We start from the raw sequence: 55,518 nt of genomic DNA on the forward strand, positions 1-55,518 counted from the left end.
CCGCCATGGCGAAAAGCTCTACGAGGCCTTGCTCAGCCGCGAGGAAATGGCCTCTGCGCAAGACCTGGGCGACTACTACCGTGTCGCACCCGACGGGCGTGATCTCAACTATGAGAAGTACGTCGACGAAGGCGAGGAGCGGCTCACCCAGGCACTGCACAAGGACGAGTACCACTCGCACAACACCGAGCAGCTCGACGTGCCGGGCATGAAGGCCCTGCTGCTCAAGCTGGACTTCATGCAGCGCATCGTCCGTGGCGAGGCCGCGGTGGCCGAGGAGTGAGGTGCACATGAGAAAAGTCCTGATCACCGGCGCGCAAGGCTTCATCGGCAAGAACCTGGCACTGCACCTGTCCGAGCGGCGCGACATCGAAGTCGTGCCCTTCACCCGCGACACACCGGTCGACGCGCTACCGGCGCTGCTGGAAGGCGTGGACACGGTGTTTCACCTCGCCGGCGTCAACCGCCCGCAGGATCCGCAGGAATTCACCACGGGCAATGCCGATCTGACGCGCGCGCTCTGCGCGGCACTGCAAGCGCGTGCCACCCGGGGCTTGCCCGCGCCCAGCGTGCTCTACACCTCCTCCACGCAGGCGGCCAACGACAACCCCTATGGCCGCAGCAAGCAAGCGGCAGAACAGGCGTTGTTCGATCTGCAGCGCAGCCATGGTGTGCCGGTGCACGTGTTCCGGCTGCCCAACGTGTTCGGCAAGTGGTGCAGGCCCAACTACAACTCGGCGGTGGCGACCTTCTGCCACAACACCACGCGCGGCCTGCCCATCCAGGTGAACGACCCCGCCGCGCCACTCACGCTGGTGTATGTAGACGACGTCATTGCACGCTTCCTGCAACTGATGGACGGCGCCGTGGCCTCGGTCGATGCCTTGGGCTTTGCCACGCTCACGCCGCAATACACCACCACGGTGGGCAACGTCGCCCGGCAGATCCAGGGGTTTCGTGCCAGCCGCGACACGCAGGTGATCGACCGCGTGGGCACCGGCTTCACGCGGGCGCTGTATTCCACCTATGTGAGCTACCTGCCACCCGAGGACTTCGCATACGCGCTGACCCGACACGGCGATGCGCGCGGCGTGTTTGTCGAAATGCTCAAGACGCCCGACTGCGGACAGTTCTCGTTCTTCACCGCGCACGCCGGCATCACACGCGGCGGGCACTACCACCACACCAAGACCGAGAAGTTCCTGGTGATCCAGGGCCAGGCCTGCTTCCGCTTCCGCCACATGCTCACCGGCGAAACGCACGAGCTGCACACCCACGCCGATCGCCCGCAGGTGGTGGAGACCGTGCCGGGCTGGACGCACGACATCACCAATACCGGCACACAGGAGATGGTGGTCATGCTCTGGGCCAACGAAATCTTTGACCGCGAGCGGCCCGACACCTATGCCTGCCCCGTCTGAAGGAACACCCTTGAAAAAACTGAAGGTCATGACGGTCGTCGGCACACGGCCCGAAATCATCCGGCTCTCGCGCGTGATGGCGCGCCTGGACGAGCACTGCGAGCACGTGCTGGTTCACACCGGCCAGAACTACGACTACGAACTCAATCAGATCTTCTTTGACGACCTGAGCATCCGCAAGCCCGACCATTTCCTCAACGCCGCGGGTGGCAGCGCCGCCGAGACCATCGGCAAGATCATCGCCGCCATGGATGGCGTGCTGCTGCAGGAGCAGCCCGAGGCGCTGCTGGTGCTGGGCGACACGAACAGTTGCCTCTCGGTCATCCCCGCCAAGCGGCGCAAGATCCCGATCTTCCACATGGAGGCCGGCAACCGCTGCTTCGACATGCGCGTGCCCGAGGAGATCAACCGCCGCATCGTCGATCACACGGCCGACATCAACCTCACCTACAGCAGCATCGCCCGCGAGTACCTGCTGCGCGAAGGCCTGCCGCCGGACATGGTGATCAAGACCGGCAGCCCGATGGCCGAGGTGCTCGCCCACTACCGGTCACGCATCGACGCTTCGCAGGTGCTCACCACGCTGGGTCTGGAAAAAGACCGCTTCTTCGTCGTCAGCGCGCACCGCGAAGAAAACATCGACTCGGACGCGCAGTTCCTCAAGCTGGTGGACGTTCTGAACCAGGTGGCCGAGCAGCACGGTCTGCCGGTCATCGTGTCCACGCACCCACGCACCCAGAAGCGCGTGGACAGCAAGGCCATCACGTTCCATCCGCTGGTGCGGCTGCTCAAGCCGCTGGGCTTCACCGACTACAACCAGCTGCAAATCCAGGCGCGGGCCGTGTTGTCCGACAGTGGAACGATCAATGAAGAGTCGTCGATCCTGAACTTTCCCGCGCTCAACCTGCGCGAGGCGCACGAGCGACCGGAGGGCATGGAAGAGGCCGCGGTGATGATGGTCGGCCTGGACACCGAGCGGGTGCTGCAAGGCCTCGCAATCCTCGCATCGCAACCGCGCGGCGAAGAGCGCCTGTTGCGCCAGGTGGCCGACTACAGCATGCCCAATGTGTCGGACAAGGTCGTGCGCATCGTTCACAGCTACACGGACTACGTCAACCGCGTGGTCTGGAAGAAAAGCTGACCCGGGGCGTCCCTTGCGAATCCTGGTGGTCAGCCAATATTTTTGGCCCGAAAACTTCCGCATCAACGATCTCGTCCAGGAGTGGACGAAGCGTGGACACACGGTCACCGTGTTGACGGGCAAGCCGAACTATCCGGCGGGCACGGTGTTTCCTGCATTCCGTGACAACCCTGCGCAATTCAGCACGTACCACGGCGCACGCATCGTGCGCGTGCCCATGCTGGCCCGTGCCCAGGGCTCACTCCGGCTGATGCTGAACTACCTCAGCTACGTGGTGGGCGCTTGCCTTTCCGGCCCCTGGCGGTTGCGCGGCGAGTCGTTTGACGCCGTGTTCGTGTTTGAACCTTCTCCCATCACGGTGGGCCTGCCGGCCATTTTGATGGGCCGGCTGAAACGCGCTCCCGTGGTGTTCTGGGTGTTGGACCTCTGGCCCGAGACGCTGGCCGCCATTGGCGTGGTGCGTTCGCCGCGGCTGCTGGGCCTGGTGGGACGCCTGGTCTCGTTCATCTACAACCGCTGCACGCTGGTGCTGGGCCAGTCCCGCGGTTTCCAGGCAAGCATCGCCCAGTACTGTGCCGACCCCGACAAGATCCGTTATTTTCCCAGCTGGTCGGAGCCGGTGTTCGCACAGGCAGATGTCGTGCCGGCCCCTGAGGTGCCATCCTTGCCCGGCGTGTTCAGCGTGCTGTTTGCCGGCAACATCGGCGAAGCACAAGACCTGCCCGCCGTGCTGGAAGCCGCCATGCGGCTCAAGAACAACCCTGGCGTGCGCTGGCTCATCGTCGGCGACGGACGCAAGTCGGATTGGCTGCAAGAGGAAGTGCGCCGTCGTGGACTGGAGGAACGCGTGCTCCTGCTCGGCCGACATCCGGTCGAGCGCATGCCGTCGTTCTATGCCCAGGCCGATGCACTGCTCGTGTCACTGAAAAAGGACCCTGTGTTCAGTTTGACCATCCCCGGCAAGGTGCAAAGTTACCTGCAATCCGGCATCCCCTTGCTCGGCATGCTGGATGGCGAGGGTGCCCAGGTGATTCGCTCGGCCGAGGCCGGCCTGGTGTGCAATGCGGGCGATTCGGCGGGCCTTGCCGACGCCGTCCTCGCCCTGTCATCACTGTCGCCAGACCAGCGCGCGGCCATGGGCCGCAAGGGCCGTGATTACGCGCACCGCGAGTTTGATCGCGACATGCTGATGGAGCGGCTGGAGCAGCTCCTGGCAGAAGCGGTGCACATGAAGGAAAGGTCCGTGTCATGAGCACGCTACTCGTCACCGGTGCCAATGGCTTCGTGGGTGCAGCCGTGTGCCGGCATGCATTGACCACCGGCCGTGCGGTGCGTGGCGCCGTGCGCACCGCCGGCTCGACCGGCCAAGGCGTGGAGGCTGCGCTCGTCGCGGCAATGGATGGGCAAACGGACTGGACGGACGCACTCAGCGGTTGCGACAGTGTCGTTCACACCGCGGCCCGTGTGCATGTCATGAACGAGTCGTCAGCCGATCCCCTGAGCGAATTCCGCCGCATCAATGTGGAAGGCACACTGAACCTGGCGCGCCAGGCAGCAGCGGCCGGCGTGCGGCGCTTCGTCTTCGTGAGTTCGGTGAAGGTCAACGGCGAGGGTACCGAGCCACAACAGCCGTACCGTGCCAGCGACACGCCCGCACCCAAAGACGCGTACGGCACATCCAAGGCGGAGGCCGAACAAGGCCTGCACCGGATCGCCGCCGAAACCGGCCTGGAGGTTGCCATCGTCCGCCCGCCGCTGGTCTATGGCCCCGGCGTGAAAGCCAACTTCGCCAGTCTCATGCGCGCTGTGCGTCGCGGCATGCCCCTGCCCCTGGGTGCGGTCACGCGCAATCGCCGCAGCCTGGTCGCGCTGGACAATCTGGCCGACCTGCTGCTCACCTGCGTCGACCACCCCGCAGCGGCCCACCAGGCCTTCATGGTCAGCGACGGAGAAGACCTGTCCACCGCCGCGCTGATCCAGCGCATCGGCCAGTCCATGGGCAAGCCTGCGCGCCTGCTGGCAGTGCCTCCGTTCATGCTGCAGCTGGGCGCCACCGCGCTGGGCAAAAGCGATGTGGCGCAAAGGCTGCTGGGCAACCTGCAGGTTGACATCCAACACACCCGCCAGACCCTGGGCTGGACACCGCCAATCGGCGTGGACGAAGGCCTGCGTCGCACGGCAATGGGACTCTCGGCACCATGAAACGCCTCTTCGACCTCCTGCTCGCCCTCTGCGCCGGCGCCATCCTGCTGCTGCCCGTGCTGCTCGTGGCGCTGGCCGTGCGCCTCACCTCCAAAGGCCCTGCGCTCTACTGGTCCGACCGCGTCGGCCGCCACAACCGCATCTTCCGCATGCCCAAGTTCCGCAGCATGCGCATCGACACACCCGCCGTCGCCACCCACCTGCTGACCGATCCCGGCAAGTACCTGACGCCGATCGGCCCCTTTCTGCGCAAAAGCAGCCTGGACGAACTGCCGCAACTCTGGAGCATCCTGCGTGGCGACATGAGCTTCGTCGGCCCACGCCCTGCGCTGTTCAACCAGGACGACCTGATCGCCCTGCGCACCCAGCGAGGCGTCGACGAGCTGGTGCCCGGGCTCACCGGCTGGGCGCAGGTCAACGGCCGTGACGAGTTGCCGATTCCGCAAAAGGTGGCGCTGGATGCAGAATATCTGCAGCGCCAGAGTCTGTGGTTCGACATGCGCATCCTCTGGATGACGTTTGTCAAAGTGCTGCGCCGTGACGGCGTGACCCATTAAAAAAATGACCAGCAACAGGGATACCGGCGGTCCTACCGCCACCACACTTCTGCTCATGCCACGCATGGTCAAGCGCCTGCTCGCCATTGCGGTCGACATCGCGCTGTGTGCCCTGTCCGTCTGGCTGGCCCTGTGCCTGCGGCTGGAGCATTGGGTGGACCTGACCCCGGCGCACATGCTGGCCGTCATGGGCTCGGTGCTGATCGCGCTGCCGCTGTTCATCCGCTTCGGCCTGTACCGCGCCATCTTCCGCTACGCCGGCTGGAACGCGATGCTCAGCCTGGCGCAGGCCATGGTGCTGTACACGCTCTTCTTCGGCACCGTGTTCACCGTCATCAGCGTGCCGGGTGTGCCGCGCACCGTGGGCGTGATCCAGCCGCTGCTGCTGCTGGTCTTCGTCGGTTTCAGCCGGGTGATGGTGCGTTACTGGCTGGGTGGCCTGTACCGCACCATGCTGCGGCGCGAGCACCTGCCGGGCTTGCTGATCTACGGCGGCGGTGTGGCCGGGCGGCAACTCGCCGCGGCGCTGTCGCGCGGCAGCGAACACCGCCTGCTGGGTTTTCTGGACGACGACGTGCAGCTGCATGGCAATACCCTGGACGGGCGCACCGTGTACGACCCGGCCGAGCTGGCCGAACTCATCCCCGATCTCGGTGTCACCGACGTGCTGCTGGCGCTGCCCTCGGTCACCCGCGAACGGCGTCTGCACGTCCTCGACACACTGCGCCACCACCCGGTGCATGTGCGCACCCTGCCCGGCATGTCCGATCTGGCCGCCGGCCGCGTCACGCTCAGCGACGTGCAGGAACTCGACATCGAAGATCTGCTGGGCCGTGACCCGGTCCGGCCCAACACCGAATTGCTCAACCACCTGATCCGCGACAAGGTGGTGGCGATCACCGGCGCCGGTGGCAGTATCGGCAGCGAGCTGTGCCGGCAGATCGTGGCCTGCCAGCCGCGTGCCATGCTGCTGGTGGAAAACAGCGAGTTCGCGCTGTACCAGATCCACCGCGAGCTCGAAACCCTGCTGAGCGCCAGGGGCGAGGGGCTGGAGATGGACAGTCTCCTCGAATGCAGCGCCCCCTCCGTGCAACTGGTGCCGCTGCTGGCCTCGGTGCAGGACGAGGAGCGCATGACGCAGATCATGCAGGCCTGGCGGCCGCAGACGGTGTACCACGCCGCCGCCTACAAACACGTGCCCCTGGTGGAGCACAACCCGGTGCAAGGCCTGCGCAACAACGCCTGGGGCACCTGGGTGTGCGCGCAGGCGGCGCAGGCCGCGGGTGCGTCGCATTTTGTGCTGATCAGCACCGACAAGGCCGTGCGCCCCACCAACGTCATGGGTGCGAGCAAGCGCCTGGCCGAGATGGTGTTGCAGGCCCTGGCGGCCGATCCCGCCCACCAGGGAACCACCTTCGCCATGGTGCGTTTTGGCAATGTGCTGGGCTCCAGCGGTTCGGTCGTGCCGCTGTTCCGCGAGCAGATCCGCAACGGCGGCCCGATCACCCTGACCCACCCGGACATCACACGCTACTTCATGACCATTCCGGAAGCGGCCCAGCTGGTGATCCAGGCCGGTGCCATGGCCGAAGGCGGGGACGTGTTCGTGCTCGACATGGGTGAACCGGTGCGCATCATCGACCTGGCGCAACGCATGGTCGAGCTCTCGGGCCTGCAGGTCAAGGACGAACAGAACCCGACTGGCGACATCGAGATCCAGATCACCGGCCTGCGCCCGGGCGAAAAGCTGTACGAAGAACTGCTGATCGGAGACAACCCGCAGCCCACGCAACACCCGCGCATCATGAAAGCGCAGGAGGACATGCTGCCCTGGAGCGAAATGCAGCGCCTGCTGACCGCGCTGAACGAGGCCATGGGCCGCAACGACGTGATCGCCGTGCGTGCGCTGTTGCAGGTGTGTGTGCAGGGTTACCAGCCGGCGGGCGATGTGGTCGACTGGCTGCACTCGCTGCCCGGCAACACGCTCGAAACCACCACCGCCTGAGCGCATCGGGCAGCGCGCAGCAGGCAAAAAAAGAGCCACCTTGCGGTGGCTGTTGAAAGTCCTTGAAGGGACGTCGTTGGGAGACCCGTTTCAAACAACGAGTGTTTGAGTGTGTGTTCGCCGACTTGCTTGTTCTGTTGTGGTGACAGCAACGAAACGAATTGTGCGCTGCCGCATGGATTCGGAACATCCCCAATTTGGGGGATTGTTCTCAAAACTGCCTCTGTCCCGGCAGCGCCAACGTGGGTAAAGGCACCAAACGCCTCAGGATGTGGCTTCGGTCGCCGGCAGGTCCACCACAAAGCGCGCGCCACCGCCCTCACGGTCTTCGCAGCGCACCGTGCCACCGTGCCGCTCGACGATGGTCTTGACCAGCGACAGGCCCAGGCCCACACCGCCCTCGCGCTCACTCGCGCCGGGCAAGCGGTAAAACGGCTCGAAGATGCGCTGGCGCAGCGGCGGCGGCACACCGGGCCCGTGGTCTTCCACCCACAGCACCACCCTGCGGCCGGCGACGCGCCCACGCTGTTGCAAAGTCGCATCGGGCGTCAGGATGCTCAAGCGCACCTCGGCCCCATCCGCCACACCGTCCGCCGCGGTGCCGTAGCGCCGGGCGTTTTCCAGCAGGTTGCGCAGCACGCGGCGCAGCAGGCGCGCCTGACCGTGCACCAGCGCCGGCGTGGCGCCGGGATGGATGTCCAGATCGGCGCCGGTGCGGGCACATTCCTCGGCCGCCAGGCCCACCATGTCGACCTCTTCGGTCGAGCCCAGCGCGGAGGCGTCGCGCGCGTCGATCAGGTCGAGCCGGCTCGCCAGCAGGATCTCGTCGATCAGTTGATCCAGCTCGTCGATGCTGCGCGCGATTTCGGCACGCTGCGGTGCGCTCGGGCTGCCGTTGCCCAGCAACTCCAGCCCCATGCGGATGCGCGCCAGCGGCGAGCGCAGTTCGTGCGAGGCGTTGGCCAGCAAGGCCTTGTGGGATTGCAGCAGTGTCTGCACGCGTTCGGCCGCGGCATTGAAACGGGTGGCGAGAAACGCCACCTCGTCCTGACCGGTCATTGGCAAGCGCGTGGACAGATCGCCGTCGCCCCAACGCTCCACACCCTTTTGCAGCGCCTCCAGGCGTTTGGTCAGGCGCCGCACGATGGGGTAAGCGCCGAGTGCCACCGCCAGCGCCACCAGGCCGAGCAACCAGGCGAAGCCGGTCGGTGTCTGGAACCAATCGGGCGCGCGCCGCCCCGGGTTGCCACTGCCGGCCGGCCGGTTCGGGCGCGGCAGCAACACGTAGAGGGTCTGCCCGTCCTTCATCACGACCTCGAACTCCCAACCTTCACCGGGAATGCTGACCGCGCGCGCCGGCGCTTCGCCCACGATCTGCCGTGTGCCGTCGCGCACGATGATCGTGCGCGTCACCCGCGCCTCGCGTTCGGCCCGGTCTTCGTCGAGCGCCTGCTGCCACAGCCAGCCGGTCACCAGCGTGAGCACGGTGACCGCGGCCACCACCGCCAGCCAGATGCGCACATACAGACGGGAGCCGAACAGACTGCTCATGGCGAGGGCTGGCGTAGGGCGGCCGACATCAGTCCTGCTGCTTGGCGAACACGTAACCCACGCCGCGCACCGTCAGGATGCGTTTGGGGTCCTTGCTGTCGGCTTCGATGGCATTGCGGATGCGGCCGATGTGCACGTCGATCGAACGGTCAAAAGCCTCCAGCTCGCGCCCGCGCACCGCCTCCATGATCTGGTCGCGCGTGAGCACGCGCCCGGCGCGCTCGGCCATCGCCACCAGCAGATCAAACTGGTAGGAGGTGAGGTCGCACAGTTGCTCTCCGACGCGCACGGTGCGCGCATCGCGGTCGATGTCGAGCGAGCCGAAGCGCAGCACCGGCGTGCTGCGCGCCACGCTGCTGCCACCCGAGGCGCCGTCGCCGCGGCGGCGCAGCACGGCACGCACGCGTGCCAGCAATTCGCGCGGCTCGAAGGGCTTGGGCAGGTAGTCGTCGGCGCCGAGCTCCAGGCCGATGATGCGGTCCATGGGGTCGCCCTTGGCGGTGAGCATGAGCACCGGCACGCGCGCGCCTTCGCCAGGCAGGGCGCGGATGCGGCGGCACACTTCGAGGCCGTCGATGCCGGGCATCATCAGATCCAGGATGACCAGTTGCGGCTGCAGCAGCTGGAACTGTTCCAGCCCGGCTTCGCCGTCGCTGGCGTGGGTGACCTCGAAGCCCGACTGGCCCAGGTACTCCACCACCATCTGGGCGAGGCGGCCATCGTCTTCAATCATCAGCAGGCGAGGGTTCATGGTTTTCAGTGTAGCGGCGGGCGGCCCAGGCCCGCATCGTGGCAGGGGCGTGTGAAGTGCGTGGCCCGGCCACGTAAAGCCATGTAAACGCAGGCCGTCGTTCAGGCCTTGTGGTCCACGGGCGCCAGGCGCATGGCGAGCCAGATCAGCACCAGCACCGGCAAGCCCAGGCAGGCAGTGGCGACGAAGAAGGTGGGGTAGCCGTACGCGTCGACAAAGGCACCCGAATACCCCGCCAGCCATTTCGGCGCCAGCAGCATCATGGAGCTGAACAGCGCGTACTGCGTGGCCGAATAGCGGATGTTGGTGAGGCCCGAAAGGTAGGCGATGAAAGCCGCAGAGGCCACGCCCGCGCTCAGGTTGTCGGCCGAGATCACCAGCATCAGCGCACGCACGTCGTGGCCGTGCCCGGCCAGCCAGGCGAACAGCAGGTTGCTGGCCGCAGACAGCACCGCGCCCAGCATCAGCACGCGCATGACCCCCAGCCGCAGCGACAGCGCGCCGCCGATGAAGGCGCCCACCAGGGTCATGATGACGCCGAACACTTTCGTCACGGCGGCCACCTCGTCCTTGGTGTAGCCCATGTCCACATAGAAGGGGTTGGCCATGATGCCCATCACCACGTCGCTGATGCGGTAGACGCCGATCAGCGCCAGGATCAGCAGCGCCTGTTTGCCATAACGCTGCAGAAAGTCGGCGAAGGGCTCGATCAGCGCGCCGCGCAGCCACTCGGCCAGGCTCTTCGCGGCCGGCATGGCCAGGCGCGCGGGCTCGCGCGAGAACAGCACGGTGAGCACCCCCACCAGCATGCTGGCCGCCATCACCAGGTAGGCCGTGGTCCAGGCCGCCTGCTGGTACAGCACGCCGGGCGCAGCCGCCGCGCCGGCCAGGGCCGCCGTGGCGGCGGGCGGTGCCACTTCGGCACGGGCTGCGATCCACAACACGCCGGCACCGGCCCAGATCATCGCCAGCCGGTAACCGGTCTGGTAGGTGGCGGCCAGCGCGCCCTGGTGGCGCACGTCGGCCGATTCGATGCGGAAGGCGTCGAGCGCAATGTCCTGTGTCGCCGAGGCAAAGGCCACAGCCAGGGCGCACCACACCACCAGGTTGAGGTTGCTGCGTGGATCGGCCAGCGCCATGCCCACCAGCGAAGCCATGATGAGCACCTGCGACAGCAGCAGCCAGCTGCGCCGACGCCCCAGCCAGCGGGTGAGCAGCGGGATTGGCAAACGGTCCACCAGCGGCGCCCAGCACCACTTGAAACCGTAGGCCAGCCCAACCCAGCTCAGGTAACCGATGGTGGTGCGGTCCAGCCCGGCCTCACGCAAACGAAAGCTCAGCGTGCCCAGCACCAGCAGCAGCGGCAGGCCGGCCGAAAAACCCAACGCGAACATGCGCAGGCTGGCCGGCTCCAGATAAACACGCAGCGTCTCGCCCCAGCTGGGCCGTGCCGCCGTGTCGGTGGCGGCAGCGCTGCCGGAAACCTCTGAAGGTGTGGTCTTCGGCAGATCGGAAGGGGATGCCATGAACGAGAAAAAATAGGGGCGCCTACAGCGCGAACGGGCACAAGCACCCGGCTTTGTCTATTATTCACGCATGTGCCTGCTCTGCGACCTGAAGACCTCCGCCCCCGACGCGCCACCCCGCCCCGAACACGTGTGGTCGGCACGGCGCGCCTTCGTGCTTGCGGGCACCGCGGCGGCGGCCAGTGCAGCGCTGCCGGCGGCTGCCCAGGTCAACGTGGGCGAAGGTTCTTCGCTGCGCAAGCTGGTGCCGGCGGGTGAACTGGAGAACGCGGCCAACCAGCAATACGGCCAGATGATGGCCGAGGCCAGCGCCAAGAAGGTGCTGATGCCGGCCAGCCACCCGCAAGTGCAGCGCCTGCGCGGCATCGCGCAGCGCATCATTCCGCATTCGGCGCAGTGGAACTCGCGCGCCACGCAGTGGAAGTGGGAAGTCAACCTGATCCAGAGCGAGCAGATCAATGCCTTCTGCATGCCGGGCGGCAAGATCGCCTTCTTCACCGGCATCCTGGAAAAGCTCGGCCTCAACGACGACGAGACCGCGATGATCATGGGCCACGAAATGGCGCACGCCCTGCGCGAGCACGCGCGCTCGCGGGTCGCCAAGAGCAATGCCACCGGCATCGGCCTGTCGATCGCGGCCCAGTTGCTCGGCCTGGGCCAGCTCGGTGACGTGGCGGCCAACCTGGGCACGCAGCTGCTCACGCTCAAGTTCAGCCGCGAAGACGAGACCGAAGCCGACCTGGTGGGCCTGGAGCTGGCCGCCCGCTCGGGTTACCAGCCACGCGCCAGCGTGAGCCTGTGGCAGAAGATGAGCGCCAACAGCGGCGGCTCGGGCGCCAGCTTCCTCTCCACCCACCCCAGTGGCCCCAACCGTATCCGCGAGCTGGAAGCCAACGTGCCCAAGGTGCAGGGCCTGTACGAACGCGCCCGCAAGGGCTGACGGCCCGCCGCCCGCCGCAGCGGGCCAGCTCCCTCCCCTGACAGCCATTCCGGCCTACCGGCCTGCCGGCGGGTGGCGTTTGCACGCCACGCATGCGCGTGATCGCACCACCATCAGATGCGAATGATTTGCATTTGATGCGATCCGCTGCTAGCATCGTCCAACCCCAGCGCCACCGCCCCGGCGGCACCAGACTCCCCTCTCACAACGGCCACTTCGGGCCGCCCCAACATGTCACCACTGCCCTGCACCGCGTCCAGCGCGCGGCTCCGTTTCATCGCCCGCGACCGCCTCGGCCGTGGCCTGCCGACACCGTTTGCGCCCCTGACCCGCCTGAGCGCCGCCCTGGCCTCCACCGGACTGGCCACCGTGCTGGCCACGCCGGCGCTGGCGCAGCAAGCACCCGCCAGCGAAGAGACAACGCTCAACACCGTGGTGGTCACGGCCAGTGGGCGCGAGCAGGCGGTGCGCGAAGCGCCGGCGAGCATTTCCGTCATCACGCGCGAAGAGCTCGACGCCCAGCCGCACGCGACGCTGAACGATGTGGTGCGCAAGCTCGAAGGCGTGAGCGTGGTCGGCGGCAACCCCAACGAGAACGACATCTCCATCCGCGGCATGCCCGGCGAGTACACGCTGATCCTGGTTGACGGCAAGCGCCAGAACACGCGCGAAACCATGAACCGCGGCACCGGCGGCGTGCAGTCCAACCTGATCCCGCCACTGGAGGCGATCGAACGCATCGAGGTCGTGCGCGGCCCGATGTCCTCGCTCTACGGTGCCGACGCCATGGGCGGCGTCATCAACATCATCACGCGCAAGGTGCCCCAGCGCTGGAGCGGTTCGCTCACGGTGGGTGGCGTCTGGCAGCAGGAGAACAACCAGGGCAACACCGCGCTGGGCGAGTTCTGGGTCGGCGGGCCGATCAAGGACGAGGTGCTCGGCCTGCAGATCTACGGCAAGACGCGCGAACGGCGCGAGGACGATTTCTACAACGCCGCCAACGCAACCGCCGGCGCCTACGGCCAGAACGACGACAGCCTCACCGTCAAGCTCAGCGCCAGGCCCGCGGCCAACCAGGACGTGGCGCTCGAGTTCGGCCGGGAACGCCTGCAGTACCGCACCACGCCCGGCCTCACCAGCGCCGACACAGTGCCGGCCACCGCCGTGCTGCGCACCCGGCACGAACGCGAGCACTGGGGCATCACGCACAACGGACGCTGGGACTTCGGCAGCTCCACGGTGTCGCTCTACGGCGAGACCGGCGAGCAGACCCAGACGCGCGCCAACGGCCCCAACCCGGTGGTGCCCAAGCTCAGCAACACCGTGCTCGACGGCGTGCTCAACCTGCCGCTGGGCAACAGCCTGCTCAAGCTGGGTGGGCAGTACAGCCAGAACCGGCTCAGCGGCGTGGCCAACCAGGACGCTGCGCCCGGCGGTTACGCGCCCAACGCCAACCGCATCCAGCTGACCTCCTGGGCGCTGTTCGCAGAAAACGAGTTCTTCTTCAACGACGCCTTCACACTCACCACCGGCGTGCGCCTGGACGACGACGAGCGCTACGGCCGCGAATGGACACCGCGTGTGTACGGCGTCTACAAACTCGACCCGGCGTGGACGCTGCGCGGCGGCGTGGCCAAGGGCTTCAAGCCGCCCACCATCCGACAAAGCACGGCCGGCTACTGCATGACCACCGGCGGTGTCGCCGGTGCGGTGCCCGGCACCCTGTGCGGCAGCAGCGACCTGAAACCCGAGACCAGCACCACGCAGGAACTCGGCCTGCGTTTCGACCGCGACGGCCGTTACGCCAGCTTCACGCTGTTCAACAACGCCTTCAAGAACAAGGTCGCGAGCTACGACACCGGTGTGGCCGACCCGCGCTCACCGGGCCGCAACATCTACACCTACGACAACATCGACCGCGTGACCCTGCGTGGCCTCGAAGTCGGCGCCGGCTTGCCGCTGGCGCGTGCCTGGAAGCTCAGCGGCAGCTACACCTTCACCGACTCCAAACGCAAGGGCGGCGGTGAGCCGGCCTTCGACGGCAGCTCGCTGGAAGGCCGGCCACTCGACAAATCGCCGCGCCACAAGCTGAGCGCGCAACTGGACTGGGACCCGTCCGACCAGCTCGGCCTGTTCGTGGGCGCGACCTATACCGGCAAGGAGTACTGGGCTGCGTTCCGCAACAGCGCCGCGCGCACGCGCGAACGCAGCGCGTCCACCACCTTCGACGTCGGCGGCCACTACCGGCTGCGGTCCAACCTGCTGCTGAAGTTCGCGCTGCTCAACGTCACCAACAAGATGGTGCCGGTGGACCTGCGCGGCCGCACCAGCGGCCTGGACGGCAACTGGATGCTGGACGAAGGCCGGCGCCTCTCGCTCAGCCTCAACGCCACGTTCTGAGCCCCAAGCGCCAGCGCTGCACGCCCTCGCCTCGGGAGGCCTTGCAGCCTCAGGTGCCGCGCACGTAGGGATTGCTCTGCCGCTCGCGGCCAAACGTGCTCTCCGGCCCATGGCCGGGAATGAACACCGTGTCGTCCCCCATGGGCCACAGCCGCTGGGTGATGCTGTCGAGCAGTTGCTGGTGGTTGCCCTGCGGAAAGTCGGTGCGGCCGATGCCGCCGGCAAACAGCACGTCGCCCACAAAGGCGCGCTTGGCCTCGGCCGAATGGAACACCACATGGCCCGGCGTGTGGCCCGGGCAATGCCGCACGTTCAGCGTGCTCTGTCCGATCTGCACCGTGTCGCCATCGGCCAGCCAGCGTGTGGGCGTGAAGACCTCGGCAGGTGGAAAGCCGAACATCGCACTCTGCTGCGGCAGGCCGGTGATCCAGAACTGGTCGCCCGGGTGCGGGCCGATGATGGGCAGGTTCTGCTGCCGCGCAAGCTCGGCCGTGCCGCCGGCGTGGTCGATGTGCGCATGGGTCAGCCAGATGGCCTTGAGCTTCAGTCCCAGGCGCTGCACTTCGGCCAGCAGCACGTCGAGCTCCCCACCCGGATCGATCACCGCGGCATCCAGGGTCTGATCACACCAGACCAGCGAGCAGTTCTGTGCAAAGGCGGTAACGGGAACGGTTTGGTATTGCAGCATGGCGGTACGGAATGGGGGGGTATGCCGATCGTAACCAGGGCGCTGCGGCCCAACGGCTGTCTGTTGAAGGCCGGCGCTTTACGGTTGCTGCGGCTTGCAGGCCAGCAACCAGGCGGCCAGTGTGCCGGCGTGACCATGTCCCGGTGGGTGCTTGGTTTTCAGCTGGCTCACCAGCGCCATGTGCCTGAGCGGAGCGGCTTGTTCCCGCACATGCATCCAATGGGCAATGGACTTGCCATATTTCACCTTGATCGACGAGAAGCAGGAAGCGGGACCCTTGACCCGTTCGTGGGCAGGCATTTCGGGCCTGCTGGCCTTTGGGTTTTACAGGAAGGTACGGGGGCAGCGCCTCGGGCGAACCACCTTGGCGAAGGTGCGAACCGCTCGCCAGGAGGCGGCCATTCCTGGCCTTCTCGGCACGCACAGAAACGTGCGCCACACGCCTCAAGATCGCGCACGGCGCGTCGATACCCGTGTGTACGGCGCGCGCGGCCACCTGCCCCCGGGGAATTCGCCGCCTGTCCCGCTTCCCGCCCATTTCTTCTCCTCCAGGACGACCCCCGCAGACTCTCGCGACTTGCGCACCCGAGGCCCGCGTGGCAGCTGGGGTGATGACGCTCGAAGACGCCTTCTCGCCTCCCTGTTCTTGCCATGACCGTCTTCCTGCCTTCCAGCCACGACCCCTACGTGGTGGCCGCCTCTTTCGCCATTGCCATGCTGGCGTCCTATGTCACGCTGGACCTGGCACGACGCGTGCGAACCGCGCAGCGCCGGGTGGGCCTGGCATGGTGGGCGGCAGGCTCCATCGTCATGGGCACCGGCATCTGGTCGATGCACTTTCTGGGCATGCAGGCCTTCAAGCTGCCGATTGCCATCGGCTTTGCCGGTGGACTGACGCTGTTGTCCTGGCTTGCGGCGGTCGGCGCGTCGGGTGTCGCGCTGGAGCTGGCCAGCCGCCAGGCGTTTGGCCGCCGGCCCCTCGCGCTGGGCGCTCTGGCCATGGGCGCGGGCATCAGCGGCATGCACTACATCGGCATGGCCGCGCTGGACATGGCGCCCGGCATCGTGTGGGACTACGGCATCGTGGCGCTGTCCGTCCTGATTGCGGTGCTCGCGTCTGCCACGGCACTGCTCATCTTCCAGTTGCTGCGCCGGGTGCAACCCGGTCAGCGTCGGGCCTATCAGCTGGCGGCATCGCTTGTGATGGCCATCGCCATCTGCGGCATGCACTACACCGGCATGGCGGCGGCCAGCTTCGCGGTGGGGTCGGTCTGCATGAGCGCAGGGGAGCTGGGCGGCTCGGGCCTCACGGCACTGGTGCTCGTGGCCACCGGCATGCTGCTGGTGAGCACGCTGTTGACCTCCATCCTGGACGCACGGCTGCAGAGCACCGCGCAGCAGCTCACACGCTCGCTGAAAGAGAGCAATGTGCGCCTGCAGGCCGCCAACGACGAGTTGCAGCAACGCGCCTTCACCGACGCCCTCACCGGCCTGCCCAATCGCCGGCTGTTCGAAGACCGACTCATCCAGGTCCTGTTGCGACTGGGGCGCGTGAACCCGTTGCACGCTCAAGAGCGCCTGGCGGTGCTGTTCGTGGACCTGGACGGTTTCAAACTCATCAATGACTCGTATGGCCATGCGACGGGCGACCTGATCCTGTGTGGCGCGGCAGATCGCCTGCAACAGCAAATACGCGATGGCGACACGGCCGCACGCGTTGGCGGGGACGAATTCCTGATCCTGCTGGAAGACGTGTCCGATGTGGCCGACTGCATCGCCACGGCCCACCGGATACTGGCTGCGCTGTCGCAACCGTTCGAGGTGTCGGGCAGGCAGTTGCAGATCACCTGCTCCATCGGCATCGTGGTCCACCCCGATCAGGGTGAGCGCACCAAGCTGGTCGCCAATGCCGATGCGGCCATGTACGCCGCCAAGCGCGCTGGCGGGGGGTGCTACACACTGTTCGAGCCTCACATGGACTCGAACGCATCCGAGCAACTGGCACTGCAATACGACCTGCGCCATGCTTTGGAACGAGGCGAATTGACGCTGCACTACCAGCCCAAAATCGACGGCCGCCGAGGTCAGATCAGCGGCGTGGAAGCGCTCCTGCGCTGGAACCATCCCAAGCATGGCATGGTGAGCCCGGCCGTGTTCATCGCGCTGGCGGAGCGCTTCGGCCTCATCGGGCGCCTGGGCAACTGGGTCATCAACGAAGCCTGCCGCCAGGTCAGCGAGTGGGCGAAAAGCGGTGTGCGCATGCGCGTGGCGGTCAACATCTCGGCACACCAGTTGCGCGAGAGCAACCTGGTGGAGCGCATCCAGCATGCATTGCACAGCAACAAGCTCCACGCTTCCCAACTGCTGTGCGAAATCACCGAAACGGTGGCCATGGAAGACGTCAAGGCCACTCAGCGCACCTTTGATGGGCTGTCGCGCATCGGTGTGTTTCTGTCCATCGACGACTTCGGCACGGGTTACTCCAGCCTGAACTATCTGCGCCAACTGCCCGCGCAGCAGCTCAAGATCGACCGCAGCTTCGTGAAGGACCTGGAGCACAGCGAAGACGCGCGCGCTGTGGTGGTGGCGGTCGTGAGCCTGGCGCATGCGTTGGGCTTGCGTGTGGTGGCCGAAGGTGTCGAAACGGCGGGCCAGCGCGACATCCTGCTCGCCATGCGATGCGATGAGCTGCAAGGCTACTTCTTCGCCCGCCCGATGTCGGCAGATGCGCTGCTGGCCTGGGCGAAGGGCAACAAGCCGAAAGGGGCCGCAGACTTCACGCCCTCGATTTTCGGCATGCCGCGGACCGAACTGTGAACGGCGCGGCGCCATTCCCTACTGGTTCCTGATCCTGGGCCTGGCCTGGCTGGTCTACGCCTGGCCGCCGCTGGCGACCTGGCTGCCGTCCCACATCTGAACTGGGCGCACAACACCGGTACGGACGCCTCCCGGTGGCAGCCTGCCGCCGAAACCCCAGCACCGTCCGTCGCCCCAAGCATTTAAAGAGCCGCCCGCTGTAACCGGGCGCGCCGCTGCGCCGAACTTCCCTCGCGACCCGGATGGTCTGGGTCGCGTGGTCAGGGAGTTCTCATGCACGGTGCTGCGGCTTTGCGTCCGATCCATCCCTTGTGGATGCGCGTCAGCCATTGGCTCAATGCCTTCGCGGTGTTGGTCCTGATCACGAGCGGCTGGCGCATCTACAACGCTGCGCCCTTCTTCGCCTTCAGCTTCCCGGCCGGCATCACGCTGGGTGGCTGGCTCGCGGGTGCCCTGCAATGGCACTTCGCGGCGATGTGGCTGCTGGTGGGCAATGGCCTGTTCTACCTGGCCATGAACGTGTTCACCGGGCGGCTGGCGCGCAAGTTCTTACCGCTGTCACCGCGGGCGGTCTTCCACGATGCGCTGGCGGCCCTGCGCGGCCGGTTGTCGCACGCCGATCCGCACCACTACAACGCCGTGCAGCGCCTGGCCTATCTGTTCGTGATGGTCGACCTGCTGTTCATCGTGCTGTCGGGCCTGGTGCTGTGGAAGTCGGTGCAGTTCCCGGTGCTGCGTGAACTGCTGGGCGGCTACGAGTTTTCCCGCCGCATCCACTTCGTCGGCATGGCGCTGCTGGTGAGCTTCATGGCCGTGCATCTGGTGATGGTGGCGCTGGTGCCACGCAGCTTGCTGAGCATGTTGAGCGCCCAGGGCAAGGAGACCACCGCATGAGCCTGTTCAAACGCCGCCCACTGCCCCTGGTTGATGCCGATGCGGCCCTGCTCGATGCCCGCAAGCTGCTCGAGAAACGCATGGCCCCGGCCGCGCGGCGGCACTTCTTGCGCAGCTCGTTGACGCTGGGTGGCTTGTCCCTGTTGAGCGGTTGCAGCATCAGCAGCAACGAAGACGTCGAAGCCGTGCTCAACCGCATCTCGCGTTTCAACGACCGGGCCCAGGCCTGGCTGTTCGATCCGAACCGGCTGGCGCCCACCTACAGCAGCGCCGAGATCACCCACCCATTCCCCTTCAACGCCTATTACGGCGAAGACGAGGTGCGGGTGGTACCGGAAGCCGGCTACCGCCTGGAGGTCTCCGGCCTCGTGGCCGACCGGCACCGCTGGACGCTGGACGAGTTGCGCGCGATGCCGCAGCAGGAGCAGATCACCCGGCACATCTGCGTGGAAGGCTGGAGCGCCATCGGCCGCTGGGGCGGTGTGCCCTTCGGCGATTTCCTGCGCCGCGTCGGCGCGGACCTGAGCGCGAAATACGTCGGCTTCCAGTGTGCCGACGACTACTTCACCAGCATCGACATGGCCACCGCGCTGCACCCGCAGACGCAGCTCACGCTGCGCTTCGACGGCGAGCCCCTGCCTCCGAAATACGGCTTCCCGATGAAGCTGCGCATGCCCACCAAGCTGGGCTACAAGAACCCGAAACACATCGTGGCGATGTTCGTCACCAACACCTATCCGGGTGGCTACTGGGAAGACCAGGGCTACAACTGGTTCGGCGGAAGTTGAGCAGCTTCCGCTGCCCGGCACCGCCCATGCCGCGACCGTGCCCATTCCGGAACACGGCGCATTTTCTCTCGACCTGCTGAAGGAATCCCACCATGAACAAGCTCACCACCGCCCTGCTCACCGCCTGCCTGGCCGCGGGCAGCGTCTCGGCCTTCGCGGCCGACGACATGATGAAGAAGGACGGCATGGCCAAGGACTCGATGTCCAAGGACTGCATGAAGAACGACCCCATGTACAAGGACTGCATGGCCCAAAAAGACAAGATAAAAAAAGACGCCATGAAGAAGGATGAGATGAAGAAGGGCGACATGATGCAGAAGGACGAGATGAAGAAATAAGCGGCCGAACGCTGGCGCCAGCGCTGGCGACGCCAGCCGCGAGAAACCCCGCTCCCGGGGTTCAAGGGCCGGGTGTAAGCTGCGGCTCCCATGGATCGGTATTCGTCCCGCGACGATGTGATGCACGCCCAGACCGAACAGCTGCTGCGCGGGCTGATGCTCGCCGGCCTGGACGGCGACGCGGCGTCGTACCGCCGCTTCCTCCAGCTGCTCGGCTCGCGCCTTCGGTCGTTTTACCGCCGGCGCCTGTCCGGCTGGCCCGACGATGTGGAGGACCTCGTGCAAGAGACCCTGCTGGCGATCCACAACCAGCGCCACACCTACCTGCCCGACCAGCCGATCACCGCCTGGGTGCACGCCATCGCACGCTACAAAACCATCGACCTGCTGCGCGCGCGCCAGGGCCGGGAAGCGCTGCACGACCCGCTGGACGACGAAGTCGCGCTGTTCGACACCGCAGACAACGAAGCCGCCGAGGCCCGGCGCGACCTGCACCAGCTGCTGGCCACCTTGCCCGAGCGCCAGCGCCTGCCGATCGAACAGGTCAAGCTGGCGGGCCGTTCGGTTGCCGAGGTGGCGCTTGAAACCGGCATGTCGGAATCGGCCGTGAAGATCGGCATCCACCGCGGGCTGAAGGCCTTGGCCGCCCGCATCTCGGCCCTGCCCAAACCCCGGGCGAAAGCGTCCCCATGAAAACCGACGACCTCATTCACCTGCTGGCCACCGACACCGTGCCGGTGCAGCGCCACGTGGCGGCGCGGCGGCTGGCGCTCGGCCTGCTGCTCGCGCTGCCGGTCTCGCTGCTGCTCATGGCCACCGTGCTCGGCGTCAACCCTGCACTGCGTGGCTACCTCGGGCAACCCATGTTCTGGGTGAAGTTCGGCACGCCCTTGCTGATGGCGCTGCTGGCCCTGCCGCTGGTGGCCCGGCTCGGCCGCCCCGGCATGAGCACACGCGCGGCCTGGGTGCGTTGGCTGCTGCCGATCACCTTTCTGTGGGCGCTCGGGCTGGTGGCGGTTGCACAAGCCCCGGCCAGCGAACTGCCGGCCCTGATGCTGAGCCGCACCTGGCGGGTGTGCGCAGAGAACATCGCCGTGCTGTCGCTGCCGGTGTTCCTCGCCGCCATCTGGGTGTTGCGCTCCCTGGCCCCGGTGCGTCCTGCGCTGGCCGGTGCGGGCGCGGGGGCGCTGGGCGGCGCGTCGGGCGCCGCGGTGTATGCCATCCACTGCCCGGAACTCGCCGCGCCCTTCATCGCCATCTGGTACGTGCTGGGCATGGCGCTGCCGGTGGCGGCCGGTGCGTTGGTGGGGCCGCGGCTGCTGCGCTGGTAACGAGCGTCCTCAGGCGCGCCGCTGCGCGCCGGCGTGGCCATGCCCCGCGCGGGCCCGGTACTGCGCTATCCAGCCGACCGACTGTGCAATGCCGCCGAACGGGAAAAAATGCAGACTCACGGTGCCATGTGCTGCTGTCAGGCCGGCGGCCAGACGGTCCACGAAAAGATCCGGCCCTGCCGTGCCGAACAGCTTACCGATGGAGATGCCGTAGCTGGACCACATCGACGCGCATGCGCTGACGCCGCACAGGGCCGCATAACGCGCGAGCACCGCCACGCCCGCCGGGCCCGGCACACCCACGCGTACCGGGTGTTCGATGCCACGTTCGCGCAGCGCTTGCAACCAGGTGAGCACGATGTCGGCATCAAAGGCGAACTGCGTGACGATCCAGGGCGCCATGCCGCGCTGTTCGATGCTGCGGCACTTGCGTTCCAGCACCGCCCAGCGATCGGCCGCATTCATGACCGGATGGCCTTCGGGATGCCCGCCCACGCCCACCACCTGAATGCCCGCACGCTCGAAAACGCCTGTGTCGATCAACGAATGGCTGTCCGCAAACGGCCCCGCCGGGGTGGACGGATCGCCCGCGATCACGAAGCAACGCTTCACGCCGGCTTCGGCCACCGCACGCTCGACAAACGCCTGCAGCTCGGCGAGCGAGGCGATGCGGCGCGCAGACAGGTGCGGCATCGGCTCAAAGCCGAGTTCGTGCACGGCGCGCGCGGCAGCCAGCCGCGCCTCGTTGTCCTGGTTGGCCAGGTAGGGAATGGAAATGGTGGAGCCGGTGGCGATGCGCGCCGCCGCGGCGGCCAGCGCGGGCATGTCCTTCGCGTTGACCTCCAACGAACAGGCCTCGGTGATATCGCTGGCGGGCCCGGGTTTGTCGATATGAATCATCGGTCTTGCCATCCTCGGCCATGGTGTGGAGGGCTTCACAACGTCAGCGCCGCTCGGGCTGGCGGCGAGCCAGGGAACACGTTCAGGAAGCTCGGAGGAAGCGTTGCTCCCCCCGCAAGGCGCATCAGTCTTTGGTCGGCGCTTCGTCGCCGTAGAACATCACGCCCAGCTGGATGCGTTCGCGGCCGCTGTCCACCCGGTGGCGGTTGGTATCGCGCAGCGAATAGACGCAGCCGCAGTACTCCTGCTGGTAGAAGTTCTCGCGCTTGCTGATCTCGATCATGCGCGCGGAGCCGCCGCCCTTGCGCCAGTTGTATTCCCAGTACATCAGGCCGGGGTACCTGGCTGCCGCACGCACACCGCAGTCGTTGATCTGCTGCATGTTCTTCCAGCGCGAGATGCCCAGCGAACTGGTGATCACCGGAAAGCCGTGCTCATGCGCATACAGCGCCGTGCGCTCGAAACGCATGTCGAAGCACATGGTGCAGCGCACGCCGCGCTCGGGCTCGTTCTCCATGCCGCGGGCGCGCTCGAACCAGTTGTCGCGGTCGTAGTCTGCGTCGATGAAGGGCACGCCGAACTGCTCCGCGAAACGGATGTTCTCGTTCTTGCGCAGCTCGTATTCCTTGAGCGGATGGATGTTGGGGTTGTAGAAGAAGATGGTGTAGTCGATGCCGGAGGCCAGCATGGCCTCCATGACCTCGCCCGAGCACGGCGCGCAGCAGGAATGCAGCAGCACCTTCTGATGGCCGCCGGGCAGCGGCAGCGGTTGGCGGTCGACGGTGGTGTTCATGTGTTGGCTCCTTTCGCAAAGGCGGTGGCCGCAGGCGTGCGGGCCAGTTCGATGAAGGCCCGCACGTAGTCGATGGCGGTGTCCGCCTCGCGTGCCCCCAGGAAGATCTGCTTGGCGATGCCGCGCGCGCCCAGCCGCACCGGCACCACGTCCATCCTGGCCGCGTACTCCTCCACCAGCCAGCGCGGCAGGGCAGCCACGCCGCGGCCGCTGGCCACCATCTGCAACATGATGTCGGTGGTTTCGATGGCCTTGTGCCGCCTGGGCGTGACACCGGCGGGCAACAGGAACTGGTTGTAGATGTCCAGGCGCTCGATGTCCACGGGGTAGCTGATGAGCACTTCCCTGGTCAGCTGCTGGGGCTTCACGTAGGCCGCAGAGGCCAGGGCATGGCCCTTGGCCACGACCAGCACCTGCTCGTAGTCGAACACGGGCTCGAACTTCAGGCCCGGCTTGTAGAGCGGGTCGGGCGTGACGAGCAGGTCGATCTCGTAGCCGAAGAGCGCGCCGATTCCGCCGAACTGGAATTTCTGCTTCACGTCCACATCCACGTCGGGCCAGGCCGCCAGATAGGGCGAGACCACCTTGAGCAGCCACTGGTAACAAGGGTGGCATTCCATGCCGATGCGCAGTGCACCGCGCTCGCCCTGCGCGAACTGGCCCAGGCGTTCTTCGGCCAGGTCCAGTTGCGGCAGCACGCGGTTCGCCACCGCCAGCAGGTACTGGCCTGCCTGCGTCAGGCGCAGGCTGCGACCTTCGCGCAGCCAGACGTCGGTGCCCAGTTGCTGCTCCAGCTTTTTCATGCTGTGGCTCAGGGCCGACTGGGTGAGGTTCAGCACGCCCGCGGCGGCCGTCAACGACCCTTGTTTCTCGACCTGCTGAACGATGCTGAGGTGGATGCGCTCAAGCATTCAAATGAACTCGGCTCATGGATTGGTGAAATAAAACCATTTTACTTCATGAGCACACATCCATACCATCCGCGTCCATGGATCGTTTGCGTTCTCGGGAGCGGTCCCAAGATCTGCGCGAGCCATGACGGCGGCGCTCTTCGGCACGGCGCAGATCCATCCATACGAAAGCAAGCATGACACGTCCACTCCGTTTGGTCGCCGTTTCCGGCGGACTGCAACGCCCTTCCAAATCTGCGGCCCTGGCAGAGCACCTGATGGACCTGGTCGCCGACGCACTGCCGTGCGAGCAGCGCCTGGTCGAACTGGGTCAGCTCGCGCCGCGGCTTGCCGGTGCCACCTGGCGCAGCCACCTGCCCGACTCGGTGGAGCGGGAGCTGGCGGCGGTCGAGCAGGCTGACGTTCTGGTGGTGGCCACACCGGTCTTCCGTGGTTCCTACACCGGACTGTTCAAACACTTCTTCGACTTCATCGACCAGGACGCCCTGATCGACAAACCGGTGTTGTTGGCTGCCACCGGTGGCAGCGAGCGCCATGCCCTGGTGATCGACCACCAGTTGCGGCCGCTGTTCAGCTTCTTCCAGGCGCGCACATTGCCGCTGGGTGTCTATGCGACCGACAAGGATTTCGCCGACTACCGCCTGCAGAACGCCGCCCTGATCGAGCGGGCCAGGCAGGCCGTCCAACGGGCATTGCCGTTGGTGGATCTGGCGCGCCACACAAGGCCCGCCCGGGCCGAGGAAGTGCTTGCGGCCTGACACACGGATCGGTCTTCTCTTAAAAAATCAGCTCACTGAATCGCCATGAACACAGAACTCAGCTTCCACCTCAAGAGCATTTGCTTCGATGAGAACTACCACCCATCGAACAGCACGCGCATCACCACCAACTTTGCCAACCTGGCCCGGGGCACGAGCCGGCAGCAGAACCTGCGCAACACGCTGAGGATGATTGACAACCGCTTCAACGACCTGGCGCACTGGGACAACCCGACGGGCGACCGTTACTCGGTCGAACTCGAGATCGTCTCTGTCGAGATGAACATGGATGCCAAGGGCAGCGGCGATGTGTTCCCGCTGATCGAGATACTGAAGACCAGCATCCTCGACCGGAAAGAGAACAAGCGCATCGACGGCATCGCAGGGAACAACTTCTCCTCCTACGTGCGCGACTACGACTTCAGCGTCCTGCTGCCGGCATACAACGCCCATCGGGCGGAATTCAGCACGCCGGACGACTTTGGCGACCTGCACGGCAAGCTGTTCCAGCAGTTTGCCAACTCGAGCACCTACAAGCAGCACTTCAACAAGCCGCCGGTCATCTGCATCAGCGCCTCGACCAGCAAGACCTATCAGCGGACCGGCAACCAGCACCCGGTGCTGGGTGTCGAGTACCAACAGAATGAACTGTCCTCGACCGACCGGTACTTCGAAAAAATGGGGATGCAGGTTCGTTTCTTCATGCCGCCGAATGGCGTTGCACCACTGGCCTTCTACTTTCACGGCGACCTGCTGGCCGACTACACGAATCTCGAACTGATCGGCACCATCAGCACGATGGAGACCTTCCAGAAGATTTACCGCCCCGAGATCTACAACGCCAACTCTGCAGCCGGGAAGCTCTACCAACCGAGCCTGAAGAACCAGGACTATTCGTTGACGCAGATCGTCTACGACCGGGAAGAGCGCAGCCAGCTGGCGGTTCAGCAGGGGAAGTTCGCCGAGGAGCGCTTCATCAAGCCGTACAAGAACGTCCTCGAACAATGGGTGGCCAACTGCGCGGCCTGACCTGCCTGCACACAGACCGTTCCTCCTGAAGAAACGGTCTGTCGTCATGCCCCGCATGACGCGCCACCCCGCGGCGGCTCGGGCAGAACGCGCCCGACACGCGCGCTCGCCACATCCATTTTTTCTTGAAAGGCATTCTCAGATGTTCGAAACCTCCATCGCCGGCAGCCTGCCGAAGCCCGCCTGGCTGGCCGAAACCAACAAGCTCTGGCCGCAGTGGCAGGCGGAAGGCGATGCGCTGCGGCAAGCCAAGGCCGACGCGACCCTGCTGTGGATCAAGGCCCAGGAAGACGCGGGCCTGGACATCGTGTGCGACGGCGAGCAATCGCGCCAGCACTTCGTGCACGGTTTCCTGGAGCAGGTCGAGGGCATCGACTTCGAGCACAAGGTGAAGATGGGCATCCGCGACAACCGCTACGACGCGATGGTGCCGCAGGTGGTGTCGGCCCTGCGCCTGAAGGGCCGCGTGCATGCCTTCGAAGCCCAGCTGGCGCGCGCGCACACAAAGAAGAAGCTGAAGTTCACCCTGCCCGGCCCGATGACCATCGTCGACACCGTGGCGGACCGCTTCTACGGCAACAAGATCAAGATGGCCTTCGCCTTCGCCGAGCTGCTCAACCAGGAAGCCCTGGCGTTGCAGGCCGACGGCGTGGACATCATCCAGTTCGACGAGCCCGCGTTCAACGTGTACATGAAGGACGCCGCCGACTGGGGCGTGCAGGCGCTCGAGCGCGCCGCGCAGGGCCTGACCTGCACGACGGCGGTGCACATCTGCTACGGCTACGGCATCAAGGCGAACACCGACTGGAAGAGCACCCTGGGTGAAGAATGGCGCCAGTACGAGGCGGTGTTCCCCGCGCTGGCCAAGAGCCGCATCGACCAGGTGAGCCTGGAATGCATCCACTCCCACGTGCCGCCCGACCTGATGAAGCTGCTGGCCGGCAAGGACGTGATGGTTGGCGTGATCGATGTGGCCAGCGACGTGGTCGAGACACCCGAGGAAGTGGCGGACACCATCGGCCGGGCACTGCAGTTCGTGCCGAAGGAGCGGCTGTTCCCGTGCACGAATTGCGGCCTGGCACCGATGGGGCGGGACGTGGCCTGGCGCAAGCTGAAGGCGCTGGCAGAAGGCACGAAGCTGGCCAAGGAGCGCCTCGCCTCGGCGTGACGCCCACCCTGCCGCGCCGTGGGTGGCGCGGCACGTTGTTCCGCATCAGCCCGCGTCAACCCAGGTGTGGGCGGCGGACGCGGGCCTCACCGGATCAAAGGTCGAAGTCGTAGTCGATGGTCAGCGGCGCGTGGTCGCTGAACTTCACGTCCTTGTAGATCGACTCGCTGCGCGCCAGCGCCGCCAACGTCGGCGTGGCCAGGTGGTAGTCCAGCCGCCACCCCACGTTGTTGGCATAGGCCTGGCCGCGGTTGCTCCACCACGTGTAGCAGGCGTCGGTGGCGTCGGGCTGCAGGCGGCGGTAAACGTCCACCAGGCCCGCCTCGTCCAGCAACTGGGTCATCCAGGCGCGCTCCTCGGGCAGGAAGCCGCTGTTCTTCTGGTTGCTGCGCCAGTTCTTCAGGTCTTTCTGCTGGTGCGCGATGTTGACGTCGCCACACAGGATGAACTCGCGCCCGGCCTTGAGCGCCTGCAGGTGCGGGTAAAAGCCGGCCAGGAAACGGTACTTGGCTTCCTGCCGCTCGGGGCCGGACGAACCGCTGGGGAAATACACGCTCAGGATGGACAGCTTGCGCGTCGGCGTGTCGAAGCGCAGTTCGGTGAAGCGGCCCTCGTCGTCGAACTCGGTCGCGCCGTAGCCGGCGATCACCTCGCTCGGTTCGTGGCGGGTGTACACCCCCGTGCCCGAATAGCCCTTTTTCTGCGCGTAGTGGAAATGGCCCTTGAGACCGGCAAGCTCTTCAAAACGGCCGCTCACATCGGGTGCCTGGGCCTTGACCTCCTGCACGCAAATACAATCGGGCCGGTGCGCGGCGAGCCACGGCTCCAGCCCTTTGCTGGTGGCCGAACGGATGCCGTTGAGGTTGAGGCTGGTGAGTTTGAACAAGGATCACTCCATGGTGTGGGATGCGGGAGCGGCGAAAGCCGATACGCCAGAAGCTGCGCTTGCGCAGGAATTTGTGCAGTTTTGCGTGGATGCCGGCGTGCTGCGCTTTGGTGAATTCAAAACCAAGGCGGGGCGTATGAGCCCCTATTTCTTCAACGCCGGTCTGTTCGACGACGGCGCCAAGCTGGGCCGACTGGCGCAATTCTATGCAAAAGCCCTGGTGGCCAGCGGCATCGAGTTCGACATGATCTTCGGCCCCGCCTACAAGGGCATCCCGCTCGGCGCAGCCGTCTCCATCGAACTCGCGCGGCTCGGCCGCAACGTGCCCTTTGCCTACAACCGCAAGGAAGCCAAGGACCACGGCGAAGGCGGCACGCTGGTGGGTGCGCCGCTCAAGGGCCGCGTGCTGATCGTCGACGATGTCATGTCCGCCGGCACCGCGGCGCGCGAATCGATCGCGCTGATCCGCGCCGCGGGCGCCACGCCACATGCCATCGCGATTGCACTCGACCGCCAGGAAAAAGCCACCGAGGTCGGCGCCGACGGCCGTGTGCAGGATGTGGACCACAGCGCCGTGCAGTACGTGCAGCGCGAACTCGGCATGCAGGTTTGCACGATTGCGAGGCTGGCCGATTTGTTGCAGTATCTGGCGGCCCACACCGGTGGTGAGCACGATGCCCACCGCGAGCGTGTGCAGGCCTACCGCGAGCGCTACGGCGTGTCCTGAACCTCCTTCACCATGCACCCGCTGCCGCCCACTCCACCCGCTGCCTTCCCGCACCGCCGCCTGTGGCTCGCGGGCGCTGCGGTGCTGCTGGGCGCCAGCTTCTGGAGCAGTGCGGTACAGGCGCAGCAGATCTACAGCTGCGTGGACGCCAAGGGCCGGCGCCTCACCTCCGACCGGCCCATCGTCGAGTGCCTCGACCGTGAACAGAACCAGCACGGCAGCACCGGCATCGTGCGCAAGACCCTGCCGCCGAGCTACACCGCCGACGAGCGCGCGCGCCTGGATGCCCAGCGCAGGCAGGAAGCCGACCAGCAAGCGCGTTTGCAGGAAGAGAAACGCCGCGAGCGCGCGCTGATGATCCGCTACCCCAACCAGGCCGTGCACGACAAGGAGCGGGCCGAGGCGCTGGCGCAGATCGACGAGGTGATCAGCGCGGTGAACAAACGCGAACTCGCGCTGGCGGCGCAGCGCAAGGACATCGACGTCGAGTTGGAGTTCTACCAGGGCGACACGAGCAAGGCGCCGAGCTGGCTCAAGCGCAAGATTGACGACAACGAAGCCCAGGTGCTGGTGCAGAAACGTTTTCTGGACGAGCAGTCGCGCGAGAAGCAGCGCGTCAACGCGCGTTTCGACGAAGAGCTGGCCAAGCTGCGCCAGCTCTGGGTGGCGGCCGGTGGCAGCCGCACCGGCAGCACACCCGCCCCCCTCTCACGCTGATCGCTCGCCGACCTCGCGCCGCGGGCGCGGTCGGTCCATCGATGGATCAGCCAGCCAGCTTCTGGCGCAGCAGGTCGTTGACCTGTTGCGGGTTGGCCTTGCCCTTGCTCGCCTTCATCACCTGACCGACCAGCGCGTTGAAGGCCTTGTCCTTGCCGGCGCGGAACTGGGCCACGTTGTCGGCGTTGGCGGCCATCACCTCGTCGATGATCTTTTCCAGCGCGCCGGTGTCGTTCATCTGCTTGAGGCCCTTGGCCTCGATCACAGCATCGACCTCGCTGCCCTCGCCGGTCCACAGGGCATCGAAGACTTGCCGGGCGGCGTTGTTCGACACCGTGCCGTCCGCGATGCGGCCGACCAGCGCGGCGAGTTGCGTGGCGCTCACAGGCACGCTGGTGATGTCGCCCTCGTCGGCGTTGAGCCGGCGCGAGACCTCGCCCATGATCCAGTTGCTCACCAGCTTGGCGCTGCCGCTGGCCTTGGCCGCGGTCTCGAAGTAGGCCGCCATCGCCGGGCTTTGCGTCAGCGTGGTGGCGTCGTACTCGGGCAGGCCGTAGTCGCGCACCAGGCGCTCGGCCATGGCGCGCGGCAGCTCGGGCATCGCGGCCTTCACCTGCTCCACCCAGTCGCGGCCGATCACCAGCGGTGGCAGGTCGGGGTCTGGGAAGTAGCGGTAGTCGGCCGCGTCTTCCTTGGTGCGCATGGCGCGGGTTTCGCCGGTGTCGGGATCAAACAGCACGGTGGCCTGCTGGATGCTGTGGCCGTCCTCGATTTGTTCGATCTGCCAGCGCACCTCGAAGTCGATCGCCTGCTGCATGAACTTGAAGCTGTTCAGGTTCTTGATCTCGCGCCGCGTGCCCAGCGGTGCGCCGGGCTTGCGCACCGAGACGTTGGCGTCGCAGCGGAACGAGCCTTCCTGCATGTTGCCGTCGCAGATGCCGATCCAGGTGACGATCTTGTGCAGCTCTTTCGCATACGCCACGGCCTCGGCGCTGGAGCGCATGTCGGGCTCGGTCACGATCTCCAGCAGCGGCGTGCCGGCGCGGTTGAGGTCGATGCCGCTCTGGCCGATGAAGTCTTCGTGCAGCGATTTGCCGGCGTCTTCTTCCAGGTGGGCGCGCACCAGGCGCACGGTCTTTTTCTCTTCACCGAGGAAGAACGAGACCTCGCCGCCCTGCACCACCGGAATCTCGAACTGGCTGATCTGATAACCCTTGGGCAGGTCGGGGTAGAAGTAGTTCTTGCGCGCGAACACGCTCTCTTCGGCGATGTGCGAACCCAGCGCCAGCCCGAGGCGGATCGCCAGCTCGACCGCACCGCGGTTCATCACCGGCAGGGTGCCGGGCAAGGCCAGATCGACTGCGCTGGCCTGGGTGTTGGGCTCGGCGCCGAAGGCGGTGGGCGAGCGGCTGAAGATCTTGGACTGCGTGGCCAGCTGGGTGTGGGTTTCGAAGCCGATCACGACTTCGTAACCGTGCACCAGCAGCGAGGCTTCCTTGTTGTGTTTCTGGTTCATCTCAGTAGCCCTGCGGTGCGCGGGTGTGCCAGTCGGTCGCTTGCTGGAACGCGTGGGCGGCCTGCAGCATCGCGCCTTCCTGGAAGTAGTTGCCGACCAGTTGCAGGCCCACCGGCAGGCCGCCCGCGCCGAAACCGGCGGGCACGCTCATGCCGGGCAGGCCGGCCAGGCTGGTGGACAGGGTGTAGATGTCGGCCAGGTAGTTGGCCATGGGGTCGGTGCTCTTCTCGCCGATCTTCCAGGCCACGCTGGGCGCCACCGGCCCGGCGATCAGGTCGCACTGCGTGAACGCGGCCTGGAAGTCCTGCGCGATCAGGCGCCGGATTTTCTGCGCCTGCAGGTAATAGGCGTCGTAGTAACCGTGGCTCAGCACGTAGGTGCCGATCAGGATGCGGCGCTGCACCTCGGGCCCGAAGCCTTCGCTGCGCGACTTCTTGTACATGTCGACCAGGTCTTCGTATTGCGCCGCGCGGTGGCCGAACTTCACGCCGTCGAAACGGCTCAGGTTGGAGCTGGCCTCGGCCGGGGCGATGACGTAGTACACCGGGATCGACAGCTCGTTGCGCGGCAGCGAGATGTCGACCAGCGTGGCACCCAGCTTCTCGTACTCGGCGAGCGCACCACGCACAGCGTTGATCACGTCGGGCGCGCAACCGGCGCCGAAGTACTCCTTCGGCAAACCGATGCGCAGGCCCTTGAGCGGCTGTGCGGCGCTCGCGCCTTCGCGCGGCTGGCCGAGCAGCGCGCTGTAGTTCTCGGCCGGGCGGTCCACGCTGGTGGAGTCGCGGTCGATGTCGGGGCCGGCCATGGCGCTGAGCAGCAGCGCGCAGTCGGCGGCGCTGCGCGCCATCGGGCCGGCCTGGTCCAGGCTGGAGGCAAAGGCCACCATGCCGTAGCGCGAGCAGCGGCCGTAGGTGGGCTTGATGCCGGTGATGCCGCAGAAGCTGGCGGGCTGGCGGATCGAGCCACCGGTGTCGGTGCCGGTGGCGGCCGGCAGCAGGCGCGCGGCCACCGCGGCGGCCGAGCCGCCCGAGGAACCACCCGGCACGTGCGCCAGCTCCCAGGGGTTATGCGCCGGGCCGTAGGCCGAGTTGTCGTTGCCCGAGCCCATGGCGAACTCGTCGCAGTTGAGCTTGCCCAGCGTCACCGCGCCCTGCTCGGCCAGCCGCCGCACCACGGTGGCGTCGAACGGGCTCTGGTAGGCCTGCAGCATCTTCGAACCGGCGGTGGTCGGGAAATCCTGGGTGACGAACACGTCCTTGTGCGCCAGCGGCACGCCCAGCAGCGGCGTGCGCTCGCCGGCGGCGATGCGCGCGTCGGCCGCACGCGCCTGGGCCAGCGTGGCTTCTTCGTTGAAGGCCAGGTAGGCGCCCAGTTCGGCGTGCTGGTGCGCGCGCGCCAGCAGCTGCTGCGCGGCTTCGACGCTGCTGGTCTTCTTGTCGGCAATGGCGCTGGCCAGTTCGGCCACGCCCAGGGTGTGCAGTTCGTTCATTCGATCACCTTGGGCACGAGGAACAGGCCGCGCTCCACCGCCGGCGCGCTTTTCTGGTTGGCGTCACGCTGGTTGGGTTCGCTCGCCACGTCCGGGCGCAGGCGCAGGGCGACGTGGTCGATCACCGCGGTCGGATGGGCCAGCGGCTCGACGCCGGTGGTGTCGACGGCGTTCATCTGTTCGACGGTGTCGAAAAAGCCATTGAGCTGGGTCAGCAGCGTCTCGCTCTGGGCGGCGGACACTTCCAGGCGCGCCAGGTTGGCGATGCGCCCGATGTCGGACAGGGTCAGGGACATGACAGAAACGGTTCCGGGTGGAAAGAAGACACCGCTTCAGGGGCGGCATTCGCCCCTGAAAAGGCCTGGAAGCATCAAAAATGCGCGCCAATTGCGTGCAGTTGTGCACAGGGGATACGTTATTATCCAGGGTTTAACGGCGCTTCCTCAGTGCCGTTGCGGTTTTCGCCTTGGAATCAACCACTTAGCACCGATGCCCGGCCACACCACCGGCCCCATACCCGGCGACGGGCGCGCGACGCCGCGTCCGTGCCCCACAGGATTCACCCACCATGTTTGAAGCTTTTCGTCGGCAGTTTTCGACCGACCTGGCCATCGACCTCGGCACCGCCAACACCCTCATCTACGTTCGCAACAAGGGCATCGTGCTCGACGAGCCCTCGGTGGTCTCGATCCGCCACGAAGGCGGCCCCCAAGGCAAGAAGACCATTCAGGCGGTCGGCCACGAAGCCAAGGCCATGCTGGGCAAGGTGCCCGGCAACATCGAAGCCATCCGCCCCATGAAGGACGGCGTGATCGCCGACTTCACCGTCACCGAGCAGATGCTCAAGCAGTTCATCAAGATGGTGCACCCGCGCTCGATGTTCAAGCCGAGCCCCCGCATCATCATCTGCGTGCCCTGCGGCTCCACCCAGGTCGAGCGCCGTGCCATCCGCGAATCGGCACTCGGCGCCGGCGCATCCGAGGTTTACCTGATCGAAGAACCCATGGCCGCCGCCATCGGTGCCGGCCTGCCGGTGTCGGACGCGTCCGGCTCCATGGTGGTCGACATCGGCGGCGGCACCACCGAAGTCGGCGTGATCAGCCTGGGCGGCATGGTCTACAAGGGCAGCGTGCGCGTGGGCGGTGACCGTTTCGACGACGCCATCATTGCCTACATCCGCCGCAACTACGGCATGCTGATCGGCGAACCCACGGCCGAAGCGATCAAGAAACAGATTGGCTCGGCCTTCCCCGGCAGCGAAGTCAAGGAAATGGAAGTCAAGGGCCGCAACCTCTCCGAGGGCGTGCCGCGCAGCTTCACCATCTCCAGCAACGAAATCCTGGAAGCGCTGACCGACCCGCTGAACAACATCGTCACCGCGGTGAAGATGGCGCTGGAACACACGCCGCCCGAACTGGGCGCGGACATCGCCGAGCGCGGCATGATGCTGACCGGCGGCGGCGCACTGCTGCGCGACCTGGACCGCCTGCTGGCCGAAGAAACCGGCCTGCCCGTGCTGGTGGCCGAAGAGCCGCTGACCTGCGTGGTGCGCGGTTGCGGCATGGCCCTGGAGCGCATGGAGCGCCTGGGCACCATCTTCACCAGCGAATAAACCCCGGCCAACCCGTTCAACGGCGCGGCCCCAACCCCAGAACAGCCCCCTCCCGAGCGCCATGCCACTGGGCACCCTGGACCGCACCCCTCCCCCGTTTTTCAAGCAGGGCCCTTCGGCCCTGTCCAAGCTGGTGGTGTTCAGCGCCGTGGCGCTGTTCCTGATGGTGGCCGACCTGCGTTTTCGCGTCGCCGCCCCCCTGCGCACCGCCATGGCCGCGGTGCTCTACCCGGCGCAATGGGCGGTGCTCCAGCCGGTCGAGCTGGCGGGCGGAGCCGCCACTTACTTCACCTCGCTGCACGCAGCGCAGAAGAGCGAAAGCGAAGCGCTGCAGCGGCTGTCGGTGCAGGCCGAGCGCAGCCTGCAGCTGGAGCAGATCACGCTGGAGAACCAGCGCCTGCGCGAGCTGCTGGCGATGCGCGAGCGCATCGGCGTCCAGGCCACCGGCGCCCAGGTGCTGTACGACGCCGCCGATCCCTTTTCGCGCAAGATCGTGATCGACCGCGGCCAGACCCATGGCATCGAGCCCGGCTCGCCGGTGGTGGACGAGAGCGGCGTGCTCGGCCAGGTCACACGGGTCTACCCGCTGGTGTCCGAGGTGACGCTGCTGATCGACCGCGACCAGGCCATCCCCGTGCTCAACACCCGCACCGGTGTGCGCAGCGTGGCTTACGGCGAACCCTCGGCCACCGGCGACGGCCTGGAGCTGCGCTACACCCTGTCCAGCGCCGACATCGCCGAGGGTGATCTGCTGTCCACCAGCGGTGTCGACGGCGTCTACCCGGCCGGCCTGCCGGTGGCGCGCGTCACGCGCGTCGAGCGCCAGGCCGAGTCGTCCTTCGCGCGCATCCGCTGCGAACCCCTGGCCCGGGTGCAGGCCGCCCTGCACGTGCTGGTGCTGGCCTCCACCTCGGCCCAGCTGCCGCCCTCGCCACTGGCCGCAACGGCGGACACGCCGCGCCCGGCCCGCACCAACCGCCCCGGCGTCCGGAGCAACGCGCCATGATCATGCGTCCCGGCCAGCAGTTGCTGCTGCCTGCCAACCCGGTCTTCATCTGGCTCAGCCTGATCGCCGCGCTGCTGTTCAACATGCTGCTGAACATGGGCCTGTTCGGGCGCGCTGCCTGGGTGCCCGACCTGCTGGCGGTGGTGCTGGTGTTCTGGAGCGTGCACCAGCCGCTGCGCATCGGCGTCGGCGTGGCCTTTGCCTTCGGCCTGGCGATGGACGTGCACCAGGGCGCCCTGCTCGGCCAGCACGCGCTGGCCTACACGGTGCTGGGTTTCATGGGCATCTCCATGCACCGGCGCCTGCTCTGGTTCGGCGTGCCCAACCAGTCGGTGCAGGTGCTGCCGCTGTTCGTCGCCGCCCACGTGCTGGAGCTGTTGGTGCGCATGGTCTCCGGCGGCAGCTTTCCAGGCCTGATCTACCTGCTGGCGCCGCTGATCGAAGCCGCGCTCTGGCCGGTGGTGAGCGTGCTGCTGCTGGCGCCGCAGCGCCGGGCGCCGAACCCTGACGACAACCGGCCGCTGTAGCCATGGCCCCCACGCTCCACCGCTGCGCGGGTCGCTGCCCCCCCAAGGGGGCTGTTTCGCCTTGGGGCGGCCCGGCGAAGCCGGTTCCACGCAAGCACTGGATGGGTTGCCTCGCGCCGACAGCGAGTGTTGCGCGCCACTCTGCCTTTGAGATAGAACCACGGACATGACCGAGATCCGCAACGTCGAAGCCGACCTGGCGCAGTTCCGCACCCGGGTGCTGCTGATCGGCCTGACCGTGGTGTTCGGGTTCGGGCTGATCGCCGCGCGCATGGTGTACCTGCAGGTGGTGCGGCACGACGACTTGCTGGCCCAGGCCGAGAGCAACCGCACGGCGGTGCTGCCGGTGGTGCCCAACCGGGGCCAGATCCTGGACCGCAACGGCCGTGTGCTGGCCACCAACTACTCGGCCTACACGCTGGAGATCACACCCTCGCGCGTGCAGGACATGGACGAGACCATCGCCGGCCTCGGCCAGCTGCTGGAAATCACACCGCGTGACCAGCGGCGCTTTCGCAAGCTGCTGGAGGAGTCGCACCGGTTTGATTCGCTGCCGCTGCGCACCCGCCTGACCGACGAGGAAGTGGCGCGCTTCACCGCGCAGCGTTACCGTTTCCCCGGTGTGGACGTGCGCGCGCGCCTGCTGCGCCAGTACCCCAACGGCGACGTCGCCAGCCACGTGATCGGCTACATCGGCCGCATCAACCAGCGCGAGACCGAAGCCATCGCCGACTGGCCGGAAGAAGAGCAGGCCAACTACCGCGGCACCGAATACATCGGCAAGCTCGGCGCCGAGCAGAGCTACGAGCGCGAGCTGCACGGCACCACCGGCTTCCAGCGCGTGGAAACCTCGGCCGGCGGGCGCGCCGTGCGCGCGCTGGCCAACACGCCCGCCACCCCGGGCAACACGGTGGTGCTGTCGATCGACATCCAGCTGCAGAAGCTGATCGAAGACATGTACGGCGAGCGGCGCGGCGCGCTGGTGGCGATCGACCCGCGCTCGGGCGAGGTGCTGGCCTTCGTGAGCAAGCCCACCTTCGACCCCAACCTGTTCGTCGAAGGCATCGACGTGGAGAACTGGCGCGCGCTCAACGAGTCGGTGGACAAGCCGCTGCTCAACCGCGCGCTGCGTGGCACCTACCCGCCGGGCTCCACGTACAAGCCCTTCATGGCACTGGGCGCGCTGGAGACCGGCACGCGCAGCGCCTCCATGGTGATGAACGATCCCGGCGTCTGGACCTTCGGCGGCCACAACTTCCGCAGCCATGGCGCGCTCGGCCCGGTCGACATGCACCGCAGCATCGTCAAGTCGAGCAACACCTACTACTACTCGCTGGCCAACGACATGGGCGTGGACACGATGCACGACTTCATGAAGCCGCTCGGCTTCGGCCAGATCACCGGCATCGACCTGCGTGGCGAGGTGCGTGGCGTGTTGCCCAGCCAGGCCTGGAAGCGCAACACCTACAAACGCCCCGAGCAGCAGCGCTGGTACCCGGGCGAAACCATCTCGCTGGGCATCGGGCAGGGCTACAACAACTTCACCATGCTGCAGCTCGCGCAAGCCATGGCCACGCTGGCCAACGGCGGCGTGCAGTACAAGCCGCACCTGACCATGGCGACCGAAAACGTGCTCACGCGCGAACGTGTGCCCCTGCCCGGCCCGCCGCCGGTGAACCTGGGCTACAAGCCTGAGAACGTGCGCGTGGTGCTCAACGCCATGCAGGCCGTGACCACCGACGGCACCTCCACCCGCGTGTTCGCCGGCGCCGGTTACACCAGCGGCGGCAAGACCGGCACCGCGCAGGCCGTGACCATCGGCCAGAAGGACCGCTACGACAGCCGCCGCCTGGAAGAACACCAGCGCGACCACTCGCTCTACCTCGCCTTCGCACCGGCCGACAAACCGCGCGTGGCGCTGGCGCTGATCGTGGAAAACGCCGGCTTCGGCGCCGCACACGCCGCGCCCATTGCACGCCGCGTGTTCGACTACCTGCTGATGGACCAGTACCCGAATCCGCAAGACCTGGCCGCCGTGCGCGTGGGCCAGGCCAGTTCGCCCATCGGCACACCGCTCAAGGCCAGTGCCATGCCCTGGCCACCAGAAGCCCCGGCGAGCGCCGCCTCCGTGCCCTGAGACGCCTTACAGCACGCCGGGGTTGGCCTGCCAGACCGCCCAGGTGAGCGCGCTGGCAAACGCCACCCACACAAGATAAGGCACCAGCAGCCACGCGGCCAGCGGGCGCACCCGGCGGAACAGCACCACGGTGAGCACGATCAGCCCCAGCAGGAGCAACACGTCGGCGAACGCCCAGGCGCCTTGGTGCCAGGCAAAAAACAGCCACGACCAGAGCGCGTTGACGGCCAGCTGTAGCACGAACGCCACCAGGGCGGCGCGGCGCGCGCGCGAGGGCGCCTCGCGCCAGACGAGCCAGGCGGCCACTCCCATCAGCACGTAGAGCGCCGTCCACACCGGTCCGAACACCCCCGCCGGAGGCGCCCAGGACGGCTGGTTCAGCTGCGCATAAAAGGACACGGCGTTGACAGAGGCGACGGCGCCCAGGCCACCGGCCAGCAGGCTCAGCGCCAGCCAGCCCAGCAGGCCGAAGGCTTGTGCACCGGTGGAACGATTCGACATGGCAACTCCTTGGGGTGATGGGGCAGCTCAGGCCCGCAACCAGGCGTCGTAGGTCGTCTTGAGGATCAGCGCGCTGACCACGAAGATGAACACGATGCGCACGAAGCCGCTGCCGTGCTTGAGCGCCAGCCGCGTGCCCAGCACGCTGCCGACCACGTTGGCGATGGCCATCGCCAGCACGAAGTGCCACCACACATGGCCCTTCCAGGCGAACAGCAGCAAGGCAGCAAGGTTGGTTGCGGTGTTGAGCAGCTTGGCGCTGGCGCTGGCGTGCAGGAAGTCGTAGCCCAGCCAGCGCACGAACAGGAAGACGAAGAAGCTGCCGGTGCCGGGGCCGAAGAAGCCGTCGTAGAAACCGATCACGCCGCCCAGCAGGCTGGCCGCCAGCATCTCGCGCCGGCCCTCGAAGCGCGGCGTGTGGTGCCGGCCCAGCTCCTTGCGCGCCAGCGTGTAGCCCAGCACCAGCAGCAGCACCAGGGGCAAGGCCCGGCGCAGGAAGTCGGGCGAGATCACGGTGACCGTCCAGGCGCCGGCCATGGAGCCGGCAAAGCCCACCGCCGCCGCCGGCAGCAGCGCCCCCCAGGGCATCTGCACGCGGCGCGCGTACTGCAGCGTGGCCGCCGCCGTGCCCCAGACCGAGGCGCCCTTGTTCACGCCGAACAGGGTCGCCGGGTGGGTGGCGGGGAACATCGAGAACAGGGCCGGCACCAGGATGAGGCCACCGCCGCCCACGATCGAATCGACAAAGCCGGCGAACATCGACGCCAGCGAAACCAAGAGCAATTCCATGCCGGGCATTGTCGCCGCCCGGCTGCGGGCAAAAAAAAACCGACCCCGGTAAGGGTCGGTTTGAAGAATCCTGCATCTCTGGGGACGCTGAAACCGTTGTTCGAATTGGACTGGGTTGTCTCCTCGGTCCCCCGCGGTCACCAGCGCTGGGCGCTGTCGGCGAGTGAGGGAACTGTAACGGACCGCACCACCGATGTGCATCCGGGCTTTCCCTTGGGTGACAGTTGTCCGTGGCACAGGAAATGCGGAAGGGGCCGGGTCGTTGGAAAAGGTCCCCACATGCACCAGAACCTGCACCCGAACCGCATCGTTTCCGCCCGCCCGAACGCAACAGACCCTCGAAAGTATCCATTTCTCACCACAACGGCCGCCCTGTTTTTGTGCCCTCTGGCCGCCAGCGCCCAGGCGGTGGCAAGTGCAGCGCCGGCACTGACGGCCCCCGGGCTGGTGGACGCCGGCACGGTTCAGGGTGCGGACACGGCCTGGCTGATGGTCAGCACCGCACTCGTCCTGCTGATGACGCTGCCGGGCATTGCGCTGTTTTACGGCGGCATGGTGCGCCGCCTGAACGTCATCAACACCATGGCCAGCGTGGTCGGCATCGCGGCCGTCGTCAGCGTGCTGTGGTTCGGCCTGGCCTACTCGCTCGCCTTCACGCCAGGTGGTGTGCTCGGCGGTTTCATCGGCGGCCTGGATCGCATCGGCTTTGCCGGCATGGAGTACCTGGGCGGCACGGCGCAGGTGGCGGTGAGCCACATCGCACCGCACGTGCCGGAATCGGTGTTCGCCATGTTCCAGCTCACCTTCGCCATCATCACCTGCGCGTTGGTGGTGGGCGCGCTGGTCGAGCGCATGCACTTCGGTGCGCTGCTGCTGTTCTCCGGCCTGTGGTTGCTGCTGGTGTACGCGCCGGTCGCGCACTGGGTCTGGGAGCCGGGCGGCTGGCTCGCGCAGCTGGGGGCGCTGGATTTCGCGGGTGGCTCGGTGGTGCACATCAACGCGGGCGCTGCCGCCCTGGTCTGCGCCTACGCGCTCGGCCCGCGCGCGGGTTACGGACGTGAACCTTTCGTGCCCTTCAATCTGGGCCTGACCATGGCCGGCACCGGCCTGCTGTGGGTGGGCTGGTTCGGCTTCAACGCCGGCTCGGCGCTGAGCGCCGACGGCCGCGCCGGGCTGGCCCTGCTGGTCACCCACGTGGCGGCGGCCGCGGGCGCCATCGGCTGGACCGCCGCCGAATGGCTGACGCGCAAACGCGCCTCGCTGCTGGGCCTGTGCTCGGGCGTGGTGGCCGGCCTGGTGGCGATCACGCCGGCCGCCGGTTTCGTCACGCAGCGCAGCGCGCTCATCATCGGGCTGGTGGCGGGTGTGGCCTGTTACTGGGGTGCGACCGCGCTCAAGCGCAAGCTGCGCGCCGACGACTCGCTGGACGTGTTCGGCGTGCACGGCGTGGGTGGCCTGGTGGGCGCCCTGCTCACCGGGGCACTGGCCGACCCGGCGATCTCGGGCGTGCAACCGAGCATGCTGGCGCAGCTGATCGCCTGCGCGGCGGTGCTGGCCTACAGCCTGGTGATGACCGCCGTGGTGCTGTGGATCACCTCGCGCTTTGCCACCCTGCGCGTGCGCGAAGGCGAAGAGCGTTTGGGGCTGGACGTGTCGCTGCACAACGAACAACTCGGGCACTAAGCCATGAGCAGCACAGCGTCACCGCCCGACCCCTTTGCCATTGCGGCCCATCTGCACGTGCTGCTGCGGCGCAAGACCGGGCGCGTGACCGATACCGAGTGGATGGCCACCAACCCCGACTACGCGCGCGAGATCGTGCGCCATGCGCTGGAGAAAGCCGCCAGCGACAACCTGCCCGAGCTGCGGCCCTGGGCCGAGAAGCTGGAACGCGCCATTTCGCACATGGCGAAGCAACCACCGCCCAAGCCCTTGCTGCAAGCCGCGGCCGACGCGCTGCACGCGGGCCGGGTGACCCCCGACGCCGCACGCGGCATGCCGACACCCCGCGCCGGCGGCTTCGCGCATTCAATGCCAGGCCACACCAGCGGTTTCATCGAATCCACACTCAACTCGGTGCTGGGTACCACGCGCAAGGACGGCGACGACTCACCGGAAGGGCGCTACGTCGGCGGGTTGCGGTAGCCCGGGACACGCAACCCGACGGACAGGCGCCTTTGCCCAGGGTCACCGGCGCACGACCCGCACCGCGTTGAGATCACGCAGACCAGAGGCGCCGAGGGTCCGGCTGTGCCGGCCCCAGGCGCCGTCTCCCTCGAAGCGCCGAAGGCGCGCCACGGAGGGGGAAGCCGCGTCAGCGGCGCGGGGGGGAGTCACCCCCCGTCATCCAGGCCGCCGCCTTCTCCGCAATCATCAGCGTCGGGCTGTTGGTGTTGCCGCTGGTGATGGTGGGCATCACGCCCGCGTCCACCACACGCAGCCCCGCCACGCAGTGCACGCGCAAGTGGCTGTCGACCACGGCCATCGGGTCGTCGGCGCGGCCCATCTTCGTGGTGCCGACCGGGTGGAAGATGGTGCTGGCGATGTCGCCCGCCAGGCGCGCGAGTTCTTCGTCGCTCTGGTACTGCGGCCCGGGTTTGTACTCTTCGGGCCGGTACTTCGCCAAGGCCGGCTGCGCGACGATGTTGCGTGTCACGCGCAGGCTGTCGGCGGCCACCTGCCGGTCTTCCGGTGTGCTGAGGTAGTTGGGCGCGATGGCCGGCGCGTCTTCGAACTTCGCGCTGCGGATGTTCACCGTGCCGCGGCTGGTCGGGTTGAGGTTGCAGACGCTGGCGGTGAAAGCCGGGAAGTTGTGCAGCGGTTCACCGAAAGCGTCCAGCGACAGCGGTTGCACGTGGTACTGCAGGTTGGGGTGCGCCTGGCCCGGGTCGCTGCGCGTGAAGGCGCCCAGCTGCGAGGGCGCCATGCTCATCGGCCCGCTGCGTTTGAACAGGTATTCGAGCCCGATGCGCGCCTTGCCCACCATCGACGACGACAACACGTTGAGCGTGGGTGCACCGTTGACCTTGTAGATGGCGCGGATCTGCAGGTGGTCCTGCAGGTTGGAGCCGACGCCGGGCAGGTCGGCCACGACCTCGATGCCGTGCTGGCGCAGCAGCGCGGCCGGGCCGATGCCGGAGAGCTGCAGGATCTGTGGCGAACCGATGGCGCCGGCGCACAACACCACCTCGGCGGTGGCTTCGGCCGTCACGTGCGCCGTGCCGTCCCAGACTTCGACGCCGGTGCAGCGCAGTTGCCCGTCGTCGCCACGCTGCGTCACCAGGCGCGTCACCTGGGCGCTGCTCCAGAGTTCGAAGTTGGGCCGGCCATAACAGGTCGGGCGCAGGAAGGCGCGCGCGGTGTTCCAGCGGAAACCGTCTTTCTGGTTGACCTGGAAATAACCCACGCCCTCGTTGTCACCGCGGTTGAAGTCGGTGCTGTGCGGAATGCCGGCCTGCTGCGCGGCGTCGGCAAAGGCATCAAGCAAATCCCAGCGCAGGCGTTGTTTCTCCACCCGCCATTCGCCGCCGTGGCCGTGGTACGCGCGAAAGTTCGGGTCTCGCTGGGCCGCGTTCTGCTCGTCGCCCAGGTAGTGGTTTTCGTGTTTCTTGAAGTCGGGCAGCGCGTTCTCCCAGCGCCAGGCGTCGTCGCCGGTGAGCGAGGCCCAGTGGTCGTAGTCACGTGCCTGGCCGCGCATGTAGATCATGCCGTTGATGCTGGAGCTGCCGCCCAGCGTCTTGCCGCGCGGGTAGCGCAGCGCGCGGCCGTTCAAGCCCGGCTCGGCCTCGGTCTGGTAGAGCCAGTCGGTGCGCGGGTTGCCGATGCAGTACAGGTACCCGACCGGGATGTGGATCCAGTGATAGTCGTCCTTGCGGCCGGCCTCGATGAGCAGCACGCGCTTGCGGCGGTCTGAGGACAGGCGGTTGGCCATCAGGCAGCCGGCGCTGCCGCCACCGATCACGATGTAGTCGAAGGTGTTGTCGCTCATGTTTTTTGTCTCCAGTCTCTTTTGTTTGTTGTCGTTCGATCTGTCACTCGCGCGTCGCGTCACTCGCTCGACACACCATCCGCTGGCGGCGGGTCGTCGGGCAGGCTGAAGTCGCCCCGCTCGAACGCGGCCACCACGCCCTCGGCTTCGGCCAGCCGGCTCTGCGGCACCAGCACCCGCACCGGAATCGCACCCGCCAGCAGGGTGTGCGTCTGCACCAGGTGCGCATCGGCCACCGCCGCCGGCACACCCCCGGCCTGCAGGCAGCCGCGCAGCAGAAAAGCCTCGGTCGGGCTGAAAAAAGTCACCAGGGTGGTCCAGTCACCCAGGTCCGGGTCGTAGTCGCTGTTCCCGTCTTGCATTCACCATTGCCTCCATTGAAGTGGCGCCCCTCCAGTGGAAACGGGGACCGGCAAGGCCGGTCCCCGTTGCTGTGTGTCACGCGAGGGGACACGACGGCGGCACGCAGGAGGAGCTTACTTCGCTGTGGGCATTACAAACTCCGCACCTTTCCCGATACTTTCAGGCCAGCGCTGCATGATGGATTTTTGCTTGGTGTAGAAGCGCACGCCTTCTTCGCCGTAGGCGTGCATGTCGCCGAACAGGCTCTTCTTCCAGCCACCGAAGCCGTGCCAGGCCATGGGCACCGGGATCGGCACGTTGATGCCGACCATGCCGACCTGGATGCGGCGCGCGAACTCGCGCGCCACGTGGCCGTCGCGCGTGAAGCAGCTCACGCCGTTGCCGAACTCGTGGTCGTTGATGATCTGCACCGCGTGTGCGAAGTCGGCCACGCGCACGCAGGACAGCACCGGGCCGAAGATTTCTTCCTTGTAGATCTTCATGTCGGTGGTGACGTGGTCGAACAGCGTGCCGCCCATCCAGAAGCCCTTGCCGCAGCCTTCGCCGGCTTGGGCGCCGTCGAAGCCGCGCCCGTCCACCAGCATCTTCGCGCCCTCTTTGGCGCCGGCCTCGATGTAGCCGCTGATGCGCGTGTGCGCAGCGGCGGTGACGATGGGGCCCATCTCGGCCGCGAGGTTGGTGCCGTTGAGCACCTTGAGGCTCTTGGTGCGCTCGATCAGCTTGGGGATGATCTTGTCGGCCACGTCGCCCACCAGCACCGCCACGCTGATCGCCATGCAGCGCTCACCGGCCGAGCCGTAGGCCGCGCCAATCAGCGCGTCCACCGCCTGGTCGAGGTCGGCATCGGGCATCACCACCATGTGGTTCTTGGCACCGCCCAGGGCCTGCACACGCTTGCCGTGGTGCGCGCCGGTTTCGTAGATGTAGTTGGCAATCGGCGTGGAGCCGACGAAGCTGATGGCCTTCACATCCGGGTGCACCAGCAGCGCGTCCACGGCTTCCTTGTCGCCCTGCACCACGTTGAACACGCCATCGGGCAGGCCGGCCTGCTTGAACAGCTCGGCCATGAGCAGCGAGGCCGAGGGATCGGTCGGGCTGGGCTTGAGGATGAAGGTGTTGCCCGCGGCGATGGCCACCGGGAACATCCACATGGGCACCATCACCGGGAAGTTGAACGGGGTGATGCCGGCCACCACGCCCAGCGGCTGGCGCAGCGTCCAGTTGTCCATGCCGGTGGACACCTGGTCGGTGAAATCGCCCTTGAGCAGTTGCGGCATGCCGCAGGCGAATTCGATGATGTCGATGCCACGCGCCACCTCGCCTTGTGCGTCGGTGAACACCTTGCCGTGTTCGGCGGTGATCAGGCGGGCCAGATCGTCCTTGCGGGCGTTGACCAGCTCGAGGAACTTGAACATGACGCGCGCGCGGCGGATCGGCGGCGTGTCGGACCAGGCCGGGAAAGCGGCTTGTGCGGCGGCCACGGCCGCGTCCACATCGGCGGCATTGGCCAGCGCGACCCGGCCGCTCACGGCGCCGGTGGCGGGGTTGAACACATCCTGCTGGCGCGACGCGCTGCCGCGCGTGACCTGGCCCTGGATGAAGTGGTTGATGGCGGCTGGTGTGGTGCCCATGAGCGGTCTCCGTTGAGGTTGCAGGGAAAGGTGAAGCTCAGTTTAGGCAGCCACCCGGCGCCCGCCTAGTGGCTGGACTTGAATTGATTGTTTGCAATGGTGAACAATAGGGGCATGGACGACCAAAAAATCGAAAGCCTCTGGATACACCTGCACTGGCTCACCGTCCTGGCGCAGCAGGGCAGCTTCACCGCCTCGGCCCAGCGCCTGGGCGTGAGCAAGGCGTCGATGAGCCAGCGCATCAGCGAGCTCGAACGCGCCGCCGGCGTGCCTTTGGTGCAGCGCACCACGCGCAGCGTGCGCCTGACCGAGGCCGGGCAGCAACTGGTGGACGGCATGCGCGAGCCGTTCGAGCGCATCGCACAAAGTTTCTCCAGCGTGCGCGACCTCGCCGACGTGCCGGCGGGCCGCGTGCGTGTCACCGCACCGGTGGCGTTTGCGCGCCAGCAGCTGGTGCCGCGCATTCCCGAGTTCCTGCGCGCGCACCCGCAGATCCGCATCGAGCTGGAGCTGTCCGACCGTTTGAGTTCATTGGCCATCGAAGGTTTTGACCTGGCGATCCGCCACACCGCCACGCCCCCGGACACGCACGTGGCCTGGCCGCTGTGCAGCACGCGCACCGTGCTGGTGGCCAGCCGCGCCTACCTGCGCCGGCGCGGCACACCGCAGAAGCCGGAGGATCTGGCCCAGCACGACTGCCTGCACTACCCACGCGCGCAGGACACGCCGGCCTGGCATTTCACGGCGGTGGGCGGGCGCCCGCGGAACCGGCCCGAAGCGCCGCGCGTCACGGTGCCGGTGTCGGGGCCGTTCGGCGCCAACAACAGCGAGGCCCTGCGCGACGCGGCCGTTGCCGGTTTGGGCATCGCGCTGCTGCCGGATTTCAGCGCGCAGTCGGCGCTGCAGTCGGGCAAGCTGGTGGAGGTGCTCGACGGCTGGGAATCGGTCGGCACCTTCAGCCACCAGATCTACGCCATCCGGCCCTACGCCAGCCACGTGCCACGCGCGGTGTCGGCCTTCGTGGCCTGGCTGCGCGTGGCGCTGGCAGACGGTTTCGCGGTGCGCGCCTGAACTCAGGCGGCGTCGAGCTGCAGCACCTCGGGGCCTTGCAGCGACACGCGCGCAATGCCCAGGCGCTGGCGCTACTGGAGCCGCCCCCCGACGGTCTTTGATGCCCCGGCCGATTGCGCCAGAAAGGTGTGCAGGGCCGCAGCACCCGCGCCCGCGGGCACGGCGTCGTCCACGGTGCAGAGCAGCAGGCGGCGTGTCGCCCAGTCGTCGCTGAGCGGGCGCACCCACACGCGCCCGTCGGCCAGGCGCTGTGCCGTGGCCTGCGGCACCACCGCCACGCCCACGCCTTCGCCCACCAGTTGCATCACCACGTCCAGGCCACGCACGCGCAGCCGATGGTGCAGGCCACGGCCGTGCTGCAAGGCCTTGTCGTGCAGCAGGCGGCTGATGCCGCTGTCGCTCGGCAGGCCGACGAAGGGCCGCTCCAGCAGGTCCGCAAACGCCAGCGTGCGGCGCGGCGCGCGTGCGCCCTGGCGCGGCAGCACGGCCACCAGCCGGTCTTCGCGGAAGAAACGGGTGTGCAGGCCTTCGGTGCCGACGTGGTCGGTCACGATGCCGATGTCGGCCTGCTCGCGCCGCATCGCCAGCAGCACGTCGTGGCTGCTGAGTTCGCGCAGCTCGACGTCGATGTCCGGGTGCGCCACCAGAAACCTGCCCAGCAATTGCGGCAGGTGTTCGGTCATGGCCGCGGTGTTGCAGAGCAGGCGCACCGTGCTGCGCACGCCGTGCGCGTGGGCCGCCATGTCGGCGTGCAGCGCCTCCATGCCCCGCTGCAACCGCCCCGCGTGCAGCAGCAGCGTGCGCCCGGCGTCGGTGGTGTGCACGCCACGTTTGGAGCGCACCAGCAGGCTGGCGCCCACGGCATGTTCGAGCTGCTGCAGGCGGGTGCTGGCGGCGGCCAGCGACAGGTGGATGTGGCGCGCGCCAGCAGTGATCGAACCGTGTTCGACGATGGCCGAGAACAGGCGCAGGTCAAACGGGTCTATGCGGTAGCTGGCGGTGTGGCGCGGGGCAGCGGTCATCGGGTGCATCCTCCGGAATCGCCGAAGGATACCTCTGGCGCTGCGCGATGGACAAGCCACGACCCGGCCCGCACCATGCCGCCATGGACCTCCTGCACATCTGGCTCATCGGCGCCGTGTTTCTCTCGGCCGGCGTCGTCAAGGGCGTCTCCGGCATGGGCTTGCCGACCTTCTCCATCGCGCTGCTCGGCCTCGCCATGCCACCGGCCACTGCCGCCACGCTGGTGCTGCTGCCTTCGCTGGTGACGAACGTTGCCCAGTGCCTCGGCCCGAACACGCTCGCGCTGCTGCGCCGCCTGTGGCCGCTCTGGCTGGGCAGCGCCCTGGCCACCGTGTTCAGCCCCCTGCCCGACCTGGGCAGCGCCGGCCCGGCCACGCGCATCACGCTCGGCGCGGTGCTGGTGGCATACGGCCTCTGGGGTCTGGCGCGACCCGGCTTGCCCGACTTTTCACGCCACCCGCGCGCGGCCAGCGGTGTGGCCGGCGTGTTGTCGGGCCTGCTCACCGCCGCCACCGGCGTGTTCGTGATGCCGCTGGTGCCTTATCTGCAGACGCTGCGGCTGGAGAAAGACGCCTTCGTGCAGGCGCTGGGCATCAGCTTTCTGGTGGCCACACTGGCGCTGGCGGTGCGGCTGGGCCACATCGCCGCCAGCTCGGGCGCGTCGGTGCCGCTGGCCGGCCACGCACTGGCCCTGGTGACGGCCTGTGCGGGCGTGTGGCTCGGCGCGCGGCTGCGCCAGCGCCTGCCGGTGCCGGTGTTCCAGCGCGCGTTGTATGGCGTGTTCATCGCCCTGGGTGCGCTGATGCTGGCGCGGGCCTGGTAAGGGCGTTCTGGAGACCCCTGCATGCCCACCGAGCCCGGCATCCTGCCATTGGCCGAAGCGCTGGAGCGCGCTTACCGGCTGGCGCTGGCGATGGAGGCGTTGGCCAAAACGCCCGCAGACCGTGCGGCCTTGTCGGCAACGGCGTCGGAGCTTCTGGGTGTGCTGGACCGGGCCCGGGCGTCGATGTTGCGGCCCGGCGCCAACCGGCCTGCCGGCTGGTGACACGCGGCGTGGCCCTACGGGCAGGGCGCTTCGATGGTGGGGAAACGGTATCGGCCTCATACTGCGGCCGTCAGCCACTTCACATCGCCTCCATGACCGAGCCCACCGCCGCCCCGACGCCCCCGATCCCGACCACCGATCCAGCCCCGCCCGCCCCCACACTCGCACCGCCCACCATGGCCCCGATCTCCGGGTCGCTGATGCTGCGCGTGCTGCTGGTGGCGGCCACCGCGGCCTTCGTCTGGATCATGCTGCCGTTCTACGGCACCATCCTCTGGGGCTCGATCATCGCGATGCTGTTCATGCCGCTGAACCGCTGGCTGCTGCCGCGCATGGGCCAGCGCCGCAACCTGGCCGCGCTGACCACCCTGCTGGCGGCCCTGGTGGTGGTGGTGCTGCCGGCCGTGGTGGTGGTGAGTTCGCTCACCCGCGAGGCCAGCCAGCTCTACACGCGCATCGAATCGGGTGAACTCAAGCCGGCCCTGCTGCTGCGCAGCCTGTTCGACGCCCTGCCGGGCTGGCTCACCGACGTGCTCGACCGTTTCGGCCTCGGCAATTTCGACCTGCTGCAGCGCAAGCTCACGCAGGCCGTCACGCAAGGCAGCCAGTTCATTGCCACGCAGACCTTCAACCTCGGGCAGGACGTGCTGACCCTGGTGATCAGCCTGGGCATCGCGCTCTACCTGGCCTTCTTCCTGGTGCGCGACGGCGGCCCGCTGATGCGCTCGATCCGCACCGCCATTCCGCTGCCGCCCGACGTCAAGCAGGAACTGCTGCAACAGTTCGGCACCGTGCTGCGCGCCACCGTCAAGGGCAACCTCGTGGTGGCCCTGGTGCAGGGTGCGCTGGGTGGCCTGGCGTTCTGGTTCCTGGGCGTCAACGCCGCGCTGCTATGGGCGGTGCTGATGGCCGTGCTCTCGCTGCTACCGGCGGTGGGCGCGGGCCTGGTGTGGGGGCCGGTTGCCATCTGGCTGTTCGTCTCCGGCGACGTGGTGCAGGGCGTGGGCCTGGCGCTGTACGGCGTGCTGGTGATCGGTCTGGTCGACAACCTGCTGCGCCCGCTGCTGGTCGGCAAGGACACCGGCATGCCCGACTACCTGGTCCTGATCAGCACCATCGGCGGCATCGCGGTGATGGGCATCAACGGCTTCGTGATCGGCCCGGCGATCGCCGCCATGTTCGTGGCGGTCTGGGGCATCCAGACCGAGACCCGCCTGAAAGCGCGGGCGGCCGCGGCCTCAGCAGTGGCCACCACCACGGCACAAGACACCGCCCCCGTACCGACCGAGAACAACACCACCACACGCTGACATGACACGGCACGCCCCACGGAGCCTGCACGCCATGCACCGCGCCCGTTTCTGCTTCGCCCTCTGCGCTGGCGCACTGAGCCTGGGCCTGGCGGCCTGCGCGAACAGCGAAAAGATCAGCCCCCCACCACCCGCCGCCGAACGCTCGCCCATCGTGTGCACGCAGGACGTGCTGCAGTGCCCCGACGGCCGCTTCGTCCGCCGCACGCCTCCAGGGTGTGTGTTCGTGTGTCCGGCGGCGAGCACGAAGGCGCATGGGGTGCGCTGAAGCGATTGGGGTGTGGTGTTCAAGGCGGGCCTTGCGATTCAGGAGCGCACCCGGCCCGGCACCTTCTTTCGCTTTTCAAGGCGTTCCTTGCCGACTTATGCTCGGCACCTTGCCCATGGGGGCTCGGATGCCACATCCTCAAGAAGGCTGGATCTCTCATGCACATCACCCATCCCACCAACAGCCCGTCGGCCAACGACCACGAAACCCAGGGCAAAGCCACCCTGCTGAACACGCTCCGCAGCAACCACGCCGGAGTACAACCATGAAGGCGCTGATCTGGGGTGTGTTCGGCCTGCTCGCCCTGTGCTGGACGGGCATTGCCGCGGCCTCGGTGCAGATCACCGGCTGGCTGCTGACCATGGTGGCTTCGGGTGAGGGCGTTGACGCGGTCATCGCGGCGCAACAATGGCCGGAGCCGGGCTGGCTGGCGGCGTGGATCGATCCGGCCTGGCTCAAGACGCTGCAGGGTGCCTGGGTCGGCATGGTGCAGTGGCTGGCGCAGGTGCTGCCTGGCGCGGGCGGGCTGATGGCCTGGGTCACGCCGCTGGTGTGGACCGTGTGGGCGCTGGGCTTGTTGTGCCTGCTGGTGCCGGCGCTGGCGCTGCATTGGTTGTCGGGCCAACTGAAGACGCCGGCCTCGCTGCGCAGCACGCCTCCGCCGCGATAGCAGCGGCGGGGCGCGGTGGTGCCCGGGAATGGAGGTCCGCCACTAGAATCGGCCCATCCCTTCCTTGGACTGCCTCGCTTGACGCCTCCCGCCCACGCCGCGCCACCCGACCACAGCCCGCTGTATGTGGATCTGGACGGCACGCTCACTCCCAGCGACACCCTGCACGAATCGGCCATGCTGTTCGTGCGGCGCAACCCGCTCAACCTGCTGCGCATGCTGGCCTGGCTGCCGCTGGGCAAGGCGCGCTTCAAGCAGCGCCTGGCCGACGCCGTGCGGCCCGCGCCCGAGCACCTGCCGTACCACGAGCCCTTCCTGCAATACCTGCGCGACGAACACGCCCGCGGCCGCCCGCTGGTGCTGGCCAGCGCGGCCGATGCGCGCATCGTGCGCGACGTGGCCTCCCACCTTGCGATCTTTGACGACAGCCTGGGCAGCAACGCGCCGGGTGAGGCCGACGGCGTCAACCTGAGCCGCGGCAACAAACGCGCCGCCATCGACGCCCACGCCAAAGCCCATGGCCACGACCACTGGGCTTACGCCGGCAACAGCCGCGACGACCTCGAGGTCTGGTCCGGCAGCGCCGAAGCGGTGGCGGTGAACACTCCGGCCGGCGTGCTCGACACGCTGCAACGCACCCACCCGCAGGCGCGTGTGTTCGAACGCGAACCGCTGAGCCTCAAGACCGTGCTGCGCGCGATCCGCCTGCGGCAGTGGTCCAAGAACGGCCTGCTGTTCGTGCCGCTGCTGGCCGCGCATTCGCTCAACCCGCAACTCTGGGGCGCGGTGCTGATGGCCTTCGTGGCGTTTGGCCTGTGCGCCTCGGCCACCTACCTGGTCAACGACCTGCTCGACCTGCCGAACGACCGCACGCACCGCATCAAGCGCCACCGGCCGCTGGCCTCGGGCGCCATCGGCATCCCGGCCGCGGTGGCGCTGGGCACGGTGATGCTGGTGCTGGCCTTCGTGATCGCCGTCGCCGTGTCACCCGGTTTTGCGTGGATGCTGCTGGCCTACACCGCGACCACGCTGGCGTACTCCATCTACCTCAAGCGGCTGGCGCTGATCGACGTGCTGGTGCTCTCCAGCCTGTACACGCTGCGCATCGGCGCCGGCGCGGTGGCCTCGGGCGTGGACCTGTCCAACTGGCTGCTGGCGATCTCGATCTTCCTGTTCCTCAGCCTGGCGCTGGTGAAGCGCTGCGCCGAACTGGAGGAGCTGGAAGACGACAACGCGGTGCTGGCGCCCGGGCGCGGTTACCAGGCGCGAGACCTGGCCTCGCTGCGCGCGATGGGCATGGCCAGCGGTTTCCTCGCGGTGCTGGTGCTGGCGCTCTACATCGACAGCCAGAACAGCCAGAAGCTGTACGCCCACCCCGACTGGCTCTGGGCCGCCGCGCCCGTGCTGCTGCTGTGGGTGATGCGCATCTGGCTCAAGACCGGGCGCCGCGAGCTGCACGGCGAAGACCCGTTGCAGTTCGCCCTGAAAGACCCGTTCAGCTGGATCACGCTGATCGTGATGGGTGGCATCGGCCTGTTCGCCACCGTCGGTTTCTGAACCCGCCCCAGCACCACCACCATGAAATCCATCGCCCTGGGCCTGGCCCTGTTCTGCGTGCTGCTGTCTTCGGCGGCGCAACTCGCCATGAAGCGCGGCATGGCCGCGTCGGGCGCCACCAGCGCCGCCGACGTCGGCAGCACCTACCTGCAGGCGCTCGGCAGCCCGCTGGTGTGGCTCGGGCTGGTGCTGTACGGCGCCAGCGCGGTGCTCTGGCTGTGGGTGCTGTCGCGGCTGGACGTGAGCGTGGCCTACCCGCTGGTGAGCCTGGGCTTCGTGGTCACGCTGGCGCTCGGCGTGTGGTGGCTCGGCGAACCGTTTTCATGGTTGCGCGTGGCCGGCTGCACGCTGATCGTGGTGGGCGTGAGCCTGCTGGCCCTGGACGCCTGACATGACACCCACCCCGGTTGCTGGCTCACGGCGGCCCGCCCTGAGTTTGTTGAGGGATGGGTCTGCGGCGTTTCTGATGTGTGACCCTTTCTTTCGCGGCTGATCTCCCCCAACGGATCGAACCTTCACATGCGCGCTTCTGAATTCTCCGCCCACGCCTCGCGCCAGATCTTCTGGGGCGCGTTCGCCATCACCCTGTTGCTGAAGATCGCACTCGCCGCCGGTTTCCCCATGACCGGTGACGAAGCCTTCTTCTACCAGTGGGGCGTGTTCCCGGCCTGGGGTTACTCCGACCACCCGCCCATGGTCGGCTGGCTGATCGCCGCGCTGCGCCAGATCAGCGACCATCCGCTTGCATTGCGCAGCTTCACGCTGCTGCTCACCAGCTTCATCGCACTCGGCGTGGTGGACATGTTGCGCCGCCTGCTGCCCGAAGACCGCGAGGCCAGCGCCTGGCTGGCGGGTGCGGTGTACCTGGCGATGCCGTGGTCGTGGCTCTTCGTGCTGGTGACCACCGACACACCGCTGATCTTCTTCATGGTGCTCTCGGCCTGGTGCTACCTGCGCGCCGACACCAGCGAGCAGCGAAGCGTGCCCTGGTACGCGCTGGCCGGCGCCTTCCTGGGCCTGGCCTTCCTGTCCAAGTACTTCGCCGCCCTGCTCGGTTTTGCCTACGCGGTGCACTGCTTCGGCTGGCGGCGCGAGCGCTGGTGGGCGCCGTTCCTGATCTTCGTGCTCGCCCTGCCCTCCATCGGGCTCAACGTGGCCTTCAACGCCACGCACGGCTGGAGCAACGTGATGTTCAACGTGTTCAACCGCAACGAGGGGTCGAGCTGGAACCTCGAAACCTTCGGCGTGTACATCGCCATGGCGCTCTACCTGCTCACGCCCTGGCTGCTGTGGCGCGGTGCGGCCGCGCGTGTGGTGCCCGGTGTCTCGCTGCGCACCTCGCGCACGCTGGCGGTGCTGTGGCTGTTCCCGCTGATCGTGTTCGCCGTGCTCAGCACGCGCCGCACCATCGGCCTGCACTGGGTGCTGGGCTTCGTGCCGCTGTTCGTGGTCTGGGCCGGCCTGCGGCTGGACGCACGCCCGCTGCGGCGCTGCCTGGGCTGGACGGTGGCGCTGTCGGTGCCGCACCTGCTGGTGGTGGCGGCAGTGGCGTGGGCGCCGCTGTCGTGGTGGCAGCCGTTCAAGATCTACGACCGCGCGGTGTTCCTGCGCGAGACCGGTGCCATCGTGAAGGCCCTGGAGCAAGACCTGCCGGCCGGCGCCACGCTGATGGGCCGCACCTACAACCCCGCGGCCATGCTGGCTTACCACCACCGCCAGTACGTGCCGGTGTTCGGCCTCGGCAAACACCATGCTCGGCAGGACGACCAGATCGTCGACTTCCGCCGCTACGACGGCCAGCCGATCCGCGTGTTCCTCTACGACGAACCCAACCTGGCCGACTTCGCGCCCTACTTCAACGAGGTGCGCAGCAAACGTTTCGAGGTGGACGGCGTGGCCTTCTTCGCGGTGGATGGCAGCGGCTTCAAGTACCAGGCCTTCCACGACACGGTGCTGGCCGAAGCCGCGCGCGAGTTCCACGACATCCCGCGCTGGCTGCCCGTGCGGGGCAACCCGTTCTGCGAACGCTACGGCTTCGCGGCGTGTTCGCCGGGGCGCTGAGCGTTGATGCACCGAACACGGGTGCGGCAGGCGCGGCGGTGGTGCGAGGAGCTGGAACGCTTTACCATGCAGCTGGTCATGGCCCTGGTGAACGCCACCATGGCCACGCCACCGATGGCCATTTTCTCCCACAGCCAGCCGACGCCGCCACACGAAAACGCACGCAGCCTGACGCACCTACCCCCCGGGGCTACGGCGCAGCAAGCTGCGTTACCCTGCAAGCCGGTCGCGGTGGCCACTGCGCTACCCGACCCGTTTCCCATCCACCCTTCACGGCCTCTGGCCCCAGGAGCAGACCTTTGACCGAGCCGACCAACCCGCACCTGCCACACACCCCTCTGCCGGCCTACTACCGCGACGAGGCAGACCATGCGCGCTACGTGCGCCGCATCTTCGACGAGACCGCTGTCGACTACGACCGCATCGAACGCGCCATGGCCTTCGGATCGGGTGGCTGGTACCGGCGTGAAGCCCTGGTCCGCGCGGGCCTGGCGGCTGGCGACAAGGTGGTGGACGTGGGCATCGGCACCGGGCTGCTGGCGCGCCAGGCCCGCGCCCTGATCGGCGAGCAGGGCAACCTGATCGGCGTCGACCCCAGCCCCGGCATGCTGGCGCAGGTGGACATCCCCGGCGTTGAGCTGCGCGCCGGGCGCGCCGAGCAGCTGCCGTGCGCCAGCGGTGAAGCCGACTTCCTGAGCTTTGGTTATGCCTTCCGGCACGTGTCGGACGTGGACGCCGCGCTGCAGGAGTTCCACCGCGTGCTGCGGCCAGGCGGCCGTTTGCTGATCCTGGAAATCAGCCAGCCCGAGAGCCGTGTGTCGCGCGCCCTGGTCAAGTTCTACATGCGCCGCGTGGTGCCGACGCTGGCGCGCGTCGTGGCGCGCGAGCGCGGCAGTGCCGAGCTGTGGCGCTACTACTGGGACACCATCGAGAGCTGCATCCCGCCGGCGCAGATTCTGCAGGCCATGGAACGTGCGGGTTTCCTGCAGGTGAAGCGCCACACCGAACTGGGCGTGTTCTCGGAATACACGGCCATCCGCCCCTGAGTGGCCCTGCGTGGCCCTGCGTGGCCCGGAAGGTGGCGGGCCCTCGGCCCGCCAACCACCTTCACTTCATGATGGTCTCGCCGCGCAAGGCACCCATGTCGCGGATGTTGTGGCGGTGCCGCTTCCAGCCGGCATAGGTGCGGCGCCAGTTCGCCAACGACACCACGTAATAGATCACCTTGAACATCACCAGCGACATGCGGTAAGACGGACCGTGGTGGATGTCGGCGGCCAGCAATGACATCAGCCCCTGCTTGACCTTGAAGCGGTTGTTCGGGTGCATGAACATGTCCCGGATGGTCGGGTTGGTCACGCGGTAGATGAACCACGAGTAATCGCGCGGGCCGACGCGCAAGCGCTTCTCCAGCGCCACGCGGGCCGCGGGCAGTTGCTCGGGCTGGTCCAGCGCGGTGGCGACGAGCTTCGCGCCGTCGAAGGCGCTCTGCATTGCCAGGAACACGCCGGAGGAGAACATCGGGTCGATGAAGGTGAAGGCGTCGCCCACCATCAGGTAACGGTTGCCGGTGGCGTGCGTGCTGGAGTAGGAGAAGTTGCCGGTGGCGTGCACGCGGTCGTCCTCCAGCGTGGCGTCCTTGAGCCGGTCGTGCAGCTCGGGGCACAGCGCGATGGTGTCGTAGAAGTATTCCTTCAGCGGCTTGTCGCGCG

55 protein-coding genes (2 of these 55 only partly in view) are annotated in these 55,518 nt (G+C 67.4%); 36 read left to right on the top strand and 19 right to left on the bottom strand.

The window, feature by feature from the left end; translation table 11 throughout:
- The 7 genes in view from HPA01S_RS09395 to HPA01S_RS09425 are tightly spaced (at most 55 nt apart) and all read left to right on the top strand, a layout consistent with a single transcriptional unit that may run on beyond the window.
- Window positions 1-283, top strand: partial view of a polysaccharide biosynthesis protein gene (locus HPA01S_RS09395; RefSeq protein WP_066269378.1) — the 3' end only. It extends 761 nt beyond the left edge of the window; only the last 283 of its 1,044 coding nucleotides appear in the window; the start codon falls outside the window, past its left edge; its stop codon occupies window positions 281-283.
- 7 nt (window positions 284-290) lie between these two features.
- A complete protein-coding gene (gene wbjC / locus HPA01S_RS09400) occupies window positions 291-1,421 on the top strand; it encodes a UDP-2-acetamido-2,6-beta-L-arabino-hexul-4-ose reductase (protein ID WP_066269226.1) in 1,131 nt (376 codons plus the stop codon).
- A gap of 10 nt (window positions 1,422-1,431) precedes the next feature.
- On the top strand, window positions 1,432-2,562 hold the full coding sequence (gene wecB / locus HPA01S_RS09405; RefSeq protein WP_066269228.1) for a non-hydrolyzing UDP-N-acetylglucosamine 2-epimerase: 1,131 nt from the start codon (window positions 1,432-1,434) through the stop codon (window positions 2,560-2,562).
- 13 nt (window positions 2,563-2,575) lie between these two features.
- Window positions 2,576-3,814 carry a glycosyltransferase family 4 protein gene (locus HPA01S_RS09410; RefSeq protein WP_066269230.1) on the top strand — a complete coding sequence of 413 codons (1,239 nt, stop codon included), beginning with the start codon at window positions 2,576-2,578 and terminating at the stop codon, window positions 3,812-3,814.
- Entirely contained in the window at window positions 3,811-4,764 is a 954-nt protein-coding gene (locus HPA01S_RS09415; protein ID WP_066269231.1) for a UDP-glucose 4-epimerase family protein, read from the top strand. The genes HPA01S_RS09410 and HPA01S_RS09415 overlap by 4 nt, the downstream gene beginning before the upstream one ends.
- Entirely contained in the window at window positions 4,761-5,321 is a 561-nt protein-coding gene (locus HPA01S_RS09420) for a sugar transferase (RefSeq protein ID WP_066269232.1), read from the top strand. The genes HPA01S_RS09415 and HPA01S_RS09420 overlap by 4 nt, the downstream gene beginning before the upstream one ends.
- A gap of 55 nt (window positions 5,322-5,376) precedes the next feature.
- A complete protein-coding gene (locus tag HPA01S_RS09425; RefSeq protein ID WP_245638608.1) occupies window positions 5,377-7,326 on the top strand; it encodes a polysaccharide biosynthesis protein in 1,950 nt (649 codons plus the stop codon).
- A gap of 264 nt (window positions 7,327-7,590) precedes the next feature.
- Here the strand turns inward: HPA01S_RS09425 and HPA01S_RS09430 are convergent, their stop codons facing one another.
- From HPA01S_RS09430 to HPA01S_RS09440, 3 genes are all read right to left on the bottom strand, one after another.
- On the bottom strand, window positions 7,591-8,877 hold the full coding sequence (locus tag HPA01S_RS09430) for a HAMP domain-containing sensor histidine kinase (protein WP_066269234.1): 1,287 nt from the start codon (window positions 8,875-8,877) through the stop codon (window positions 7,591-7,593).
- A 28-nt stretch (window positions 8,878-8,905) separates the two neighbouring features.
- Window positions 8,906-9,628 (bottom strand): response regulator transcription factor, encoded by a 723-nt coding sequence (locus HPA01S_RS09435; protein ID WP_066269236.1) that lies wholly within the window; start codon window positions 9,626-9,628, stop codon window positions 8,906-8,908.
- Between the two features lie 101 nt (window positions 9,629-9,729).
- Window positions 9,730-11,154: an AmpG family muropeptide MFS transporter gene (locus tag HPA01S_RS09440; protein ID WP_066269239.1), complete on the bottom strand. Its 1,425-nt coding sequence runs from the start codon at window positions 11,152-11,154 to the stop codon at window positions 9,730-9,732.
- 70 nt (window positions 11,155-11,224) lie between these two features.
- Here HPA01S_RS09440 and HPA01S_RS09445 point away from each other — a divergent pair, with 70 nt between their 5' ends.
- The gene (locus tag HPA01S_RS09445) at window positions 11,225-12,094 is read left to right on the top strand and encodes a M48 family metallopeptidase (protein WP_066269240.1); all 870 of its coding nucleotides are present in this window, start codon (window positions 11,225-11,227) and stop codon (window positions 12,092-12,094) included.
- A 231-nt stretch (window positions 12,095-12,325) separates the two neighbouring features.
- Window positions 12,326-14,494 (top strand): TonB-dependent receptor domain-containing protein, encoded by a 2,169-nt coding sequence (locus HPA01S_RS09450; RefSeq protein WP_084360581.1) that lies wholly within the window; start codon window positions 12,326-12,328, stop codon window positions 14,492-14,494.
- Window positions 14,495-14,543: 49 nt separating this feature from the next.
- Here the strand turns inward: HPA01S_RS09450 and HPA01S_RS09455 are convergent, their stop codons facing one another.
- Window positions 14,544-15,182, bottom strand: a complete 639-nt coding sequence (locus HPA01S_RS09455; protein WP_066269241.1) for an MBL fold metallo-hydrolase — start codon at window positions 15,180-15,182, stop codon at window positions 14,544-14,546.
- A gap of 78 nt (window positions 15,183-15,260) precedes the next feature.
- A complete protein-coding gene (locus HPA01S_RS09460; RefSeq protein WP_066269242.1) occupies window positions 15,261-15,482 on the bottom strand; it encodes a DUF4287 domain-containing protein in 222 nt (73 codons plus the stop codon).
- A 351-nt stretch (window positions 15,483-15,833) separates the two neighbouring features.
- Here HPA01S_RS09460 and HPA01S_RS09465 point away from each other — a divergent pair, with 351 nt between their 5' ends.
- The 6 genes from HPA01S_RS09465 to HPA01S_RS09490 all read left to right on the top strand — a co-directional run bounded on the left by HPA01S_RS09465 (window position 15,834) and on the right by HPA01S_RS09490 (window position 21,350).
- On the top strand, window positions 15,834-17,999 hold the full coding sequence (locus tag HPA01S_RS09465) for a putative bifunctional diguanylate cyclase/phosphodiesterase (RefSeq protein ID WP_066269245.1): 2,166 nt from the start codon (window positions 15,834-15,836) through the stop codon (window positions 17,997-17,999).
- A gap of 273 nt (window positions 18,000-18,272) precedes the next feature.
- On the top strand, window positions 18,273-18,893 hold the full coding sequence (locus HPA01S_RS09470) for a cytochrome b/b6 domain-containing protein (RefSeq protein ID WP_066269247.1): 621 nt from the start codon (window positions 18,273-18,275) through the stop codon (window positions 18,891-18,893).
- Window positions 18,890-19,681 (top strand): molybdopterin-dependent oxidoreductase, encoded by a 792-nt coding sequence (locus tag HPA01S_RS09475; protein ID WP_066269249.1) that lies wholly within the window; start codon window positions 18,890-18,892, stop codon window positions 19,679-19,681. Before HPA01S_RS09470 ends, HPA01S_RS09475 begins: the two co-directional genes overlap by 4 nt.
- A gap of 92 nt (window positions 19,682-19,773) precedes the next feature.
- Complete coding sequence (locus HPA01S_RS09480) at window positions 19,774-20,019, top strand: pentapeptide MXKDX repeat protein (protein ID WP_066269251.1); 246 nt, start codon at window positions 19,774-19,776, stop codon at window positions 20,017-20,019.
- 120 nt (window positions 20,020-20,139) lie between these two features.
- A complete protein-coding gene (locus HPA01S_RS09485; protein ID WP_066269381.1) occupies window positions 20,140-20,712 on the top strand; it encodes a sigma-70 family RNA polymerase sigma factor in 573 nt (190 codons plus the stop codon).
- Entirely contained in the window at window positions 20,709-21,350 is a 642-nt protein-coding gene (locus HPA01S_RS09490; protein ID WP_066269253.1) for an NrsF family protein, read from the top strand. Before HPA01S_RS09485 ends, HPA01S_RS09490 begins: the two co-directional genes overlap by 4 nt.
- 9 nt (window positions 21,351-21,359) lie before the next feature.
- Here HPA01S_RS09490 and HPA01S_RS09495 read toward each other — a convergent pair whose 3' ends face one another.
- The 3 genes from HPA01S_RS09495 to HPA01S_RS09505 all read right to left on the bottom strand — a co-directional run bounded on the left by HPA01S_RS09495 (window position 21,360) and on the right by HPA01S_RS09505 (window position 23,954).
- Window positions 21,360-22,250, bottom strand: coding sequence for a methylenetetrahydrofolate reductase (locus tag HPA01S_RS09495; RefSeq protein WP_245638609.1), 891 nt, complete (start codon window positions 22,248-22,250; stop codon window positions 21,360-21,362).
- Between the two features lie 124 nt (window positions 22,251-22,374).
- A complete protein-coding gene (locus tag HPA01S_RS09500) occupies window positions 22,375-23,043 on the bottom strand; it encodes an epoxyqueuosine reductase QueH (RefSeq protein WP_066269255.1) in 669 nt (222 codons plus the stop codon).
- A complete protein-coding gene (locus tag HPA01S_RS09505; RefSeq protein ID WP_066269257.1) occupies window positions 23,040-23,954 on the bottom strand; it encodes a LysR family transcriptional regulator in 915 nt (304 codons plus the stop codon). Before HPA01S_RS09505 ends, HPA01S_RS09500 begins: the two co-directional genes overlap by 4 nt.
- A gap of 176 nt (window positions 23,955-24,130) precedes the next feature.
- Between HPA01S_RS09505 and msuE the strand changes: the two genes are divergently transcribed.
- The 3 genes from msuE (at window position 24,131) to HPA01S_RS09520 (ending at window position 26,909) form a co-directional block, all read left to right on the top strand.
- Window positions 24,131-24,712 carry an FMN reductase gene (gene msuE, locus HPA01S_RS09510; RefSeq protein ID WP_066269259.1) on the top strand — a complete coding sequence of 194 codons (582 nt, stop codon included), beginning with the start codon at window positions 24,131-24,133 and terminating at the stop codon, window positions 24,710-24,712.
- 45 nt (window positions 24,713-24,757) lie between these two features.
- Entirely contained in the window at window positions 24,758-25,741 is a 984-nt protein-coding gene (locus HPA01S_RS09515; protein WP_066269263.1) for a DUF1852 domain-containing protein, read from the top strand.
- 142 nt (window positions 25,742-25,883) lie between these two features.
- Window positions 25,884-26,909 (top strand): methionine synthase, encoded by a 1,026-nt coding sequence (locus HPA01S_RS09520; protein WP_066269267.1) that lies wholly within the window; start codon window positions 25,884-25,886, stop codon window positions 26,907-26,909.
- Between the two features lie 94 nt (window positions 26,910-27,003).
- Here HPA01S_RS09520 and HPA01S_RS09525 read toward each other — a convergent pair whose 3' ends face one another.
- Window positions 27,004-27,795 (bottom strand): exodeoxyribonuclease III, encoded by a 792-nt coding sequence (locus HPA01S_RS09525; protein WP_066269269.1) that lies wholly within the window; start codon window positions 27,793-27,795, stop codon window positions 27,004-27,006.
- Window positions 27,796-27,805: 10 nt separating this feature from the next.
- On the opposite strand from HPA01S_RS09525, the gene pyrE reads away from it, so the two are divergent.
- Both pyrE and HPA01S_RS09535 read left to right on the top strand, forming a co-directional pair.
- On the top strand, window positions 27,806-28,522 hold the full coding sequence (gene pyrE / locus HPA01S_RS09530; protein WP_066269274.1) for an orotate phosphoribosyltransferase: 717 nt from the start codon (window positions 27,806-27,808) through the stop codon (window positions 28,520-28,522).
- Between the two features lie 12 nt (window positions 28,523-28,534).
- Complete coding sequence (locus HPA01S_RS09535) at window positions 28,535-29,239, top strand: DUF4124 domain-containing protein (RefSeq protein WP_066269278.1); 705 nt, start codon at window positions 28,535-28,537, stop codon at window positions 29,237-29,239.
- 46 nt (window positions 29,240-29,285) lie between these two features.
- On the opposite strand, the gene gatB is transcribed toward HPA01S_RS09535, so the two are convergent.
- The 3 genes from gatB to gatC are packed head-to-tail and all read right to left on the bottom strand — an operon-like array spanning window position 29,286 to window position 32,543.
- Window positions 29,286-30,755, bottom strand: coding sequence for an Asp-tRNA(Asn)/Glu-tRNA(Gln) amidotransferase subunit GatB (gene gatB / locus HPA01S_RS09540; RefSeq protein ID WP_066269279.1), 1,470 nt, complete (start codon window positions 30,753-30,755; stop codon window positions 29,286-29,288).
- A gap of 1 nt (window position 30,756) precedes the next feature.
- Window positions 30,757-32,247: an Asp-tRNA(Asn)/Glu-tRNA(Gln) amidotransferase subunit GatA gene (gatA, locus tag HPA01S_RS09545; RefSeq protein WP_066269284.1), complete on the bottom strand. Its 1,491-nt coding sequence runs from the start codon at window positions 32,245-32,247 to the stop codon at window positions 30,757-30,759.
- Complete coding sequence (gene gatC / locus HPA01S_RS09550; protein WP_066269286.1) at window positions 32,244-32,543, bottom strand: Asp-tRNA(Asn)/Glu-tRNA(Gln) amidotransferase subunit GatC; 300 nt, start codon at window positions 32,541-32,543, stop codon at window positions 32,244-32,246. The genes gatA and gatC overlap by 4 nt, the downstream gene beginning before the upstream one ends.
- Before the next feature lie 272 nt (window positions 32,544-32,815).
- On the opposite strand from gatC, the gene HPA01S_RS09555 reads away from it, so the two are divergent.
- The 4 genes from HPA01S_RS09555 (at window position 32,816) to mrdA (ending at window position 37,529) form a co-directional block, all read left to right on the top strand.
- Window positions 32,816-33,859, top strand: a complete 1,044-nt coding sequence (locus HPA01S_RS09555; protein ID WP_066269288.1) for a rod shape-determining protein — start codon at window positions 32,816-32,818, stop codon at window positions 33,857-33,859.
- Between the two features lie 61 nt (window positions 33,860-33,920).
- Window positions 33,921-34,865: a rod shape-determining protein MreC gene (mreC, locus tag HPA01S_RS09560; RefSeq protein WP_066269291.1), complete on the top strand. Its 945-nt coding sequence runs from the start codon at window positions 33,921-33,923 to the stop codon at window positions 34,863-34,865.
- A complete protein-coding gene (mreD, locus tag HPA01S_RS09565) occupies window positions 34,862-35,392 on the top strand; it encodes a rod shape-determining protein MreD (RefSeq protein ID WP_066269293.1) in 531 nt (176 codons plus the stop codon). Before mreC ends, mreD begins: the two co-directional genes overlap by 4 nt.
- A gap of 166 nt (window positions 35,393-35,558) precedes the next feature.
- The gene (mrdA, locus tag HPA01S_RS09570) at window positions 35,559-37,529 is read left to right on the top strand and encodes a penicillin-binding protein 2 (protein WP_066269295.1); all 1,971 of its coding nucleotides are present in this window, start codon (window positions 35,559-35,561) and stop codon (window positions 37,527-37,529) included.
- Between the two features lie 6 nt (window positions 37,530-37,535).
- Here mrdA and HPA01S_RS09575 read toward each other — a convergent pair whose 3' ends face one another.
- Entirely contained in the window at window positions 37,536-38,030 is a 495-nt protein-coding gene (locus tag HPA01S_RS09575) for a TspO/MBR family protein (RefSeq protein WP_066269297.1), read from the bottom strand.
- A gap of 27 nt (window positions 38,031-38,057) precedes the next feature.
- Entirely contained in the window at window positions 38,058-38,819 is a 762-nt protein-coding gene (locus HPA01S_RS09580) for a sulfite exporter TauE/SafE family protein (protein ID WP_066269383.1), read from the bottom strand.
- 378 nt (window positions 38,820-39,197) lie between these two features.
- Here HPA01S_RS09580 and HPA01S_RS09585 point away from each other — a divergent pair, with 378 nt between their 5' ends.
- A complete protein-coding gene (locus HPA01S_RS09585; RefSeq protein WP_066269384.1) occupies window positions 39,198-40,502 on the top strand; it encodes an ammonium transporter in 1,305 nt (434 codons plus the stop codon).
- Window positions 40,503-40,505: 3 nt separating this feature from the next.
- Window positions 40,506-40,964 (top strand): hypothetical protein, encoded by a 459-nt coding sequence (locus HPA01S_RS23050; protein ID WP_157084952.1) that lies wholly within the window; start codon window positions 40,506-40,508, stop codon window positions 40,962-40,964.
- A 169-nt stretch (window positions 40,965-41,133) separates the two neighbouring features.
- On the opposite strand, the gene HPA01S_RS09595 is transcribed toward HPA01S_RS23050, so the two are convergent.
- From HPA01S_RS09595 to HPA01S_RS09605, 3 genes are all read right to left on the bottom strand, one after another.
- Entirely contained in the window at window positions 41,134-42,807 is a 1,674-nt protein-coding gene (locus HPA01S_RS09595) for a GMC family oxidoreductase (RefSeq protein ID WP_066269301.1), read from the bottom strand.
- A gap of 59 nt (window positions 42,808-42,866) precedes the next feature.
- Window positions 42,867-43,169 carry a putative signal transducing protein gene (locus HPA01S_RS09600; protein WP_066269303.1) on the bottom strand — a complete coding sequence of 101 codons (303 nt, stop codon included), beginning with the start codon at window positions 43,167-43,169 and terminating at the stop codon, window positions 42,867-42,869.
- A gap of 114 nt (window positions 43,170-43,283) precedes the next feature.
- Window positions 43,284-44,801, bottom strand: coding sequence for a CoA-acylating methylmalonate-semialdehyde dehydrogenase (locus HPA01S_RS09605; RefSeq protein ID WP_066269305.1), 1,518 nt, complete (start codon window positions 44,799-44,801; stop codon window positions 43,284-43,286).
- A 114-nt stretch (window positions 44,802-44,915) separates the two neighbouring features.
- Between HPA01S_RS09605 and HPA01S_RS09610 the strand changes: the two genes are divergently transcribed.
- Window positions 44,916-45,872, top strand: a complete 957-nt coding sequence (locus HPA01S_RS09610; RefSeq protein WP_066269307.1) for a LysR family transcriptional regulator — start codon at window positions 44,916-44,918, stop codon at window positions 45,870-45,872.
- 71 nt (window positions 45,873-45,943) lie between these two features.
- On the opposite strand, the gene HPA01S_RS09615 is transcribed toward HPA01S_RS09610, so the two are convergent.
- Window positions 45,944-46,894, bottom strand: a complete 951-nt coding sequence (locus HPA01S_RS09615) for a LysR family transcriptional regulator (protein WP_245638610.1) — start codon at window positions 46,892-46,894, stop codon at window positions 45,944-45,946.
- Between the two features lie 83 nt (window positions 46,895-46,977).
- Between HPA01S_RS09615 and HPA01S_RS09620 the strand changes: the two genes are divergently transcribed.
- From HPA01S_RS09620 to HPA01S_RS09660, 9 genes are all read left to right on the top strand, one after another.
- Window positions 46,978-47,718 carry a sulfite exporter TauE/SafE family protein gene (locus HPA01S_RS09620; RefSeq protein ID WP_066269388.1) on the top strand — a complete coding sequence of 247 codons (741 nt, stop codon included), beginning with the start codon at window positions 46,978-46,980 and terminating at the stop codon, window positions 47,716-47,718.
- A 21-nt stretch (window positions 47,719-47,739) separates the two neighbouring features.
- On the top strand, window positions 47,740-47,940 hold the full coding sequence (locus tag HPA01S_RS09625) for a hypothetical protein (RefSeq protein WP_066269311.1): 201 nt from the start codon (window positions 47,740-47,742) through the stop codon (window positions 47,938-47,940).
- 176 nt (window positions 47,941-48,116) lie between these two features.
- Complete coding sequence (locus HPA01S_RS09630; RefSeq protein WP_084360584.1) at window positions 48,117-49,250, top strand: AI-2E family transporter; 1,134 nt, start codon at window positions 48,117-48,119, stop codon at window positions 49,248-49,250.
- A gap of 34 nt (window positions 49,251-49,284) precedes the next feature.
- Entirely contained in the window at window positions 49,285-49,518 is a 234-nt protein-coding gene (locus HPA01S_RS09635; protein WP_066269312.1) for a hypothetical protein, read from the top strand.
- Between the two features lie 265 nt (window positions 49,519-49,783).
- Window positions 49,784-50,188: a hypothetical protein gene (locus HPA01S_RS09640; RefSeq protein WP_066269313.1), complete on the top strand. Its 405-nt coding sequence runs from the start codon at window positions 49,784-49,786 to the stop codon at window positions 50,186-50,188.
- 78 nt (window positions 50,189-50,266) lie between these two features.
- Window positions 50,267-51,745 (top strand): UbiA family prenyltransferase, encoded by a 1,479-nt coding sequence (locus HPA01S_RS09645; RefSeq protein WP_066269315.1) that lies wholly within the window; start codon window positions 50,267-50,269, stop codon window positions 51,743-51,745.
- A gap of 21 nt (window positions 51,746-51,766) precedes the next feature.
- On the top strand, window positions 51,767-52,135 hold the full coding sequence (locus HPA01S_RS09650; protein ID WP_066269316.1) for an SMR family transporter: 369 nt from the start codon (window positions 51,767-51,769) through the stop codon (window positions 52,133-52,135).
- Between the two features lie 129 nt (window positions 52,136-52,264).
- Window positions 52,265-53,806 (top strand): ArnT family glycosyltransferase, encoded by a 1,542-nt coding sequence (locus HPA01S_RS09655; RefSeq protein ID WP_066269317.1) that lies wholly within the window; start codon window positions 52,265-52,267, stop codon window positions 53,804-53,806.
- A 299-nt stretch (window positions 53,807-54,105) separates the two neighbouring features.
- Entirely contained in the window at window positions 54,106-54,852 is a 747-nt protein-coding gene (locus tag HPA01S_RS09660; RefSeq protein ID WP_066269319.1) for a class I SAM-dependent methyltransferase, read from the top strand.
- 61 nt (window positions 54,853-54,913) lie between these two features.
- Here the strand turns inward: HPA01S_RS09660 and HPA01S_RS09665 are convergent, their stop codons facing one another.
- On the bottom strand, window positions 54,914-55,518 hold the end of the coding sequence (locus tag HPA01S_RS09665) for an NAD(P)/FAD-dependent oxidoreductase (protein WP_066269321.1). Its footprint extends 718 nt past the window's final position; the window shows 605 of its 1,323 coding nt (coding positions 719-1,323); its start codon lies beyond the right edge, outside the window; its stop codon occupies window positions 54,914-54,916.

It is taken from the genome of Hydrogenophaga palleronii NBRC 102513 (assembly GCF_001571225.1).
In the GTDB taxonomy this organism is placed as follows: domain Bacteria; phylum Pseudomonadota; class Gammaproteobacteria; order Burkholderiales; family Burkholderiaceae_C; genus Hydrogenophaga; species Hydrogenophaga palleronii.

Coding starts and splice junctions, on each gene's coding strand:
- HPA01S_RS09435 (WP_066269236.1), bottom strand. CDS start 9,628: ATGAACCCTCGCCTGCTGATGATTGAAGACGATGGCCGCCTCGCCCAG.
- HPA01S_RS09575 (WP_066269297.1), bottom strand. CDS start 38,030: ATGTCGAATCGTTCCACCGGTGCACAAGCCTTCGGCCTGCTGGGCTGG.
- HPA01S_RS09625 (WP_066269311.1), top strand. CDS start 47,740: ATGCCCACCGAGCCCGGCATCCTGCCATTGGCCGAAGCGCTGGAGCGC.
- HPA01S_RS09440 (WP_066269239.1), bottom strand. CDS start 11,154: ATGGCATCCCCTTCCGATCTGCCGAAGACCACACCTTCAGAGGTTTCC.
- mreD (WP_066269293.1), top strand. CDS start 34,862: ATGATCATGCGTCCCGGCCAGCAGTTGCTGCTGCCTGCCAACCCGGTC.
- HPA01S_RS09465 (WP_066269245.1), top strand. CDS start 15,834: ATGACCGTCTTCCTGCCTTCCAGCCACGACCCCTACGTGGTGGCCGCC.
- HPA01S_RS09445 (WP_066269240.1), top strand. CDS start 11,225: ATGTGCCTGCTCTGCGACCTGAAGACCTCCGCCCCCGACGCGCCACCC.
- HPA01S_RS09620 (WP_066269388.1), top strand. CDS start 46,978: ATGGACCTCCTGCACATCTGGCTCATCGGCGCCGTGTTTCTCTCGGCC.
- HPA01S_RS23050 (WP_157084952.1), top strand. CDS start 40,506: ATGAGCAGCACAGCGTCACCGCCCGACCCCTTTGCCATTGCGGCCCAT.
- HPA01S_RS09655 (WP_066269317.1), top strand. CDS start 52,265: ATGCGCGCTTCTGAATTCTCCGCCCACGCCTCGCGCCAGATCTTCTGG.
- HPA01S_RS09450 (WP_084360581.1), top strand. CDS start 12,326: ATGTCACCACTGCCCTGCACCGCGTCCAGCGCGCGGCTCCGTTTCATC.
- mreC (WP_066269291.1), top strand. CDS start 33,921: ATGCCACTGGGCACCCTGGACCGCACCCCTCCCCCGTTTTTCAAGCAG.
- HPA01S_RS09615 (WP_245638610.1), bottom strand. CDS start 46,894: ATGACCGCTGCCCCGCGCCACACCGCCAGCTACCGCATAGACCCGTTT.
- HPA01S_RS09460 (WP_066269242.1), bottom strand. CDS start 15,482: ATGCCTGCCCACGAACGGGTCAAGGGTCCCGCTTCCTGCTTCTCGTCG.
- HPA01S_RS09490 (WP_066269253.1), top strand. CDS start 20,709: ATGAAAACCGACGACCTCATTCACCTGCTGGCCACCGACACCGTGCCG.
- HPA01S_RS09495 (WP_245638609.1), bottom strand. CDS start 22,250: ATGATTCATATCGACAAACCCGGGCCCGCCAGCGATATCACCGAGGCC.
- HPA01S_RS09430 (WP_066269234.1), bottom strand. CDS start 8,877: ATGAGCAGTCTGTTCGGCTCCCGTCTGTATGTGCGCATCTGGCTGGCG.
- HPA01S_RS09640 (WP_066269313.1), top strand. CDS start 49,784: ATGAAGGCGCTGATCTGGGGTGTGTTCGGCCTGCTCGCCCTGTGCTGG.
- HPA01S_RS09650 (WP_066269316.1), top strand. CDS start 51,767: ATGAAATCCATCGCCCTGGGCCTGGCCCTGTTCTGCGTGCTGCTGTCT.
- HPA01S_RS09480 (WP_066269251.1), top strand. CDS start 19,774: ATGAACAAGCTCACCACCGCCCTGCTCACCGCCTGCCTGGCCGCGGGC.
- wbjC (WP_066269226.1), top strand. CDS start 291: ATGAGAAAAGTCCTGATCACCGGCGCGCAAGGCTTCATCGGCAAGAAC.
- gatC (WP_066269286.1), bottom strand. CDS start 32,543: ATGTCCCTGACCCTGTCCGACATCGGGCGCATCGCCAACCTGGCGCGC.
- HPA01S_RS09455 (WP_066269241.1), bottom strand. CDS start 15,182: ATGCTGCAATACCAAACCGTTCCCGTTACCGCCTTTGCACAGAACTGC.
- HPA01S_RS09630 (WP_084360584.1), top strand. CDS start 48,117: ATGGCCCCGATCTCCGGGTCGCTGATGCTGCGCGTGCTGCTGGTGGCG.
- HPA01S_RS09580 (WP_066269383.1), bottom strand. CDS start 38,819: ATGGAATTGCTCTTGGTTTCGCTGGCGTCGATGTTCGCCGGCTTTGTC.
- pyrE (WP_066269274.1), top strand. CDS start 27,806: ATGGTGTGGGATGCGGGAGCGGCGAAAGCCGATACGCCAGAAGCTGCG.
- HPA01S_RS09425 (WP_245638608.1), top strand. CDS start 5,377: ATGCCACGCATGGTCAAGCGCCTGCTCGCCATTGCGGTCGACATCGCG.
- HPA01S_RS09600 (WP_066269303.1), bottom strand. CDS start 43,169: ATGCAAGACGGGAACAGCGACTACGACCCGGACCTGGGTGACTGGACC.
- HPA01S_RS09520 (WP_066269267.1), top strand. CDS start 25,884: ATGTTCGAAACCTCCATCGCCGGCAGCCTGCCGAAGCCCGCCTGGCTG.
- HPA01S_RS09505 (WP_066269257.1), bottom strand. CDS start 23,954: ATGCTTGAGCGCATCCACCTCAGCATCGTTCAGCAGGTCGAGAAACAA.
- HPA01S_RS09515 (WP_066269263.1), top strand. CDS start 24,758: ATGAACACAGAACTCAGCTTCCACCTCAAGAGCATTTGCTTCGATGAG.
- HPA01S_RS09420 (WP_066269232.1), top strand. CDS start 4,761: ATGAAACGCCTCTTCGACCTCCTGCTCGCCCTCTGCGCCGGCGCCATC.
- HPA01S_RS09595 (WP_066269301.1), bottom strand. CDS start 42,807: ATGAGCGACAACACCTTCGACTACATCGTGATCGGTGGCGGCAGCGCC.
- HPA01S_RS09535 (WP_066269278.1), top strand. CDS start 28,535: ATGCACCCGCTGCCGCCCACTCCACCCGCTGCCTTCCCGCACCGCCGC.
- msuE (WP_066269259.1), top strand. CDS start 24,131: ATGACACGTCCACTCCGTTTGGTCGCCGTTTCCGGCGGACTGCAACGC.
- HPA01S_RS09635 (WP_066269312.1), top strand. CDS start 49,285: ATGCACCGCGCCCGTTTCTGCTTCGCCCTCTGCGCTGGCGCACTGAGC.
- HPA01S_RS09485 (WP_066269381.1), top strand. CDS start 20,140: ATGCACGCCCAGACCGAACAGCTGCTGCGCGGGCTGATGCTCGCCGGC.
- mrdA (WP_066269295.1), top strand. CDS start 35,559: ATGACCGAGATCCGCAACGTCGAAGCCGACCTGGCGCAGTTCCGCACC.
- gatA (WP_066269284.1), bottom strand. CDS start 32,247: ATGAACGAACTGCACACCCTGGGCGTGGCCGAACTGGCCAGCGCCATT.
- HPA01S_RS09475 (WP_066269249.1), top strand. CDS start 18,890: ATGAGCCTGTTCAAACGCCGCCCACTGCCCCTGGTTGATGCCGATGCG.
- HPA01S_RS09610 (WP_066269307.1), top strand. CDS start 44,916: ATGGACGACCAAAAAATCGAAAGCCTCTGGATACACCTGCACTGGCTC.
- HPA01S_RS09470 (WP_066269247.1), top strand. CDS start 18,273: ATGCACGGTGCTGCGGCTTTGCGTCCGATCCATCCCTTGTGGATGCGC.
- HPA01S_RS09555 (WP_066269288.1), top strand. CDS start 32,816: ATGTTTGAAGCTTTTCGTCGGCAGTTTTCGACCGACCTGGCCATCGAC.
- HPA01S_RS09605 (WP_066269305.1), bottom strand. CDS start 44,801: ATGGGCACCACACCAGCCGCCATCAACCACTTCATCCAGGGCCAGGTC.
- gatB (WP_066269279.1), bottom strand. CDS start 30,755: ATGAACCAGAAACACAACAAGGAAGCCTCGCTGCTGGTGCACGGTTAC.
- HPA01S_RS09415 (WP_066269231.1), top strand. CDS start 3,811: ATGAGCACGCTACTCGTCACCGGTGCCAATGGCTTCGTGGGTGCAGCC.
- HPA01S_RS09500 (WP_066269255.1), bottom strand. CDS start 23,043: ATGAACACCACCGTCGACCGCCAACCGCTGCCGCTGCCCGGCGGCCAT.